Source organism: Paenibacillus silvae (genome assembly GCF_014639235.1).
In the GTDB taxonomy this organism is placed as follows: domain Bacteria; phylum Bacillota; class Bacilli; order Paenibacillales; family Paenibacillaceae; genus Paenibacillus; species Paenibacillus silvae.
This window is the reverse complement of record NZ_BMFU01000018.1, coordinates 1-57671: the sequence shown is the minus strand read 5'-3', so window position 1 is coordinate 57671 and position 57671 is coordinate 1. Positions and strand designations below refer to the sequence as shown.

Annotated in this window: 45 protein-coding genes and 1 riboswitch (1 of these 46 running past the window's edge); of the genes, 34 read left to right on the top strand and 11 right to left on the bottom strand. The window is 49.0% G+C overall.

The annotated features are described in order from the left end of the window. From IEW26_RS27965 to IEW26_RS27955, 3 genes are all read left to right on the top strand, one after another. Positions 1-631, top strand: the 3' portion of a protein-coding gene (locus IEW26_RS27965; RefSeq protein WP_188594783.1) for a sugar phosphate isomerase/epimerase family protein. It extends 242 nt beyond the left edge of the window; the window shows 631 of its 873 coding nt (coding positions 243-873); its start codon lies off the left edge, out of view; the stop codon is at positions 629-631. Positions 632-846: 215 nt separating this feature from the next. Beyond that, positions 847-1071 carry a DNA-binding protein gene (locus IEW26_RS27960; RefSeq protein WP_184187048.1) on the top strand — a complete coding sequence of 75 codons (225 nt, stop codon included), beginning with the start codon at positions 847-849 and terminating at the stop codon, positions 1069-1071. A 289-nt stretch (positions 1072-1360) separates the two neighbouring features. Continuing rightward, entirely contained in the window at positions 1361-1789 is a 429-nt protein-coding gene (locus IEW26_RS27955; RefSeq protein WP_145405778.1) for a VOC family protein, read from the top strand. A gap of 170 nt (positions 1790-1959) precedes the next feature. On the opposite strand, the gene IEW26_RS27950 is transcribed toward IEW26_RS27955, so the two are convergent. Beyond that, positions 1960-2820: a hypothetical protein gene (locus IEW26_RS27950; protein ID WP_188594782.1), complete on the bottom strand. Its 861-nt coding sequence runs from the start codon at positions 2818-2820 to the stop codon at positions 1960-1962. Between the two features lie 236 nt (positions 2821-3056). Here IEW26_RS27950 and ytxJ point away from each other — a divergent pair, with 236 nt between their 5' ends. The 10 genes from ytxJ to IEW26_RS27900 all read left to right on the top strand — a co-directional run bounded on the left by ytxJ (position 3057) and on the right by IEW26_RS27900 (position 15614). Continuing rightward, complete coding sequence (ytxJ, locus tag IEW26_RS27945) at positions 3057-3596, top strand: bacillithiol system redox-active protein YtxJ (RefSeq protein WP_229730087.1); 540 nt, start codon at positions 3057-3059, stop codon at positions 3594-3596. An 87-nt stretch (positions 3597-3683) separates the two neighbouring features. Next, the gene (locus IEW26_RS27940) at positions 3684-4448 is read left to right on the top strand and encodes a spr1630 family ClpXP-sensitive toxin (protein ID WP_188594781.1); all 765 of its coding nucleotides are present in this window, start codon (positions 3684-3686) and stop codon (positions 4446-4448) included. 32 nt (positions 4449-4480) lie between these two features. Next, entirely contained in the window at positions 4481-5668 is a 1188-nt protein-coding gene (locus IEW26_RS27935; protein ID WP_188594780.1) for a spr1629 family repressor/antitoxin, read from the top strand. Between the two features lie 364 nt (positions 5669-6032). Next, positions 6033-6110, top strand: coding sequence for a potassium-transporting ATPase subunit F (locus IEW26_RS30840; RefSeq protein WP_111270414.1), 78 nt, complete (start codon positions 6033-6035; stop codon positions 6108-6110). 93 nt (positions 6111-6203) lie between these two features. Further along, positions 6204-7883 (top strand): potassium-transporting ATPase subunit KdpA, encoded by a 1680-nt coding sequence (kdpA, locus tag IEW26_RS27925; RefSeq protein WP_373288595.1) that lies wholly within the window; start codon positions 6204-6206, stop codon positions 7881-7883. A 117-nt stretch (positions 7884-8000) separates the two neighbouring features. Then, a complete protein-coding gene (kdpB, locus tag IEW26_RS27920) occupies positions 8001-10199 on the top strand; it encodes a potassium-transporting ATPase subunit KdpB (protein ID WP_188594779.1) in 2199 nt (732 codons plus the stop codon). Positions 10200-10268: 69 nt separating this feature from the next. Next, complete coding sequence (gene kdpC, locus IEW26_RS27915; RefSeq protein WP_188594778.1) at positions 10269-10832, top strand: potassium-transporting ATPase subunit KdpC; 564 nt, start codon at positions 10269-10271, stop codon at positions 10830-10832. A 63-nt stretch (positions 10833-10895) separates the two neighbouring features. After that, positions 10896-13187, top strand: coding sequence for a histidine kinase (locus tag IEW26_RS27910; protein WP_188594790.1), 2292 nt, complete (start codon positions 10896-10898; stop codon positions 13185-13187). A gap of 108 nt (positions 13188-13295) precedes the next feature. Beyond that, entirely contained in the window at positions 13296-14909 is a 1614-nt protein-coding gene (locus IEW26_RS27905; RefSeq protein WP_229730086.1) for an ATP-binding protein, read from the top strand. Continuing rightward, on the top strand, positions 14910-15614 hold the full coding sequence (locus IEW26_RS27900; protein WP_188594777.1) for a response regulator: 705 nt from the start codon (positions 14910-14912) through the stop codon (positions 15612-15614). Positions 15615-15703: 89 nt separating this feature from the next. Here IEW26_RS27900 and IEW26_RS27895 read toward each other — a convergent pair whose 3' ends face one another. Then, the gene (locus tag IEW26_RS27895; protein WP_188594776.1) at positions 15704-16960 is read right to left on the bottom strand and encodes a sensor histidine kinase; all 1257 of its coding nucleotides are present in this window, start codon (positions 16958-16960) and stop codon (positions 15704-15706) included. After that, positions 16953-17636 (bottom strand): response regulator transcription factor, encoded by a 684-nt coding sequence (locus tag IEW26_RS27890; RefSeq protein ID WP_188594775.1) that lies wholly within the window; start codon positions 17634-17636, stop codon positions 16953-16955. Before IEW26_RS27890 ends, IEW26_RS27895 begins: the two co-directional genes overlap by 8 nt. Positions 17637-17752: 116 nt before the next feature. On the opposite strand from IEW26_RS27890, the gene IEW26_RS27885 reads away from it, so the two are divergent. Genes IEW26_RS27885 through IEW26_RS27875 form a run of 3 tightly spaced genes read left to right on the top strand, consistent with a single transcriptional unit; the run spans position 17753 to position 19962 of the window. After that, positions 17753-18250, top strand: coding sequence for an FMN-binding protein (locus tag IEW26_RS27885; RefSeq protein ID WP_188594774.1), 498 nt, complete (start codon positions 17753-17755; stop codon positions 18248-18250). 23 nt (positions 18251-18273) lie between these two features. Then, entirely contained in the window at positions 18274-19179 is a 906-nt protein-coding gene (locus IEW26_RS27880) for an FAD:protein FMN transferase (RefSeq protein WP_229730085.1), read from the top strand. After that, on the top strand, positions 19180-19962 hold the full coding sequence (locus IEW26_RS27875; RefSeq protein WP_188594773.1) for an RnfABCDGE type electron transport complex subunit D: 783 nt from the start codon (positions 19180-19182) through the stop codon (positions 19960-19962). Positions 19963-20031: 69 nt separating this feature from the next. On the opposite strand, the gene IEW26_RS27870 is transcribed toward IEW26_RS27875, so the two are convergent. After that, complete coding sequence (locus IEW26_RS27870) at positions 20032-21333, bottom strand: alpha-glucosidase/alpha-galactosidase (protein ID WP_188594772.1); 1302 nt, start codon at positions 21331-21333, stop codon at positions 20032-20034. Positions 21334-21526: 193 nt separating this feature from the next. On the opposite strand from IEW26_RS27870, the gene IEW26_RS27865 reads away from it, so the two are divergent. The 6 genes from IEW26_RS27865 to IEW26_RS27840 all read left to right on the top strand — a co-directional run bounded on the left by IEW26_RS27865 (position 21527) and on the right by IEW26_RS27840 (position 27905). Then, the gene (locus IEW26_RS27865) at positions 21527-22360 is read left to right on the top strand and encodes an AraC family transcriptional regulator (protein ID WP_188594771.1); all 834 of its coding nucleotides are present in this window, start codon (positions 21527-21529) and stop codon (positions 22358-22360) included. Positions 22361-22487: 127 nt separating this feature from the next. Then, positions 22488-22683, top strand: a riboswitch (cobalamin riboswitch). Positions 22684-22848: 165 nt separating this feature from the next. Then, positions 22849-23787 carry a nickel ABC transporter permease gene (nikB, locus tag IEW26_RS27860; protein WP_188594770.1) on the top strand — a complete coding sequence of 313 codons (939 nt, stop codon included), beginning with the start codon at positions 22849-22851 and terminating at the stop codon, positions 23785-23787. Then, the gene (gene nikC, locus IEW26_RS27855; protein WP_188594769.1) at positions 23788-24621 is read left to right on the top strand and encodes a nickel transporter permease; all 834 of its coding nucleotides are present in this window, start codon (positions 23788-23790) and stop codon (positions 24619-24621) included. Between the two features lie 17 nt (positions 24622-24638). After that, positions 24639-26252 (top strand): ABC transporter substrate-binding protein, encoded by a 1614-nt coding sequence (locus IEW26_RS27850; protein ID WP_188594768.1) that lies wholly within the window; start codon positions 24639-24641, stop codon positions 26250-26252. A gap of 2 nt (positions 26253-26254) precedes the next feature. Continuing rightward, complete coding sequence (locus IEW26_RS27845; protein ID WP_188594767.1) at positions 26255-27076, top strand: ABC transporter ATP-binding protein; 822 nt, start codon at positions 26255-26257, stop codon at positions 27074-27076. After that, positions 27066-27905 carry an ABC transporter ATP-binding protein gene (locus IEW26_RS27840; protein WP_188594766.1) on the top strand — a complete coding sequence of 280 codons (840 nt, stop codon included), beginning with the start codon at positions 27066-27068 and terminating at the stop codon, positions 27903-27905. The genes IEW26_RS27845 and IEW26_RS27840 overlap by 11 nt, the downstream gene beginning before the upstream one ends. A 186-nt stretch (positions 27906-28091) precedes the next feature. On the opposite strand, the gene IEW26_RS27835 is transcribed toward IEW26_RS27840, so the two are convergent. The 4 genes from IEW26_RS27835 to udk all read right to left on the bottom strand — a co-directional run bounded on the left by IEW26_RS27835 (position 28092) and on the right by udk (position 34213). Continuing rightward, positions 28092-30935, bottom strand: coding sequence for a DUF5704 domain-containing protein (locus tag IEW26_RS27835; RefSeq protein ID WP_188594765.1), 2844 nt, complete (start codon positions 30933-30935; stop codon positions 28092-28094). Positions 30936-31473: 538 nt separating this feature from the next. After that, positions 31474-32769, bottom strand: a complete 1296-nt coding sequence (locus tag IEW26_RS27830; protein ID WP_188594764.1) for an S-layer homology domain-containing protein — start codon at positions 32767-32769, stop codon at positions 31474-31476. Positions 32770-33100: 331 nt separating this feature from the next. Further along, positions 33101-33430: a chaperone CsaA gene (gene csaA, locus IEW26_RS27825; protein WP_111270396.1), complete on the bottom strand. Its 330-nt coding sequence runs from the start codon at positions 33428-33430 to the stop codon at positions 33101-33103. Positions 33431-33580: 150 nt separating this feature from the next. Beyond that, a complete protein-coding gene (gene udk, locus IEW26_RS27820; RefSeq protein WP_184187096.1) occupies positions 33581-34213 on the bottom strand; it encodes a uridine kinase in 633 nt (210 codons plus the stop codon). A 427-nt stretch (positions 34214-34640) separates the two neighbouring features. Between udk and IEW26_RS27815 the strand changes: the two genes are divergently transcribed. The 4 genes from IEW26_RS27815 to IEW26_RS27800 all read left to right on the top strand — a co-directional run bounded on the left by IEW26_RS27815 (position 34641) and on the right by IEW26_RS27800 (position 39717). Continuing rightward, on the top strand, positions 34641-35477 hold the full coding sequence (locus IEW26_RS27815) for a PRD domain-containing protein (RefSeq protein WP_145405759.1): 837 nt from the start codon (positions 34641-34643) through the stop codon (positions 35475-35477). Positions 35478-35689: 212 nt separating this feature from the next. After that, positions 35690-37624, top strand: coding sequence for a beta-glucoside-specific PTS transporter subunit IIABC (locus IEW26_RS27810; RefSeq protein ID WP_188594763.1), 1935 nt, complete (start codon positions 35690-35692; stop codon positions 37622-37624). A 24-nt stretch (positions 37625-37648) separates the two neighbouring features. After that, a complete protein-coding gene (locus IEW26_RS27805; protein ID WP_188594762.1) occupies positions 37649-39115 on the top strand; it encodes a glycoside hydrolase family 1 protein in 1467 nt (488 codons plus the stop codon). 134 nt (positions 39116-39249) lie between these two features. Then, entirely contained in the window at positions 39250-39717 is a 468-nt protein-coding gene (locus IEW26_RS27800; RefSeq protein WP_145405757.1) for a hypothetical protein, read from the top strand. Positions 39718-39845: 128 nt separating this feature from the next. On the opposite strand, the gene IEW26_RS27795 is transcribed toward IEW26_RS27800, so the two are convergent. Next, positions 39846-42878: a DEAD/DEAH box helicase gene (locus tag IEW26_RS27795; RefSeq protein ID WP_188594761.1), complete on the bottom strand. Its 3033-nt coding sequence runs from the start codon at positions 42876-42878 to the stop codon at positions 39846-39848. After that, positions 42875-44719, bottom strand: coding sequence for an SWIM zinc finger family protein (locus IEW26_RS27790; protein ID WP_229730084.1), 1845 nt, complete (start codon positions 44717-44719; stop codon positions 42875-42877). The genes IEW26_RS27795 and IEW26_RS27790 overlap by 4 nt, the downstream gene beginning before the upstream one ends. Before the next feature lie 224 nt (positions 44720-44943). On the opposite strand from IEW26_RS27790, the gene IEW26_RS27785 reads away from it, so the two are divergent. Continuing rightward, complete coding sequence (locus IEW26_RS27785; RefSeq protein ID WP_188594759.1) at positions 44944-45762, top strand: endonuclease/exonuclease/phosphatase family protein; 819 nt, start codon at positions 44944-44946, stop codon at positions 45760-45762. Positions 45763-45949: 187 nt separating this feature from the next. Here the strand turns inward: IEW26_RS27785 and IEW26_RS27780 are convergent, their stop codons facing one another. Then, positions 45950-46777, bottom strand: coding sequence for a methyl-accepting chemotaxis protein (locus IEW26_RS27780; RefSeq protein WP_188594758.1), 828 nt, complete (start codon positions 46775-46777; stop codon positions 45950-45952). Positions 46778-47148: 371 nt separating this feature from the next. On the opposite strand from IEW26_RS27780, the gene IEW26_RS27775 reads away from it, so the two are divergent. The 7 genes from IEW26_RS27775 (at position 47149) to IEW26_RS27745 (ending at position 57160) form a co-directional block, all read left to right on the top strand. Beyond that, complete coding sequence (locus IEW26_RS27775; RefSeq protein WP_188594757.1) at positions 47149-49425, top strand: glycoside hydrolase family 88/105 protein; 2277 nt, start codon at positions 47149-47151, stop codon at positions 49423-49425. 219 nt (positions 49426-49644) lie between these two features. Then, on the top strand, positions 49645-50976 hold the full coding sequence (locus IEW26_RS27770) for an ABC transporter substrate-binding protein (protein WP_111270407.1): 1332 nt from the start codon (positions 49645-49647) through the stop codon (positions 50974-50976). Between the two features lie 104 nt (positions 50977-51080). Continuing rightward, positions 51081-52031 (top strand): carbohydrate ABC transporter permease, encoded by a 951-nt coding sequence (locus IEW26_RS27765; RefSeq protein ID WP_229730083.1) that lies wholly within the window; start codon positions 51081-51083, stop codon positions 52029-52031. Further along, positions 52028-52876 (top strand): carbohydrate ABC transporter permease, encoded by an 849-nt coding sequence (locus IEW26_RS27760; RefSeq protein WP_188594756.1) that lies wholly within the window; start codon positions 52028-52030, stop codon positions 52874-52876. The genes IEW26_RS27765 and IEW26_RS27760 overlap by 4 nt, the downstream gene beginning before the upstream one ends. A 27-nt stretch (positions 52877-52903) precedes the next feature. Beyond that, entirely contained in the window at positions 52904-54742 is a 1839-nt protein-coding gene (locus tag IEW26_RS27755) for a sensor histidine kinase (protein ID WP_188594755.1), read from the top strand. After that, a complete protein-coding gene (locus IEW26_RS27750; RefSeq protein ID WP_188594754.1) occupies positions 54739-56343 on the top strand; it encodes a response regulator in 1605 nt (534 codons plus the stop codon). Before IEW26_RS27755 ends, IEW26_RS27750 begins: the two co-directional genes overlap by 4 nt. A gap of 262 nt (positions 56344-56605) precedes the next feature. Beyond that, a complete protein-coding gene (locus tag IEW26_RS27745) occupies positions 56606-57160 on the top strand; it encodes a GNAT family N-acetyltransferase (protein ID WP_188594753.1) in 555 nt (184 codons plus the stop codon). Positions 57161-57671: the final 511 nt, after the last annotated feature.

Genomic DNA, 57671 nt, shown 5'->3' with positions numbered 1-57671 from the left:
GGCTTTTGAAGAAGAGGTGGCCCGGGTCAAGAGACATGTGGATGTGGCACACCTTATGGGTGTTCGGCATCTGCGCCATGACGTTACTGCCTTCAGGCTGCCGAAGGAGAGTACAACGATTGCCTGGTTCGAGCAGCATCTGCCGCTGATGGTCAGAGGAAGCCAGATCATTGCGGATTACGCAGCTCAGTATGGAATGACTACTACGATTGAGAATCACGGCTTCAGCGTACAGGCCAGTGATCGGGTACAGCGGGTGCTGCATGCTGTCGATCGACCAAACTTCAAAACGACGCTGGATATCGGCAATTTTATGTGTGTGGATGAGAACCCGATCATCGGAGTGATGAACAATCTGCCGTATGCTTCGCTTATCCATTTCAAAGACTTCTACTTCCGTCCATATGACGAGCATCCAGGGGAAGGGGAGTGGTTCACGACAACCTATGGCAACTTCCTGCGTGGTGCAATTGTAGGTCAAGGGGATATTCCTATTCGCAAAATCGTCAAGCTGATCAAAGACTCCGGCTATGATGGCAATATCACGGTGGAGTTCGAAGGCATGGAGGAATGCAAAGCCGCTTCCAAAATCGCCATGGACAATCTGCGCCGCTTCTGGGACGAAGCCTAAAATGGGTTGCCAGAGTATGCTGTGCAAATATCAAATGACATGTTATCCCTTCCGGGCCGCGAGATCGCGGCTCTTTTTGACATGTGGAGCAAAGCCTTTTCCAATAAACACCTGAGAGTCACGGGTGAGGCATAAGTTCCAATGATCACAAGTATGGTATACTGAGTGTATTCAGCCTGAACATAACTGGCTATGGATAGGAGAGGTACAGATCTATGCAGGTATTTGAGGACTGGAACCAGAAGGTAAAGAAGACCTTTAACGCAACGAATCCCGAAGTGGTGCTGACAGTGACTGAAGCGGGCAACCTGCTGGGGCTGAGTAAAGACCAGATGAAGCTGTATGTTGATAAAAATAAACTCACCAAGGTACCTATTATGAGAAGTGTGCATCGATACCTTTTGTTAAAAAGTGAGATCGATCGTATTGTGAAGGCCTGATCAATCATAGAATACAAGGCGGTGCCTCCCTGTTCAGCAGGGTACTAACAGAATAAAACATTTACAGCCACTTGACCGATAATGCTCGGAAGAGTGGCTTTTTTTTGAATAGAGAAGATATGGTGAGAGCAGGGAATATCTTTAGCATATTTGGAGAAATATAGCTCTGTCAAGGCGTGCGAATATAGTGGGAAATTTGTGCTTGTCAGCGGACGATGCATTCCTATATACTCTTGTCGCAACGAGCCTGTACCATATGATTAAATGAATTCAAGGAGATGAACAATCCATGGCAATTAGCTTGAATGTGTACCTTGTAACCAACGGGAATGGGCGTGAAGCTGTCGAGTTCTATAAAGAGGCATTTGGTGCGGAAGTGCTTGCAATGCAGACTTTCGGAGAAGGTCCATCCAGTCCGGATCATCCGATTCCGCCGGAAGCCAAAGACTGGATTATGCATGCTTCTTTGCAAATTGGAAGCTCGGTGCTGATGTTGTCGGACACACTGCCCGGTATGCCGCACACCGTTGGAGATAATATCACGATTACAGTCAATACGGACACGGCTGAGGAAGCGAAGAACATTTTCCGTAAACTTGAAGTGGGCGGTAAAGTGAATATGCCGATTCAGGAGACGTTCTGGAGCCCGGCTTACGGTAATGTAACCGACAAGTTTGGCGTGCTGTTCCAAATCAGTGCAGCAGCAGAACAAGCCTGAGTATCTCGTTAAACGGGGATTGTATCATTTCTGGTATGGGAAAACGGATCGGCATGTTGCTGAATAAAGGCTGGGGAATACAGCCAATTCATAAGTAATTGCTAAAAAAACCTCCATCAGCTACAAGTAGCATGGAGGTTTTTCGGGTTAATTTTTCATAAAAATAGAAACTATTCTTCCTTCTGAATCTTGGACGGGTTGTTGATTTTATAAGGCACCGGGTTGCGGGTCAGCTTTTTCTTGATGATTTTCGCTTCAAACGTGAGCACGTCACCGACCTCCAGCTCCTGCTTCTTCATCGTTGCACTATGGCTGGACCACGCGTCACCGACCTCGATCACTTCCGGCTCCGTAATAGTGACGGATTCGTAAATGATGACCTCATCGTCATTATCCGAGAAATGATTCGGTACCGTCGTAAATTCTTTGACCACTGCGCTCATCTTCACTTTGCCATCGGGCAGATCAATTTTGACGGCTTTGGCCTTCGGTGCCGCTTTGGTTTTAGGTTTGGCTTCTGCATCTGTACCTGTACCGCTCTGAGGACCGATGTATTCCTCCACCAGGCCATCAGGGTCACCCTTGAGTCTGGAGGATGATTCCTCGCTATCTTCATCTTCTTCCATATCATAAGAACGGGCCGGTGCGTCAGCTTGATCAGAGGTATCGGCAGGCTCAGCGGTTTGTTCAATAGCTTCAGCACTTTGGCCTGATGCATCCTGTTCGGTTCCTGGCTCTGTCCCCGCTCCGCTTAGTCCTCGTGTGCTGTAGCCGGAGGCCTGCATTTCTTTCAGATACGAAGGGTGAATACAATGCTTTTGTCCGTTATCCAGCTCGATGACTGCCGTCATGTGATCTACAAAGCCGAGAATGGTGCAGGGCAGATTCTGTCCGTTTCCTTTATAATAGAACGTTTTGAGTTTGGTGGCTTTGGCCGAGATCAGGCCCCACTCCTGACATTTGGCTATTAACTCTTGCTCGTTATCCAGTGCGTAATAATCCGGTGGTTCAATGGTAAAAGCGTATGTCATATCGAATTTCCGCCTTTCAGCTGCTCTTATGTTCATCGTTTCCAAATTAACACCAGTGTATCACAATTAGAACCCCGAAAGATGCAGATTCTGAAAGCTCGGGTGCAGAGGGCTGTGCTATAATTTGATCAAAATGTGGGTTGGAGTCTCTGTCAGATGCATGTCCGTGAAGGCCATCGTTAATTAAATCTACACAACTGAAATGCTTGATACATACTTGAGGAAGGGTGGTTTTGGTGGAGAAAAAGGTAAATCATCAAGCCCTGTGGCTGGCGGTCGGCTTGGCAATCGGGGTCAGTATCGGTACAGCCACCGGGCAGATCGGGCTGGGTATCGCATTTGGCGCTGCGCTGGGGGTGGTCATCGGTTCAGTGGTTAGCAAGCGAACAGGCGCTGATTCGCATGACATGTTAAGCGAGCATGTGTTGGAACTGCACAAAACGCAGGATTGGGAAGAGGTGCTTCTCGATTCCCGGGAGCATCCGGTGCTTCTGTTGAAACACAGCACTACCTGCCCTGTCAGCGCGCGTGGGTACCGGGAATTTATGGCTTTTGTCGGCGCCAATGCTTCTGACCCGAAACAAAACATGCAGTATCGCATCGTCAAAGTCATTGAGAACCGTCCGCTGTCACGCCGTATTGCTGAAGAGACCGAGATTCGCCATGAATCCCCGCAGGTGCTGCTGCTGGATCAGGGGCAGGTTGTAGAGCATACGTCACATGGAAAGATCACCAAAAAGCGACTGATGCAATGGGCACAGAGTCATTCACTTTAAAAATATAAGAAAAAAATCATATCTTCTACGCTGTATATCATTTAAAATAAAAGGAGCCTTTATACCTTCTGAATCGGAGTGATATAGATGGAACAATATAAATTCAAGCCTAAGCATAGCGAGATTATTGTTAAAGCTATTATCGAAGGGTACCGAGAATATATTGAGCACCGTATAGATCGACGAGAGCGGATGGAGATTAGTTCAGCCTTTGCCTGGACAAAGGGGAATTTTATTGAGAGTAAAATCGCAGAATATTTTAAGGAATATGATGGACAGGCATTCACGCATAAAAAGTCCAAAGCAGGTCTAACCTGGGATTACCTTCAATTTACACATAAGGACTCCAAAGTTCTGTTTTTGATTAAAAATGCAGCCTACTTTAATGAAAAATGCTTTTCCCGGGCCAAATTACCTGCAGGCATGGATCGTAAAGATGCACTGCGTACGTATTTACATGACCTGTCGAAAATTAATGCAGATCTGAAATTTCCGACGGACTCTTCATATCATGAATTGCATCAGTCCGAAGAGGTGGTGCAGCTTTCCTTGCCTATTCCATTAAATCAGGTGACTCGTGTAAAAGAAGAGATCAAACAACTATCATCTATGTATAATGAGTTTCATATTCTCACTTATGCTATGGATGATGCATATCAAATCTCCAAGGTAAAGCATTATTTGCCCAATCCGCATGATAATATAGCCTATTTGATAGAGGATATGTCTGATCTTATCTCGGGTGCCGAGCTTGATGATCGTGAACGCGAGGTCCTCGCGCCTGATTCGGATGGCATGCTTGATCCGGCAGCTTATGATATTGAAATATTGGAAGAAGAACGGCAGGGGTAACCCACCCCGTAGTCTAGTAAGGAGGGAACCGTGTGTTCATGGGTGAAAATCTGACCAATCTGCGCATCATGCATGGGTATTCGAGGAAAGAGCTTTCCGAGAAGCTTGGTGTGACTGAGCAGGCGGTCTGGCAGTATGAAAATGCGTACACTTCCCCCAAAGTGCCGATTGTGAATGAATTGATACGAATTTTCAGCGTCAAAAGCAAATATTTTTACGAGAAGGATATGCTCGCCAGGCAAAATAATGCGACCAACATCAATGTGATGAACATCGCGTATCGGTCCAAGGTAATGAATGTGATCTCCAAGACACAAACGGAGGCCAAACATGTAGAGTATCTGGATACGTTTGTTAACTATATTACCTCTCAGATCAGTCTTCCCACCTTGAAGATCATTGAGCTCAGGGAAGAAGCGATCCAATATATGAATCATTCACACGAGGATCGCCCTACCCAAATTCAATATGTGGCAAAGCTCGCGCGGCAGCGATTAAATCTGGAGCCAGCGACCAACGAGAATCTGATGTTCTGGATTGAAAAGAGCGGAGTCTACGTCTTCGAGAAGGCGATTGGTGAAGGGATTGATGCATACAGTCTGTGGACGAGAAAGGATCGCCCGTTCATTATATTGGGTAACATCAAACGATCGGCAGTACGCCGAAATTTTGATATCGCTCATGAGCTTGGTCATCTGTTGCTTCACTATCGTCAGGAGTTTGTGAGTCTGGATCGGAAAGAGCACAAAGAGATTGAAAATGAAGCCAATCTGTTTGCCGGTGCATTTTTGTTGCCAGAAGAAGAGTTTGCACAGGATATAAAGGCTATCCCCCAATTAACCAATCCTGATCATTATCTTGAATTAAAAAATAAGTGGAAAACATCGTTGCAAGTGTTAGGTTATCGTGCCGCCAACCTGGGACTGATGGATGCCAAATCGCATCGTAATTTTTATGCCGCGATGCACCGAAGAGGGTATTTGGAGAGAGAGCCGTTTGACCAGACGATTCCCTTGCAGACACCGATGCGGATTCGGACGATCATTGATCTTCTTGCCAAGAAAGGGCTTGTCGATATTCGACATATGATCGAGCAGGACTGGAAGGTGGAGACGTCCTTCTTTCATCATCTGACCGGGATCAAAACAGAGTTTTTTAACAGCTACATGACGAATCGTTCAACAGCTACCATTCGGGATATGAAGAATATACCGACCTAGAATAGTATCACCTGAAGTTCTACAAATGAAGGAAGCGCCAATCTGGCTCAGATTTCTCCATATTTACGAGAGACCCGTTTTTTTCAGCTTGCCGCTGAGAAGAACGGGTCTTTTTTACGCTTTTTTTACAGCAGTGGCGGCATATCTTTACCCCCTTTTTACAGCGTTTCGTAATACGATTTTGACTGTAGCAAGGCAGACTCAGGCTTGAATTTATATTGTCCATCTGAACGGTAGAGAGGATGAAGGGCGCATGGTCAATGATGCAACGATGGTTGGACTGATTCTCCTGTTATTTGTAGTGTTCTGGGGATTTGTGAAATTTTGCGAGAAGGCCTGAGGGCAGGGAGGGTGAGCTCGAATCATGATTTTTATCGGCATGCTTGTGCTTGGATTGATCATCTATCTCGGGTATGTGCTGGTGAAGCCTGAGAAATTTTGAGGCAGCTGTTCGGACAATGCACCGAAAAACGAGCGGAGATAGGGATATAAAGGTCAGGGCAATGTTGAGGTTGATTAGGGAGGATATACAGATATGGGTATCGGTGTAGTGCAAGTTGTAGTAACGTTGCTGATCATTTTGCTGCTGGTAAAGCCGGCAGGCAGTTATCTGGTGAAGGTGTTTGACAGGCAGCGAACAGGACTTGATCGTGTGTTTGGCGGGCCGGAGCGATTGTTATATCGGCTGATGGGTGTGCGGGAAGAAGAATCCATGGGGTGGAAACAATACGCAGCCGCTGTGCTCACCTCCAATGCGGTCATGCTAATCCTGATGTTTCTTGTGCTGAGACTGCAAAGGTTTTTGCCGCTCAATCCGGACGGAATCGAGAATATGCCTGCGGCGCAGGCGTTTAATACAGCGGTATCGTTTATGACCAATACGAACTGGCAGTCGTATACGGGCGAGAATGCCCTTTCGTATCTATCGCAGCTGCTGGCCGTGACGTTTCCAATGTTCACATCGGCGGCTACGGGCTTCGCCGTAGCGATTGCCTTTATTCGCGGGCTGGTGGGATGCAGGGATGATCTAGGCAACTTTTATGTCGACCTGGTTCGGTCGATTACCCGTATTTTTTTACCGCTGAGCTTCGTTGTGGCCTTGTTTCTTGTGTTCCAGGGAGTGCCGCAGACGCTGGCAGGTGCGGTGAATGCAACGACGTTGGAGGGTGCACAGCAGACGATTACCCGCGGTCTGGTTGCTTCGCTGGAGTCGATCAAACATATCGGAACCAATGGTGGCGGCTGGTTCGGCACGAACGCAGCGCATCCATTCGAGAATCCGACGGCCCTGAGCAATCTGGTGCATATCGTTTGTATGATGCTGCTTCCCACAGCACTCGTCTATGCATTTGGCTTGATGGTGAACAACCGGAAGCAGGGATGGGCCATTTTCGGGGCGATGGGTTTCCTGTTCCTCGTCATGCTTACAACCGTGTTTGTGTCGGAGTATCGAGGTGTGCCAGCGCTGGATGCTGCGGGACTGCAGGGCAATATGGAGGGCAAAGAGGTCCGGTTTGGCATTCCCGAGTCGGCTTTGTTTACGGCGGTGACCACGGCGGCAACGACAGGTTCGGTCAACAATATGCATGAGTCGCTTACTCCGCTTGGCGGTCTGGTTCCGCTTGCCCAGATGATGCTGAACAACGTATTTGGCGGGAAGGGGGTCGGTCTGTTAAACGGCCTGCTCTATGTGATCATTGCGGTATTTATCTGCGGGCTGATGGTGGGGCGGACACCGGAGTTTCTGGGCAAAAAAATCGAAGGCAAAGAGATCAAGCTGGCCTGTATCGCCTTGCTGATCCATCCGTTAATTATTCTCGCACCATCTGCGCTCGCCTTGATGCGGCCTGAGGCCGTGGCTTCCATCTCCAACGGTGGAACACATGGGCTGGCCGAGGTGCTGTACGCATTTGCCTCCGGGGCTGCCAATAACGGATCGGCATTTGCCGGATTAAATGCCAATACGGATTTTTACAATATCGCGATCGGTATCGTCATGCTGCTGGGCAGATATGTCTCGATGATCGCCATGCTAGCGATTGCAGGCTCACTTGCCGTAAAACGGATTGTGCCTGTTACTACAGGTACACTAAGGACGCATACCCCGCTCTTTGCCGGCATTCTGGTCATGATGATTGTTGTGGTGGGCGCATTGACGTTTTTTCCTGCACTTGCTCTCGGTCCGATTGCCGAGCATCTGGCGATGGTTCACTGAATTTACGTTAAAAAGATGCCTTAAAAAGATGCAGTGAGAAGATGCATTTGGAAGATACAGTAAGAGATACATTGGGAAGATTCAGTAAGAAGGTACAGTATGGAGGTGGCATTCACGATGAATGCAATGGAGTGTAAGAAGGAGCAAAACATACAGCGAACGGTTAATGCCGAAGAGAATATAACGCATAATGGCACATGGAATGCGGACACTGAGTTGCCTAAGGTCAAAACAAATATTGAGCCGCAGCATCAACCCCAAAATAATCTACAACGTGATCCTGGATCGAAGAGGTCTTTGTCTTTGGACAAACAGATGCTGCTCCAGGCGATCCGAGATGCATTCAAAAAGCTCAATCCGATGGTTATGATCAAAAATCCGGTAATGTTCATTGTGGAGGTCGGCACGTTCATCACGCTGCTGTTATGTATTGATCCCAATCTATTCACCGCGTCTGAGGCAGGACGGGGATACAACGTAGCCGTATTTTTCATTTTGCTCTTCACGCTGCTATTTGCAAACTTTGCCGAGGCACTGGCAGAAGGGCGAGGTAAAGCCCAGGCGGATACACTGCGCAAGACCAAATCGGAGACGTTAGCCTATCTGGTGCAGAAGGACGGAACTTTGAAACAAGTGGCTTCGACCCAGTTGAAAAAAGGGGATTTCGTCCGCGTGGAAGCAGGTCAGCTCATTCCAACGGACGGGGAGATTGTTGAAGGCCTGGCCTCTATCGACGAATCGGCCATTACAGGTGAATCTGCACCGGTTATCAAGGAAGCGGGCGGTGATTTCTCTTCCGTGACCGGGGGTACACGGGTCACTTCGGACTACATTATTATGCGAGTGCAGACAGATCCGGGTGAATCGTTTCTGGATCGCATGATCTCCCTCGTTGAAGGGGCACAGCGTCAGAAAACACCGAACGAGATTGCGCTGACAACCCTGCTCGCTGTGCTGACGCTTATCTTCCTGATTGTCATTGTGACGATGGTTCCTATGGCCGATTATCTTGGCATTCATCTGGATCTGGCAACCCTGATTGCCCTGCTCGTTTGCCTGATTCCGACGACGATCGGCGGCTTGCTGTCGGCCATCGGTATTGCAGGCATGGATCGGGTGACACAGTTTAACGTACTCGCCATGTCAGGCAAAGCGGTGGAAGCCGCTGGTGACATTGACACGTTGATTCTGGACAAAACAGGCACGATTACGTACGGCAATCGTATGGCTTTCGAATTTACCCCGGTGCAAGGTGTGACGACAGCCGAACTGGCTCAGGCGGCGCTTCAAGCTTCTGTTAGAGACGAGACTCCCGAAGGCCGTTCCGTTGTAGAGCTGGCAGGCAAGCAGGGGCACAGCTGGGCGGAGAGTCATTACGCGGGAGCGGAGAGTGTGGAGTTTACCGCCGAGACACGGATGTCTGGTCTGAATTTGACTGATGGAACGAGGATTCGCAAGGGCGCAGTGGATGCAATCAAACGGTATGTAGTCTCTGAAGGTGGCCGTGTACCGGGTGATCTGGAGGAGATGGCAGCACGAATAGCCAAAGCCGGGGGTACACCGCTGGCTGTAGCGATCAATAATCGTATCTTTGGTGTGATTTATTTGAAGGACACGGTGAAGCCGGGACTCAAGGAGAAATTTGCAGAGATGCGTGCAATGGGCATCAAAACCATAATGTGTACAGGAGATAACCCGCTTACGGCAGCGACGATTGCACTTGAAGCGGGCGTGGATGATTTTATCGCGGAGGCGAAGCCCGAGGACAAGATTGCAGCGATCAAAAAAGAGCAGCAGGAGGGCAAGCTCGTCGCCATGACGGGTGATGGCACCAATGATGCTCCTGCTCTGGCGCAGGCCGATGTTGGCCTGGCGATGAACTCGGGAACCATGGCGGCCAAGGAAGCGGCCAATATGATTGATCTGGACTCTGACCCGACCAAGCTGCTATCGGTCGTCTCCATAGGCAAGCAGCTGCTCATTACTCGCGGGGCGCTGACGACCTTTTCCATATCCAATGATATTGCCAAATATTTTGCCATCATTCCGGCCATGTTCATTCTCGCCATGCCACAGCTTCAGGCGCTGAACATTATGAGACTGGCATCCCCGCAGACTGCAATCCTGTCCGCCTTGATTTTCAACGCCATTATTATTCCGTTGTTGATCCCGATTGCCATGAAGGGCGTGAAATATCGGGCAATGTCTGCCGAACGGCTGCTAGGGCGTAACGTGTTCATTTACGGTTTAGGTGGGGTGATCGTACCTTTTGTGGGTATCAAGCTGATTGATCTGGTGCTGTCGGGTTTGATGTGATTCAGGGTGAAAGTTGCCGGACTGCTTGATTGGAATTGATCCATTAAATCTATTCAGGACGTGATATGTATGAAAATGTTTATACCCGCTTTGCGGTTGTCCGTAGTGCTGATGTTACTCTGTGGTCTTGCCTACCCTCTCCTGACGACGGGAGTTGCGCAGTGGCTGTTTCCAGCTCAGGCGAATGGTAGTCTGATCACACAGGATGGAAAAATTATCGGTTCTTCTCTGCTCGCGCAGGAGGTGAAATCGCCGGGGCTGTTCCAGCCCCGGGCATCAAGCGCCAATTATGATGCAACCGCATCGGCAGGGTCTAATCGCGCTGTTGCATCCCCGGAATATATTGCCGAGATGAAGGAAAAGCTGGCTGCTCTCCGCAAGCAGAACCCTGCATCCACGCAGCATATTCCGGCTGATCTGGTGACGGGTTCTGGATCGGGACTTGACCCCGACTTGTCACCTGAGGCTGCTAAAGTGCAGATTCCACGGATTAGCCAAGCGACAGGTTTGAGCGAGCAGCAACTTGCCGAGCTTGTGAAGCGACATACGCAGGGCCGCCAGCTAGGCATATTCGGTGAACCACGCGTGAACGTTAACGAACTGAATCTGGCTTTGATAAATGCAGAAAAGTAAGGTGGCTTCGGGAAGGAGGATACAGGTGTGAAGGACAGCTTCAAACGCAAATCTCCTGAGGAGATGCTTCGTATGATCTCGAAGCTGCACGAGGGTACACTTAAAATTTACATCGGGCCAATCAGTGGTTCGGGCAAAACCTATCACATGCTTCGGGACGGCAACCATCTGCGTGAGCAGGGCGTAGATGTCGTAATTTGCGCTGTGTCCACGATGAGAAGACCGGAAACGGTAGAACAGCTCGGCGAGCTTGAACGTGTACCCAGCATTCACTGGATCAGACGCAGTGATGGAGCAGAGATGAAGGATCTGAATCTGGATGCTTTGCTGGTGCGCAATCCCGAGGTTGTACTGGTTGACGGGCTTGCCCATCGGAACCGGGTGGGGGCAGCACACGCGACCCGGCTGGAGGATATCCGCTTTTTGCTGCGACATAACATCAGTGTCATGACGACAGTGAATGTATATGAGCTGGAGGGTTACACGGAGCTGGCGAGACAGCTGACGGGGGTAAGAGCTATGCACACGGTGCCTGCAGATACGCTGGAGCTCGCGGATGAAGTAAAGCTGATTGATGTTACGCCAGAGGCCTTACTCATTCGCCTGGCCGAAGGACATCTGCAAGATCATGATCATAAGGAATTATTCCGCCAAGGTAACGTAGGGATTTTGCGTGAGCTCGCGTTGAAGCTGGTAGCGGAAGGTGTTAATGAGTCTTTGCGTGAGCATCGGGAGGAGCTGGGCCTCCCTGTCACGACAGGCATTATGGAGCGTATTCTTGTCTCTGCGCAGTATCAATGGAGCGGTTCGATCTACATCCAGCGTGGGCACCAGATTGCTCGCAGATTAAACGGGAGTCTGCATGCTGTTGTGTTCCGTCAGATGAAACAGCCGCTAAGCAAGGAGGCGGCTGTTTTTCGCCGCAGCATGATAAAGCTGGTGGAGAAAATCGGAGGACAGATGCAGGAGCTGCCAATTCTGCATCGCCGCTACATTCCCGCTGCATTGGCGAATTATGCAATAGAACAGCAGATTACCCGAATCGTGATGGGGCATTCCCGGCGTACACGCTGGCAAGAGATATGGCAAGGCTCCATTATTAACTCTCTGCTTCGCCAATTACAGGGGGTGGACCTGCTGCTGGTGGCAGATCGGATAGCATGTGAAGGTGAACGAGTGCTTCCGGCCAAAGTCAGCGATGCAGAACCGCGGACTTACCGCCGACTTAGCGAGCAGGAGATGAAGGAAAAGATTGGATTGATTCGCCGAGGTACGTTCAAAATCTATATCGGAGCTGCTCCGGGCGTGGGCAAAACCTACATGATGCTGCGGGAGGGCAACGATCTGCTGCGGAAAGGCATCGACGTACAGACCGGAATGCTTGAAACGCATGGCAGGGCAGACACCGTGAAGCAGATTGGCTCACTTCCCATCGTTCCGCGGGTGAAGCGCTTGTATCAAGGAACGCAGCTGGAGGAGATGGATACGGAGGCCATATTGCAAAGCCATCCTGAAGTGGTCCTGGTGGATGAACTGGCACATACGAACGTGCCTGGTGGTGCCTGGCACAAGCGTTATGAGGATGTGCTGCAATTGCTGGATGCGGGCATATCTGTTATTACAACCGTGAATGTACAGCATCTTGAAAGTTTGAATGATGCAGTGGAGCATATTACAGGTGTCCGGGTGCGTGAGACTGTTCCTGACCGGATTATTCAATTGGCGGACGAGGTGCAGCTGATTGATGTGGCCCCCGAGGCCTTGCGGCAGCGCATGCGAGAGGGTAAAATCTATGCAGCTGACAAGGTTCCGCAGGCGCTTGCGAATTTCTTCAGAACGGGCAATCTGATTGCGCTGCGAGAACTTGCCCTGCGAGAGCTTGCAGATGTCGTGGATGAACGGCTCGAAGCCCAGCAATCCCCACGAACACTGAGGGGTCCATGGCGTCAGGAGGAGGTCGTGTTTGTCTGTGTCAGCAATGACCGTCACGCCGAGCGCTTGATTCGCAGAGGTTTTCGCATGGCTTATCGTTTGAAGGCGGCCTGGTATGTCCATCATGTGCACATTGGTACAGCGATAAGCTGCGAGCTGCAGGAGCATCTATCCAGCTTGGAGCAGCTTACGGTTCGGCTTGGAGGTTATTTTCACATCCACTACAGCTCCAGGTTGAGGGAAGTTCCGGATATTCTTGCTGCCAAGGCTGCGGAATTGAAGGCAACCCAGCTTGTGGTAGGGCAGGCGAAGCGAGTCTGGTGGCTGAATGGTCATCGGGGCTCCGGCTCCGTTGTCAATCGGCTTGTGCGTCTGTCGAGACATCGGGATGTATTGATTGTGGCAGATGATGACTATAAATAATGAAGATAATGAAGAGCAGTGGAAGACGAATTGTCTATGAATTAAAGATGGATTATCTATGAAAGCAGATGGAATCGAAATTGTCTGATGAAACGGGTGGGAATGAATTTGTCTGAGCACACAGAAAAGGACGGAGATTCGAGCCGTATGCGGTTTTATTTTCGCTGGAAAAGGGTACCTGCCTATCTATCGGTTACGTTTGGCATCATTCTGTTAACTGTGCTGCTTCATATCATAGGCATGAGTGATGATCTGGTAAATGTTGCTCTGGTACACCTGTTCCCCGTACTGGTGAGTGCCGTATTTTGGGGAATGGGACCAGCTGTCTATGCCGCTACCTTGAGTGTTATTATGTTTGATTTCTTTTTTGTCCCGCCATATTTAAGTTTTACGGTAGAGGATTTGCGGTATCTGATTTCGTTTGTCGTATACCTGGCTGTTGCCATCATGACGGCGAGCCTTGCAGGCCGATTGCGGCAGCAGCTGGATCGGGTTAAATCACGTGAAGCAACGACAAATGCGTTGTACGATCTGAGCCGTCAGATTACAGCGATTAGCGATCTGGATGCCTTACTGGATAACATGACAAGCCATATATCACGGATGCTGGGCAGCACGGCGGTCATGTATCTGCCTGATTCGCAAGGGGAATTGAAGCTGTGGGTGAGCAGTGGGTCTGAAGCAGATGATTCGGAAAAGCATATCTGGGGAAGCCAGTCCGCGGAACTGGCGATCGCGGGTTGGGTGTACAAAAGCGGGCAAATCGCAGGCCAAGGTTCGCCTATGCTGGGGAAGTCCTCCGGGCTGTATATTCCGCTGCGGACGGAGGATCACATCCATGGCGTGCTGGCGGTAGATATGACCGCAAGCGAGATGGAGAAGCAGCGGGAGCATCGCCAGCTGCTGGAAGCCTGCGGCAGTCTTGCGGCTGGAGCTATCGCGCGGGTGAAGCTGGCGGAGGAGGCTCGCCTGGCTCAGGTGACTGCTGAATCGGAACGGATACGAACCGCACTGCTGGATTCCGTGTCCCATGAACTGCGCACACCGCTGACCGCGATTATCGGCTCGGCCACGGGGCTGATCGAGAATGATCATCTTTTTACAGCTGAGGATCGAAAAGAATTGACGAGCAACATTCGCGATGGAGCTTTGCGTATGAATCGTCTGGTGACCAATCTGCTCGGGATGGTGCGTCTGGAGGGCGGTATGCTGCAATTGAACCGTAAGTGGTGCGATGCAGGTGATATGATCAGCATTGTGCTCGCGAAGATCAGGGAATTCAGTCCTCAGCGAGAAGTTACGGTGCAGCTGCCAGAGGAGCCGGTCTTTTTTTACGGAGATGAAGTGCTGCTGGAGCAGGTGCTGGTGAATGTCGTTAGCAATGCGATCAAGTATTCGCCTGAGGGAAGCAAGGTGACCATACAGGTGAGTGATGATATGAACAAGGGTTCGATAGTCTTCATCGTGGATGATCAGGGGATTGGAATTATGGAAGCGGAGCGGCATAAAATTTTTGATAAGTTTTATCGCTCTCCATCTACGCAGCATATTACGGGAACAGGGCTCGGCCTTGCCATCTGCAAAGGTATTGTAGAAGTTCATGGAGGCAGGATCCAGGCGGGGACTAACCCGGACGGAGGAACAAGAATACGTATAGATTTGCCTGCAGGAGCGGAGGAGTATCCTTTGACCTGTTCAGTGCAAGGAGAGGCTGGAGAATAGATGAACAATGCATCAGGAGCCCGCATTCTGGTGATTGATGATGAGCCGCAGATTCGCAAACTGCTAAAAGTGACCCTTCAGGCTCACCAATATGAGCATTATGAATGTGTGGATGGAGAAGAGGGCATCGTGCAGGCAAGCATCGTTCATCCCGATCTGATTATTCTCGATCTGGGCTTGCCCGGCATATCGGGCATGGACGTGCTTCGCCGGATACGAGAGTGGTCACAGGTGCCGATTATTGTACTTACAGCCAAGGATCAGGAGGCGGACAAAATTGCAGCACTGGATGGAGGGGCAGATGATTATGTAACCAAGCCGTTTGGCATGGGTGAACTGGTTGCCCGGATTCGGGTAGCACTGCGCCATGTCGCCAAAACAACAGATGAACCCGTACTGCGCTTCGGATCACTGGTTATGGATCTGGCCCTTAGGCAAGTTGAGCTGGATGGGGAACAGATCAAATTAACGCCGACAGAGTATGAAATGCTCAAGGTGCTGGCCTCCAATGCAGGCAAAATTATTACGCAGCGTCAGCTTTTGCAGCAAGTGTGGGGTGCGCATCATCATGAGTCAGACAGCCACTATCTGCGGGTTTATGTAGGCCATTTGCGCAAAAAGTTAAAGGAAGACCCCACCCGCCCTACATTTATCCAGACGGAGCCCGGGATAGGGTACCGTTTTTTATTACAGGATGAAATCTAACCGCTCTATACGTCTATGCAAGTAAAAAAAAGCCGAACTCACCCCTGCGGGCAAACGTTCGGCTGTATTCATTTCTTTCATGTTCTCCTTCACTTATGAATGGGAAAACGAATCTGAACTTCTGTACCCTGGCCAAGCTCGGACTTTATACGGATGCTGCCGCCGTGAGCGTCCACAATCCAGCGAGAAATGGATAACCCGAGTCCGGTACCTCCTTCCAGACGTGACCTTGCCTTATCTCCGCGATAAAATCGTTCAAATATAAGCGGCAAGTCTGCCTTAGCAATGCCTGCCCCCGTATCGGATATGCGGATATCAACCTGGCCGGATAGTACTTGTCCCGATATACGGATATGTCCACCTTCAGGCGTATACTTGAGTGCATTGTCCAGAATGATGATGAACAACTGGCGTATACGGGCATGATCTCCCCACAGACGCAGCGGCTCTACCGGCTCAAGTGTGATTTGAATATCCCGAGTTGCAGCAAGTAGTTGGAATTGTTCAGCCAGCTCCACCAGAATGATATCGGCTTCGACCTGAGCTTGTTCAATCTGCAGCTGATTGGAATCTGTGCGTGCGAGGGTTAACAGATCGTCCAGCAGTTTGCTCATGCGCATGCTTTCCTGGAGAATGGCAGCGATGTGAGGACTCTGATCTTCAATGGATGAATCCGGGTGTTGAAGCAACAGTTCCGTTTCTGCACGAATGATGGCGGTGGGTGTGCGCAGTTCATGGGAGGCATCTGCTACAAAACGCTGCTGTCTATCCCAAGAGCTGCGAATTGGAACAAGGGCACGACCTGCCAAAAATAACCCTGCCAGCAGGGAAATCAGAACTCCTGCGACAATGCCCATGATCAGGTCACGAAGCAGCGAGTTGAGCGTATGATTCACATCCCCTAAGCTTCTCACAATGGTCATAGTTACCTCCCCGCCAGCTACAGGGTTTGCAGCGAGAGGAAGCTTTGCCTGAAGCACCCGGTAACGGTGACCCTCAAAACTCAGGGTCTGTGGTGTTTTGGAATCTGCCCCATTTTGAAAATAACGGATAGCACCGGGTGTGAAGGATTGTGGTGGTGATTGGCCCAGCAGCTGCCGATTCGGGCTCCAGATCAGGTAGGTTGTCTGCTCGTCCTGTTCGGGGTCGCCCGGAGAAGGCTGGAGCAGCGCTTCTACACTGTACATGGATTGAATCCGTTTTTGAGCCTGTTGCAGAATCTCATCTACTTCATGAAACAATCGAAAGCGCATATGCACATAAAGCAGTGAGCTCAGGACCGAGAGCACAATCAGAAATACAACGATATTCAGCATTACAAGCCTGCGACGGGTCTGATTAAACATAAGGCTCACCCTTGAATAAATAACCAATGCCACGAACCGTGCGAAGTGCCTGATCGGCCCCGGTGCCTGTCAGCTTTTTGCGTAAATGATGGATATAGACGTCTACTGCGCTGGTAGCTGAGCCGGAATCAAATCCCCATACACGGTCGAAAATCTGCTCACGCGTCAAAATTTGATCTTTATTACATATGAAGAATTCCAACAACTTATATTCCGTTGCTGTAAGCTGCAGCATGCGTTCTCGGTGACTGGCATCCCTGACTGCTGGCATCAGGCGGATCGAATTCCAGACCAGCGCCCCTTCCTGATCAATTGTACCGTGTCTTCGAAGCACCGCCCTCGTTCGCGCTAGTAATTCGGATACAGCAAAAGGCTTGGCGACATAATCATCGGCCCCTGCATCCAGTCCGGCAACCCGATCCTCTACAGCATCCCGGGCCGTCACCAGAATGATCGGCACACGATTCGACTGTGAGCGTAATTTACGTACAATATCGACACCGTCAATCCCCGGCAGCATAACATCCAGAATCATCAGGTCATATATGGCCTGTTCAGCCATGTAATATCCCTCATCTCCTGTCTCTGCTCTATCGACAAGGAAGGATTCCTGTTCGAAAATATCGCATATCACTTTCAGCAGCGATGGGTCATCCTCTACGACTAGAACTCTCATCTCACTTCCACCTTTCAGCTCGCCTGACCGCATTTTAAGAAAATTTAAATAATAAGCTCCTATACTCAGATTATCGACAATGCCTTACAGGATTCATTCGTATTGGAGGAATATAGATGGCGAAGATGGACAAGAAATGGATTGCGTTATGTTCAGCTGCTGTAGCGGCTGTATATACAGCCGGTTACTCTATCACAGAAACGTCGGCGATCGCTCAATCGCCAGCACAGCACACTCAAATTAACACTCTGGTAAATCCGGTGTCAACGGGTACTAATGAGAATAATGGCAATACACCAGCTTCACAAGCTAAGGTCAAGCAAAGGAAGCAGGCTCAGTATACGAGTATGTATCGTGATGGCAGCTATGAAGGAGCAGGCAGCAATCGAAGAGGCTCCATTCAAGTCGTGGTTACGATTCAGAAGGATAAAATTACAGATGTAGAGATCAGCCGGTTTGCTATGCACTATTCCGAACAGGATGTGGTTGACATGCCGGACGAGGTGATCCGTAAGCAAAGCGCACAAGTGAATAACGTATCTGGAGCTACTTATAGCACCGAAGCATTCTCATCGGCTGTACAGGATGCACTGGATCAGGCTCGAAACTCATGATGATTCGGAGACGGAAGCTGTTTATGGATACAATTGTTGATATTCAGGTAGTAACAGGATTAGGTACAGTAGCAGAGAATACGGATGAAAAAGGAAATCGACTTGCATCTGAACAGGACATGCAGAACCAGATAAACTGCGCTTTTCATGCCTTCCGGCAAGTTGAGCAGGCTTGCAGTCGATTTAGCCTGGATAGTGAACTGATGAGAGCAACCAGACAGATTGGGGAACCCGTGCAGGTCAGTTCATCTTTGTTTGAGCCTTTGAAGCTGGCACTGCACATGGCTGAGCTTACATCGGGTATCTTTGACCCGACCGTGGGGAAAAGGCTGGAGCAGCACGGATTCAATCAACACTATCTAACTCACCAGTATATAAATAGTCCTGCTGTGGAATCTGCAACCTATCGAGACATTGTGTTGGATGAAGTTCATCAGACGATAACATTGCTTAAACCCTTGGTGATTGACCTGGGCGCAGTGGCAAAGGGATTTGCGATTGACCTTGCTGCGCATGAATTACAGTCGTTCGCAGGCTTTATGGTAAATGCGGGGGGAGATCTATATGCCGGAGGCAGGGATGAACAAGACAAGCCATGGGAGATCGGTATACAGCATCCCACACATGCAGATGAGGTTATATGTACGCTGGAGCTATCTGATGCAGCGATCTGCACCTCGGGTGGTTATGAGCGGAAGAGCATAGTAGCAGCGGATATCCATCATCTGCTCCATCCAGTAACAGGACAGTCTCCCAAGGAGTGGGTCAGTTCGAGCATCATTGCCCCCTATGCGATGATGGCGGATATCTTTTCAACTGCTGTTATGCTGCTGGGCAAGGAAGAAGGGAAGAAATTAATGGAACAGGCGAATGTGCAGGGCATTCTGATCACACCTGATCTACAGCTTGTTCGGGAAGGAGTGTACTAAATGACGATAAAGCAATGGATCAAATCACCGAAAGGATATGTAAGTATATCCATTTCCGTTTGTCTTGTCATAGCTTCTCTGGCGGCACTGGATATGAAAGGCATCGTCCATGGGCTGGTTGCTGCAGGTACTGCTATCATTGTAGATATGATGTTTGGTCTGGTGAACCGGAAGAAGAGATTGATGCCTGATGGAGCATTGATTACAGGTCTAATTGTAGCTCTGATTCTCAGCACCTCCACCTCATGGAAGGTTGTCGCGGCTACTGTAATACTGGCAATTGTGTCCAAATACGTGCTTGTATCTCGCAAGAAGCCTATATTTAACCCGGCAGCACTCGGTCTGCTGCTTCCGGTTCTGATCTTTGGGACAGGGGAAAGCTGGTGGGGAGCCTTTGGCGATCTGCCGGTATGGATGATTGGGCTTCTCTTGGCAGGCGGTTATATGGTTACGGGGCGTGTAAACAAGTTTCCTCAGGTTTTTGCTTTTCTGGGAACCTATTTTACCCTGCTGCTGATGATGGGGCTGCTACACACCGGAGATGCAGGAGATGCGCTTCGTACCCCATTTATCAATGCACTGCTTTTCTGTGGCTTCTTTATGGTTACCGATTTACCAACCTCTCCAGCTAAATATAAGGATCAGTTGGTGTTTGGAATTGTTGCTGCCTTAGTAGGTGCGTTGATCTATAGCCTGTTTGGCGGATTAATGTATTTGTTCATTGGATTGTTATGTGCCAACTTATATCATTTTCTGCGTGCGCGCTTTGCCATATTTGCATAGGTGTAGGATTATGGAAGCAAAAGCGCCGTTTCCGGGTAGTCCAGAAACGGCGCTCATTGACGTCTGATTTTATGAAGTGAATTTGGGCAGCCAGTCACCGTGTGCTTCAATCAAATCGTCGCACATGGCTACGATGTCATCCATGGAGAGCTCGGCAGCTGTATGCGGGTCAAGCATGGCGGCATGGTAGATATGTTCTTTTTTACCCGTCATCGCGGCTTCGATTGTAAGCAGTTGTGTGTTAATGTTGGTGCGGTTCAGCGCTGCCAGCTGAGGCGGCAAATCTCCGATGTACGTTGGGCTGATACCGGAACCATCGACCAGACAAGGCACCTCGACACATGCTTCACGCGGCAGATTGGTGATGAGTCCATTGTTCATGACGTTGCCGCCGATTTTGTACGGACGATCCGTCTCCATTGCTTCCATAATATGCGAGGCATATTCACGGCTGCGCGTATGCTGAATATTTTCACTCGCAAACAGCTTCTCCCGCATTTCCTTCCATTCTGCAATCTGGTTTACACAGCGGCGTGGATATTCATCCAGCGGAATGTTGAAACGTTCGATCAGCTCCGGGTAGTTGCGTTTGATAAAATACGGATGATACTCCGCGTTATGCTCGGAGGATTCTGTGACATAGTAACCAAAGCGATGCATCAGCTCATACCGCACCATGTCGTCATGGGTTTCCTGCTGCTTCTGTCTCGCAAGGCGTTTGATTTCAGGATACAGATCGACGCCATCCCGTGTCACCTCCAGCAGCCATGCCATGTGGTTAATGCCCGCAATTTTAGCAACGACACCTGTCTGGTCCATTCCGAGAGCATCGAACAAGTGGGGTACGCAGACCTGTACGCTATGACACAACCCTACCGTTTTGATGCCCCCATGTACATTCATGACGTTGGTGAGTACAGCCATCGGGTTGGTATAATTCAGGAACCAGGCATCCGGGCATACCTCCTGCATATCGCGCGCAAAGTCGAGCATTACCGGGATGGTACGCAGGTTGCGGAAAATGCCTCCAATGCCGAGGGTATCGGCAATTGTCTGACGCAGGCCGTACTTCTTCGGTATTTCAAAATCCGTGATGGTGCACGGATCATATCCGCCGACCTGAATGGCATTGATTACATATTTGGCTCCGCGCAGTGCTTCCTTGCGATCATGATATGTTTTGACGGAACAGCGACTGCCCAGGGATTGAGCCAGGCTTTCTAACAAGCGCTCCGAGTCACCCAGACGCTCGGCATCAATATCAAACAGGGCGAGTTCAAAATCCTGCAGAGCCTCCGTCATCATGACATCACCCAATACATTTTTTACAAAAACGGTGCTGCCCGCACCTAGAAACGTAATTTTGTTCATCTCAAGCTCATCCTCCCTGAAAAAATGTTGTACCCCAACTATAGGCCGAACAGGCCCGTATCACTATGGCTCAAGCCCTCTCAAACATGGCATAATCCCATTTGTGTTTCCGTTTTCACTCCATATTTGCGTTATACAGCTGTTATAATTTAAGGTGAAGTAAGCGAGGGGAAGCATCGAGAGGAGGAGAAGCATGAGCCGGAAAATAGAGATGAACGTGGTTTCTGCGGGCTGGACGCAGATGGAGCTGGTTTTGTTATTTTACGGATGGGAAGCGTGTGATCCTGCTCATTACTGGGGCCCGGGTGTTCGGGATTCCTATATCGTGCACTACATTCATGAAGGCTTCGGCACAGTGTATATGGGGGATCGGGAATATCGTCTGACTAAGGGGGACGGATTTATCATATTGCCTGAAACGGTCATCCATTATGAGGCTGATGCGCACGAGCCCTGGACTTATTCATGGTTTGGCTTCAAAGGAGTGCAGGCCAAGGCGTTTATGCAGCGTGCGCAGCTAAGCGCAGAGCATCCGATATTCAAGGCACGTGATCCTGAAACGATGGCGCATTTATACGACGAGATGGTTCAGGCTGGAGCGAGCCCCCTTCCGGGAGGGGATGTGCTTCATCAGAGCTTGTTATATCGACTGATCGCGACTTTGATATCTTCCGCTCCTGCCAGTGCTGAGGATCGCCGGCTACTTTCGACCAAAGAAACTTATATCCGTCAGGCTGTGCAGTTCATGGAGAACCGCTACAGCCAGCGCACCTCTATTCTGGATATTGCTCAGGCTGTCGGACTGGACCGAACATATTTATCAGGTCTCTTCAAAGAACGATACGGCAAATCACTTCAGGCCTTTTTCCTGGAATATCGTATGAACCGTGCGGCGGAGCTGCTTCGCAACCCTGCTCTTTCTGTCAGTGAAGTAGCACATTCTGTTGGTTACACGGATCCGCTTTTATTTTCCAAAATGTTCAAGCGTGTGACAGGTGTATCCCCAAAGGGCTCACGGGGGTCGTGAATTCGTAATTAGCGGTATCCAGGATTTTAATTTTGAAATAAAAGTTTTGAACATTAATCGGCATGCCGCTATACTGATACAGAAGTGCAATCCTTTTTGTATAATTTTGAATTGATACTACGACTTAATTGAATATGTGGAGCTTGGTGCTCTGCCCCGCCGGGGCAGAAGCTTAAAAGGGAAGTCCGGTGTGATGCCGGCGCGGTCCCGCCACTGTAACAGAGGAGTCTAGCAGCATATCCACTGGTCTGGAACAGACCGGGAAGGAGCTGTTATGGCAATGACGCTGAAGCCAGGAGACCTGCCAGGTTTGACAAACACAGCAGTACCCTACGGGAGATAGGAAGGTGTTTAAAGAGCATGATTTTTTCTGAAAATCTGTTTATTTAAGGCGTCCTTATCCAGTACAACGGAGAGGGACGCCTTTTTGGAATGTGCAGAAAATGGCGTTATATGTATGCATTACATCGGGAAGGGCGTTTTGTTCATTGGGCAGGTACATCATTAAACGATTATTACAGCTGGTCGCCGTTCTGTTTGGCATTACATTTCTGACGTTCCTGTTAACTTATCTGTCTCCGGGAGACCCTGCAAGGTTAATGCTGATGTCCACAGGAGTTACGCCTTCGGATGAGCTCGTCAGACAGGTGAGATCTGAACTGGGACTGGATCAGCCATTTCTGGTGAGATACGGAACGTGGCTTGCACAGGTGGTTACCGGAGACTTTGGTACCTCATATAAATACGGACGCCCGGTTCTGGACGTTTTGATGGCAAGACTGCCTGCTACGCTGTGGTTAACAGGAGGTGCGATGCTGCTCGTTATTCTGATCTCTTTTCCGTTAGGGATACTTGCGGCTGTGCATCGGAACCGGCTGCTGGATGCTTTGATTCGGCTGTTTTCGTTTGCCGGTCTGTCGATGCCCGGCTTCTGGCTGGGCATGCTGCTGATGCTGGTGTTTGGTGTGCAGCTGAAGCTGCTGCCCGTCATGGGCAGCTCGGGCTGGACAAGCCTTATTCTGCCTGCAGTCACACTGGCTATTCCGTTGATTGCCCAGTACAGCAGGCAGATTCGCGTAGTTCTGCTGGAGGAGACCAGCCAGAATTATGTGGTAGGAGCAAGAGCGAGAGGGGTAAAGGAGTCGATCATTATGTGGCGACATATACTGCCCAATGCGATGCTGCCGATTGTAACCCTTCTGGGCATGACAACCGGAGCATTGCTTGGCGGGGCAGTGATTGTGGAGAGCTTGTTCGTATGGCCGGGTGTAGGCCAGATGGCGGTGGATGCGATTTTTACACGGGATTATCCGTTGATACAGGGGTATGTCATGTGGATGGCGATCATCTATGTCACATTGAATCTGCTTGTTGATCTGTGGACACATCTGCGTGATCCACGCATTCAACTGGATGTGGATGTCTAGATGCGCAGCATTCGATGGATGCTGACGGAGCGTCGCACATTTATGTTTCTGCTGTCTCTGACCGCAGGCTGGATCATTCTGGCTATCGTGGGTCCGCTATTCGCGCCGCATGATCCACTCGCTGCGAATTTCACCCAGGTGCTGCAGCCGTCCAGCCTGGAATATCCGCTTGGTACAGACCAGCTCGGGCGCTGTGTTCTGTCCCGCCTGCTGTATGGAGCAAGGACGTCGCTGCTGCTTACGTTCATGATGATTGGTATTGTGTTCACTCTCGGTGTTGTGATCGGTGCAATTGCCGGTTTTGCAAGAGGGGTGACGGATACAATCATGATGCGGCTGTGTGATACGCTGATGGCGTTTCCGGGTTTGATTTTTGCCATTGCTGTGGTCGGGATGTTGGGTCCGGGTCTGTTTAACACGGTCGTGGCGCTTTCCGTTGTCTGGTGGGCAAAGTATGCGCGGATGGCCCGAAGTCTGGTTATTGCTCTTCAGCAAAAAGAATTCGTCACCACCGCAGCCTTCAGCGGTGCACGCAAAATTCAGATCATCGGCAGCACGATTCTGCCAAATATGCTGTCGCCCTTAATCGTAATGGCCATGATGGATGTGGGGGGCATGATGCTCTCGATCTCGGGCTTGTCCTTTCTTGGACTTGGGGCTCAGCCTCCAGACCCCGAGTGGGGAGCAATGTTGAATGAAGGCAGACGATATTTGCAGACAGCACCGTGGCTGTTAATTTATCCGGGGCTGGCGATATTCAGTACCGTGATCATTTTTAATTTGCTGGGAGACAGTTTGCGAGATGTGCTTGATCCCAAGAAAAATACAGCGTAACAGGGGGAAGTAAAGGCATGAGCAAGGTTCAAAGAATAGGGTTGTTTGCTCTCATATCCATGCTGGTTGTTCTGGTGCTGGCTGCTTGCGGTACCAATCCAAATTCATCGGCTTCATCATCATCGAATGCAGCAGAGAATGCGGGAAAATCATCAGGTGCAGATGCGGGCGGCACAGGTACTGCAGGCAAGAAATCACATCTGAATGTGGCATTGTTCTGGCTGGGCAGCAGCCTTGATCCTGCCGAGGAGTGGAACGGGTGGACGCTGGCACGGGCTGCGATCGGGGAGACGCTGATCCAGTTCGATGAACATATGAAGATGGTTCCCAAGCTGGCGGACAAGTGGGAGCGAGTCGACGACACAACGTGGCATTTCCACATTCGTGACGGGGTTACATTCCATAATGGCAATCCGGTAACGGCTGACGCGGTCAAAAAATCGATTGAACGTTCCATCTCGCTGAATGAGCGGGGTCAATCTACACTGCCGATTGCTTCCATGACGGCTAACGGGCAGGACCTTACGATTAAAACCACAGAGCCGGATGCCTCTCTTCTGGGCAACATTGCCGAGCCGCTGTTCATTATTGTAGATACCAGCGCAGATACGTCGAAGTTCAAGAGTGAGCCGATTGCTACCGGGCCGTTCATGGTTACCGGATACATACCGGATCAGGAGATCAAGGTCAAAAAATATGAAGGATACTGGGGTGGCGCGGCAGACCTGGACACGATGACCTTGAAGTATATCAAGGATGACAGCACACGTGCGCTCGCGTTGCAATCAGGGGAGATTGATGTCGCAAGTAATATAGGCCGCAGCAGCTTGTCTCTTTTTCAGGACAAAACTCAATATACGATTGATGAAATTCCTAGCTTGCGTACACAGTTCGTATGGTTTAATACGACTCATCCGTTGCTGAGTGATGTGAAGGTACGCCGTGCCATCTCTTACGGGATTGATCGGGAGATGTATGCAAGTACGCTGGTTGGCGGACAGGCAGCCAAAGGGCCATTTACATCTGCCTTGCCTTTCGGGTACGACAAGCTGAGCGGATATAATTACGAGCCTGCAAAAGCAAAACAGCTGCTGGATGAGGCAGGTTACAAGGATACAGACGGGGACGGTATTCGGGAGAAGGATGGGAAAAAGCTGTCTCTACAGCTCATTCTTAACTCGGCGTATGAGTCGGATTCCATTGTGGCAACGGCAATGCAGTCTCAGCTTAAAGAGATTGGCGTCGGACTGGAGCTGACTTCATATGAAGATCTTACAGATCATCAGAAGAGTGGAAATTATGATCTCGCCCTGACGAGCATTAATACCGGGATTACGGGTGACCCGCAGTATATTCTTGACTTTTATTTCAAGACCGGGGCAGAGTGGAATGTTGGCGGGTACAGCAATCCGAAGTTGGATGATATCATCCAGCGTCTTCATTCGGAGTTTGATGTAGAGAAACGGTACGCCCTTGCCGCAGAAGCACAGCAGATTATTCTGGACGATGCCGCATATATGTTTGTGACCTATACACCGATTAATATTGTCAGCAAAAGTAATGTGAAGGGTGCAACGATGTACCCGATTGACTTCTATCTGCTGGATCGCAATATCAAGGTTGAGCAGTGAGCATGTCGGGACGAGTGGCAGGGACACCGTTGCTTGAGGTAACGAATCTGTCTGTCAGCTATAAGGAGGGCACTGCTTCCTTGCACAATGTGTCTTTTTCCATGAACCCGGGGGAGATCATTGGCATCGTAGGTGAGAGTGGCAGCGGGAAGTCCACCTTGCTTAGGGCAGTGCTGGGACTGCTGCCAGCAGGCGGGAGATATACGAGCGGAGAGATTGTTTTTCGGGAGCAGATGCTGTTCAGTAACAATACTCGGAAGATGGATTGGCAGAGGGTGCGCGGTAAACGAATAGCGATGGTGTTCCAGGACAGCGGGGCATACCTTAATCCGATTCGCCGTATCGGGAGCCAGTATGTGGAAGCGATTCGTGCTCATCTTCCGATATCCCGCAAAGATGCTCAGGAGCTGGCTGTTCGGACATTGGCGAGTATGGGGCTGAATGATCCCGAACGGGTGATGCGTTCCTATGCTTCCCAGCTTAGTGGCGGGATGAAGCAGCGTACTGCAATCGCAATGGCGGCTTCGCTGGAGCCTGAGCTGTTACTGGCAGATGAGCCCACCAGCGCACTGGACGTTACGACCCAGAACGAAGTGCTGAGCGAATTGAGCAGGCTCTGTGCTGAACAGGGAACAGGCCTGATCATGGTGACACACAATATGGCTGTTGCGGCTCATATGGCTGACCGCATCGCTGTGATGCTGGATGGCAGACTGGTGGAGCTAGGGGATACGATGGACGTCATATCTTCTCCCTCGCATGAATACACGCGTAGGCTGCTGGATGCTGTACCTGAGTTGGAGGAGGATATGCATGACAGATAACCGATGGCCTATTTTGAAGTTAAATCAGGTATGCAAAACCTATGATTTGAAAGGGCAGCAGTCTGTTCAGGCGCTGCAAAACATAAATCTGGAATTATATCCGGGGGAATGTCTGGGGATTGTCGGACAGAGCGGAAGCGGCAAAAGCTCTCTCGCGAAATGTGTAACTCAACTGGAACAGGTGACTTCAGGGGAGATCTGGTATCGTCAGCAAGAGATCACTCGTCTGAAGGGTGAGAAGCTGCGACAGATGCGCAAACAGATTCAGATGGTGTTTCAGGAGCCTGCGGCAATATTTAACCCACGTATGAAGGTAGGCAGGTTTATCTGCGAACCGCTGTTGAATTATAAAATGATGAAGCGGGAGCAGGCCGTTCAGGAGATGCGGGTTCTGCTTGAGCGGGTCGGTTTGTCTGCTGCGGATGCGGATAAATATCCGCATGAGCTAAGCGGTGGGCAGCAGCAGCGAGCGGTCATTGCTCGTGCGATCGGTTTGCGTCCGGATGTCATTCTGTATGATGAGGCTACCTCGGCACTTGACGTTTCCATTCAGCAGCAGATTCTCGATTTGTTGATTGAGCTGCGAAGGGAGACAGGAGGTTCCTCCATTTTCATCTCACATGATCTTGCGGTGGTGCAGCAGGTAAGCGATCGCATTGCTGTAATGCATGAAGGGAAAGTGGTGGAGATTGTAGACAGCTCTAAGTTGACCAGTTCAGCAAACCATGGATATACCCGAGGACTGATGTCCTCCGCATTGTCCCTGCGAGCATTGAGAGACCGGGTGCAGATGCGTGAGCGTATAGAGGTTCTGGCAGGCAGTCGATAAGCCGATGATTTAAAAGGTACAAGAGAACAGGGTTATCTGAAGTGAGTTCATGAATTGCATGAACTTGTTCTGGATAACCCTGTTGATGTTTAAGACGTATATATTCCGATCTAAACCTGAATGGTCCATCTTATATTTATACATGGCTATATCCCGTCTAAAGTGATCCTGTAGTACGATGCCTGCTTAATGTGGCACCTGAGACTGGAAGTCGCTGCGGCTGGACTGACTTGCATCATAGAAGAGGATATCCCCATCACTGAGCGGCCACCTGCCGCTGTTGTTGTTGGCAGGTGAACGATCAAAGCCTTCTAATTGCCACTGGTTCATGAGTGGGGCATGGATATACTGTAAATGCGGTGCCGCTGTATTACCGTTGCGTAGACTTTCGATATTAAAATTAACGATGATGTACCCGTTTTTCAAAAATAGTTTCGACTTTTCATCTAACGTATTCTCTCTGGCCAGAGTTTCCAGATTAGTACCCTTGGGCACAGCGTACACATCAGCTGGCAGACTGTACTCTCCATACCACCGCTGAATCGCGGCGTTGGCCCGATCTGCATTGACACTTGCGGGCAGGTTCGTCTTGGGGCCAATGAGAGTACGAATTGGAGCCGTCAGAATCATCCAGTCGTAACGTCCTGCCCATGTTTTCTGACGCGAAGTCTGGGTGACCACCTGTATCATATGCTCCGCTAACGATTTCCGGCTTCTTTCCTCTGCGGAGAGTTCATAAGTATATTCGTAACGTGCTGCATCACTTAACTCTGTGCCGGGCACATTACGAAGCCGTGAATTCAAAACGACAAAACGTTTCTCCATATCCAGCGCAGAACCAATCCGGATCAAACGCTCCTGTCCCCGATGATAATAGAGATCCACGTCCTGACGGGAAGCCCCGTCCTTGCTTATAAAGGAAAACGTAGGTGTGATTCTAATGCCGTCCTGTTTGCCAAACATATTGCCTTTTGTTTTGAGGTCAAACTTGAAGTGATAGCCTGTTTTCACAGATACATTCGCAAAACCCTGCACCGGATGGCTTCCGGGGCGGATGGGCAGCACAAAGGGTGCAAAATTGCTTCTGGGGTCACCATCAATGTTGCGAAATCCTGTCCAATAGCTGTTGCCCGTATGCTCAGGGCTGCCAGGGGCTTGGCGAAATACATTCTCCCAGCTGTAGTCCGAGATGTCGGTGACATGAAAATCATACAATCTTCCAATCACATCTACAGGTATTCTGTCACTTGCTGTATGGTGTGCCAGATTGGTGTTGGCGTCCGGCTGCTCTGTAAAGTCGACTGGTGCATTCTCCGCTATATTGCGAAGCTCAATCGTATAGTTCCCTTCATCCACCCATACTGGAAGATAAAAACGGGTGTCCAACTGCTGTACGGGGATGTCTATCCATGTATGAGATGGGATGAAGCGTGCTCGATCGGCAGTGTATACATCAAACGGGAAGCGGACCTGCTTTATTCTGAAATATTTGGCATAGTCTTTGTTTCCGTAGCCAGGATAACCGGAGGCATCCAGATGCTGACCCGATGTAGGGGTGCGTACAATAAACTCACGCTCCAGAATAAGTGCAGCCCGGGTAGGGTCATGTACCGTTCTCTGATTATGCGGTTGATCGTCTGACACCCAAGCGTAGTTGACGACAGGAGTGTGAACAGTAACCGTGTTGATGCCGTTGATCGGCAGCGCTTTGTCGGCTCCGCCGTTCACATTGCCAGGCAGCAGTTCATAGTAGATCTGGCCCGAGCTTTCCGTGTTCGCCTTGTTAGGCAGGGAACTGCTAATTCGAAGATTCGGTGTGTACAAGACGTCCCGCCCAATCGTTGCAGGTGGCGGGATATGAGATGGTGTCGGGCCGTCTTTGGTTGTTTCCGCATCATTCATAATGGTTGCATGGTTAAACTTTACCAAGTCATTTTTCACAGTACTCTGCGGTGTGTTGGCTTCAGCCATTCCCTTCAATACGTCTGTATGGTCCGGTACATCCGGGGGTGAATTCAGGCTGCCTGTTAGCTTGGTAGGCGTGTATGATATGGTGGTGGTTTGTCCTGGCTTTACATGGCTTGCAACGGAGGAATCGTTTCTGGATTCCAGCGCAGGTGCAGTATAACCGGATGGATTCATCGTAATCGTTTCACCCGGCAAAGCATAGTTCTTCATCGTAGTTTTGGCGATTTTGTACACTTCAAGATTGCTGATGCTCCAGTAGGAGTAGTCTCTTGTTATCTGGAAGCTGTATGGCTTCGTCACCGTATCGTTTCTGGGCTCAGGGGTGCCATCCGTGCAGCCTTGGTCATCGCATATCTCTGGTCCAGGCACAGTCCATTCTCTAGCATATGAGATTGTAACGCTGCAGTCATAGGTAACTTTGCCGCTCATTTTCGTCCAAGCTTGTTTGAAAAGATACTGATCGGCGAAGGCATTGGTGTAGAGAGACTCGGACGTTGGAATGCCTTTTAATACATTGAATATTTCATTGTCTCTGTTATCTGACTTAATTACACCTGAAGCGTTAGGTTCGAGGTCACTCATGTTCATCGTTGTACCTGGAGTTGGTGCTCCAATACGCGGGGTGCAGCTTCCACTTCCACCGCCACCGGTTTCCGTTTCCTGTTCAACACCAACGGCTGTTCTGGTCGTTAATTCGAATCCATCCTTCTTCCACAAAACCGTAATAAATGTCGTTCCTTTGCTAACTGCCTGCACCAGTCCCGAGCTGCTCACGGTTGCTACTGCGGGATTGGAGGACTCCCATGTGGTCGTTCCTCCACTGCCAGTGTTCACATTGGTTTCGGCACCAAAGCTGCCATCCCCGGTCTTGGTTTTGACGGTAGCCTGCAGCTGTTTTGTCTGGTTTAAGCTGATTTGTCCCCCGGGAGTGAGGTTGATTTCTTTGGTTATTTCGGCTTGGCCTTTCCAGTATAGGTCTGTATTAAAAATATAGTCAGCTGACCATTTAGGTGGATTATATTCGCGTGATTCTATTGGATGTATAACACCACCAATTTTCATGGTGAAGATAGCATTATTCCCATTAAAAGAGTCTACTGAAACAAGTTTGGGTATATTTCTGTCAGGATCATAGTATTGAGTATCATCCATGTAATGTGGTTTTATTGATGTTTCAACTAATTCTGCTTTCGAGTGTGGTTCGTTATCCTTATCCATGTAAGAAGTAGGCTTATACACCTCTTTATCAAGATCCAGATTTATACATACCGTTGACGATACAGGCAGATTTTTTGAGGAATCATTGTTTAATAAAATATCATTACATTCTCCATCAACTCTCCATTTCAGGTTATCAGTTTGGTAAATATAGATACCAATATTAGTTTTTGCTACACCTTCCACGGGTACTATTTTCTTTTGTTGTTTTGATGCAGTAGCTGGTACCATATATTTAGAGAGTAACTCTGGCTTTGAAGGCCCGGGTCCGCCAACAGCTTGAACATATGAATATGGTGAAAAAGCAGTACTAATTGCAAGTATAGGTAAAAAAACTCTGATTATTAAAGCTCTAAATCTTGCCAAGTATTATGCCTCCTAATTAATCTGTATAATTAATACTAAATACTGTACCTCCTTTTGTTTCAAGAGTTAGAGTTCTAGCAGTTGTTGAGTTGGCATGTAATAGACCTTCTGACCAATAAACAGGATTTTTCACTATGAAGATAGCTTTAGTTTTTGCGAAATAATCGCTTATCTTTGGACCGCCATAGGATAAGAACACTTTGGATCTCGGCGAAAATAACGGGTTAAAAGTAGCTGAGCCAAGCAAGCTTCCAGCCTGGAGCTGGCTCATGGATTCAGATTTGATGTTTAGTTTAAATTCTACAAAGGAAAAATGTCTTCCACTTTGAAGTTTGGCACCCTCATCTACAAACACAGGATAATAAATACTGCGTTTGTCGTTAGAAACATGAGTGTCTACAATAATCCAATTCAAAATTTTTAGATCAGCGTAATTTGTAAGAGTGACAATATCTTTATTCCTTACGAATGAGAAATCATCTGTTAATACATCCTCGTACTTTTGATTGGATGACAAGAGTGTTTTTTTCTCAGGTGTCTTGTGAAATGATTTAGTTATTACACTCAGATTAGTGCCCGTCAAACCTACCTGCCGCAGTTCATTCAAACCTTGAATATCTGATGGCTTCGTTTGGGAAGTGGAGGCGTACCGGGCGATCAATACAGCAACCTCGGCACGGGTTGTGGTTCGGTCCACACCAAAGGTTTTATCATTAGCAACGCTCATGAGTCCTGTTCCGAGAGCGACAGCAACTGCATTTTTGTGTGAGTCTGCCAGCTTGCCTGTAAAATATTCCTTCGCAGGAATTACCGTATTGGTGACATCGGAGAGAGCCTGTCCGTAGTCTGAATTCACCGCACTCAATCCTTGTGTCAGCCAGTCAGCCATTTCACCTCGACTCAATGGAGCCTTGGCATCCAGTTTACCCTTGTAGCTGGAAGGATGAATAAAACCTTTTGCTATAGCCGTAGAAACGCTACTCTTGGCCCACTCGGGCACATCCGTGAAATTATTCGGTTCAGGCGTCGGCAGCTCCGGCTGATCAGTCAAACGTGCTAAAATACTGGCCATCTCCGCTTTGGTCACTGGAGCTCCTGGTTTGAACGTGCCGTCTGTATATCCCTTGAAATAACCCTGCTCTACTGCTGAATAAATCGCTGTCGATGCCCAGTGGGAGGCGGGAACATCCTTGAAGGTGCTTGCATCTTGTGCGGCTTTTGCAGAACTGTTGCCCATTGTGCCTGCAATTGCGGCCACGCCTCCTGTCAATAGTGCAAATGCGGTTAAACTGGAAATGATCCTTCTTCTCATGAATTTTACCCCTCTCGATAAAAGATGCTGACGCTGTTATGTACCGTTTAGGCTCATACATACTAAATTTGTAATAATAATTAATATTCTACCATGTTTTTCTAATCTGTTGGCACGAATTATCACCGAAACACTCCCTTGCCAGTTAAATAGATAAATGTGGAGGACCTGAATCTCTTCAAAAACAACAAAAAAGGCCATGAATCCGCAGATTCACAGCCTTATGCTTTAAGGTCCAAAACAAAACTTATGTAGTTGTTACATGCATACATAAATCATACTCCATTTCCAAACATTTGAAAACACTTTTTGCGCTAATTTAAAAATATAGTCAGGCAATCGGTGTTCCATTGGGCAATGGATGATCCGGGGAAAGCAGGACTACATCTCCTTCGCCAGGCACACCGCCCAGTACAAGTACCTCAGAGACAAAGCCCGCAATCCGTCGCGGCGGAAAATTAACGACAGCAACGACCTGCTTGCCAATCATCATGTCCGGCGAGTAGCGGTTGGTAATTTGAGCACTGGAATTTTTAAGACCAAGCGGTCCAAAATCAATTTTCATTTTAATTGCAGGAACACGCGCCTTCGAGAAGGCTTCGGCCTCCACCACAGTGCCTACTCGAATGTCATGCTGCATAAACTCTTCAAAAGTAGCCATAAGGTAAAACTCCTTTCAACCAACGATGCTATATAGTATAAATGAAGAATCGTTCTGAAAAAAACAAAAATCCAGATTACGCTGTATCGTAATCTGGATTTCCCTTGAATCGCAGTGATAAGATGCTCCCACGAAAGACAATGCTTCCGATTAGGATCTGTTCCAGTTCTCTCCCGTGAGATACTTCTCGGTAAGAATAGACAGCATCTGAATGCCCACTTCGTTATGCCCGCCTTCGGGGATAATGATATCGGCATATTTTTTGGACGGCTCAATAAACGCATCATGCATCGGTTTGACCGTTTCAAGATACTGCTTGTATACGGACTGGATTGTACGCCCACGCTCTTCCATGTCCCGCAGCACTCTGCGAAGAATCCGTACATCGGAGTCGGTATCCACAAAAACCTTGATATCAAGTAGTGTGCGGAGATGTTCATCAATAAGCACATGTAAACCTTCTACAATGACAATGTGGTTGGGCGCAAGTTCGATTGTTTCCCCTGCCGCACGGTTATCTATGGTGAAGTCATATACAGGAGCATAAGCGGCTTGCCCTTTTTTTAAAAGAGTAAGATGCTCAATCAGCAGGTCATTATCAAAGGCAAACGGGTGATCATAGTTCGTAAGCCGACGCTGCTCGGGTGTAAGGTCTGACTGGTCCTTGTAATAATTGTCCTGGGATATAAAGGTCACTTTGCCTGATCCCAAACGTTCAATAACGGAGCGGGCTACCGTTGTTTTGCCGGAGCCAGTTCCTCCGGCGATACCAATAATGAGCATGGTTGTTCCATAAACCTCCCTAAAGTGGCAGTATGATCAATAGATGAAGAGTACTCAAAATGTTTGCGTTTTGAGCTCAATCTGCATGTCTGTCTGCGAATACACAATTCCTTCATTGTATCACAGCTCGCAGACTTTTTCATCTAAAGCAGCAGACCATGTTTTGCCTTTCGGGACCAAGCAAACATATACACATGCACATGCAGCCCTTGGTCGGTTTTACATAGATTAGACTGCCGGGTAAGGCATGGAGAAAGACTGCATCCTTTTTCCTGATATTAACGGATTGACTTTTCGAAGGATGTGCCTATAATAAAGGTATATTGCTAACACGGACTGTTACTGGGGAAACCAGGCATGACCGAATTCGATTGCTTTAGTGTAATCGCTTTCGGTCTTTTTTTATTTCTAGCGGGGGGTGAGAACATTGAAGGTTATCAAGAAAGTGAACAATAACGTGGCGATTGCCATTAATGAACATAACGAAGAGGTTTTTGTCGTAGGCAAAGGTGTGGGATTCCTCAAAACGCCATATGAGCTGACGGAGACGGACCTGGTGGAGAAAATTTTCGTAGCCCCAAAGAACATCCGAATGTATGATCTGCTCAACAGTATTCCGATTGAGGATATATATCTGGCAGAGGAAGTCATGAAGCTGGGCAGTGAAATTTTGAACAAAACCTTCAACCCTAACCTGCTTCTCACCCTGTCCGACCATATCAGCTTCGCCCTTTCTCGAACCAGAGAGGGGATCAGCATCAAAAATCCGCTGGAGTGGGAAGTGAGAACGCTTTATCCGAACGAAACCCGGGTGGGTGAAGCTGCACTGAAGCTTATTCAGGAGAAAACGAATTTGGCTCTGCCGTCAGCCGAGATCACCCTGCTTGCCTTGCATTTTGTCAATGCACAGGTAGGCTCCGGCGAGATGAGTGATACAACAAAGGTAACTACTGTGACGGGAGAGATCCTTTCTGTAATCAAATACGCACTCAAGATTGATTTTCAAGAGGACTCCATTCATTTCATGCGATTTGCAACTCATATAAGGTACTTCATCATGCGACAGATGAGCGGCAAATCGTTGAAAGATGAGAATGAGTCACTGTACATGATGGTAAAAGAAAAATTTCCGAAGGAACTCGCTTGTGTGGAGAAGATCGCCGATTTCCTGAAAACAAACTATGGCTGGACATGTTCCGATGATGAAAAGTTATATCTGATTTTGCATATCCAGCGATTAACCTCCAACGAACCAGCGGAATGATTCCTTTAATACTATATAGGCTAAACTCCTTGATTTACACAAAAACGAAGAGGACAGATAAGACCTGGAAAAGCGAAGGCAACTGAATACTCATTAATGGACTGTTACTGATTCGATCAGGCATGACCAAGCGTAGGGAATGACGATTCCCCGGCTTGGTCATTTTTCATATATATCTAATTATCCATCATGAAGCAGAGGAGAATAGGGTTATGAATAACAAAGACTTGGCTAAAAACGTGCTTGAACTCGTTGGCGGCGAGCAAAATATATCTGGACTTACACACTGTGCTACCCGTTTACGTTTTGTATTGAAGGACGACAGTAAGGCCGATCTGAAGACACTGAATCAGTTGGAGGGTGTGCTTAAAGCGCAGAACTCCGGGGGACAGGTTCAAGTCATCATTGGAGCGAAAGTAGATGCCGTTTACAATGAAGTCAAAAACTTAACATCAGATCGACTGGAAAATTCCGAAGAATCCGCGGCAAGCAGTGGATCGAAGAAAAAGCGCAATCCGTTCAATGCGGTACTTGAAACGATTGCCGGTATCTTTACCCCGATCCTCCCGGCACTGGTGGGCTGCGGCATGATCAAATGCCTGGCAACGGTAATGGCAGCACTCGGATGGCTGGAAGGGTCTGGATTCATGGTCGTCATCAATATGATCGGTGATCTGATCTTTTATTTCCTGCCGTTCTTCCTGGCAGTCAGTGCAGCACATAAGTTCAAAACGAATCCCTATCTTGCGGTAGCTCTTGCCGCTGGGCTGATGCACCCGACGATTCTGAATGCGGCTGCTAAAATTGCTGAGACAGGTGTAAGCACGATAGACTTTCTAGGAATGCCGATTTTGTTAATGAAATACTCGTCTTCCGTCATTCCAATCATCCTGGCGGTCTGGATTATGAGTTACTTATATCCGCTCGTCAATCGAGTAGTCCCTAAGTTTTTGCAAGTGTTGCTTACGCCAATGATCGTGCTGTTTATTATGGTTCCGCTTGAACTCATCGTATTTGGTCCTGTGGGCTCACATATTGGTGACTGGCTGACAAATGGTATTAACTCGCTCTTCTCCACCGCTGGTATTTTGGCAGGTGCAATTCTCGGTTTCTTTAAACCGATTATGGTTATGTTCGGTATGCACTATGCCATCATGCCGATTCAGATTCAACAAGTGGCTACACTGGGTGCGACTGTTCTGCTGCCTACGGCACTTGCCGCAAATCTGGCCCAAGCTGGCGCGGCCTTTGGTGTATTTGTCCTGACGAAGAACAAAACGATGAAATCTGCTGCAGGATCAAGTGGATTAACAGCGCTATTCGGCATTACCGAACCTGCGATCTATGGCGTAACATTGAAGTACAAACGTCCTTTCTTTGCAGCTTGTCTTGCAGGCGGTATCGTTGGCGGATTCTATAGTTTGGTCCATACGACTGCTAATGCGATCGCCCTTCCAGGTGTATTGGCATTAGGCACGTACACAGCGGATCGTTATATCTATGTCATCCTCGGATGTATTGCTTCAGTGGTATTAGCCTTTGTATTCACGCTGATTGCAGGCATTAAGGAAGATACAGATGGAACAAGTCTGGCAAAGCAAAAAAATGCTGGCTCAGCAGATAACAGTCCAACGATGGCTGCGGGAAGCACAGTACCATCAGAAGCATCCCTTTTAACAGCTTCCTCCACAGATATGCTCATCGTAAGTCCAATGACAGGGGAGATTAAACCGATCTCCGAAGTAGAGGATCAAGCCTTTGCACAGGAACTGATGGGAAAAGGCATTGCGATTGTGCCGACGGAAGGCAAGGTGTATGCCCCGTTTGACGGTGTTGTTGAAGCTCTTTACCGCACGAAACATGCTATTGGCCTGAAGGCAAATAACGGCGTAGAAATTCTGATTCATATCGGGGTAGACACCGTCAGCCTGAAAGGCAAATATTTTAACGCACACATCAAGCAGGGACAAACCATCCAAGCAGGAGAATTGCTGGTGGAGTTCGATCCAGACGGCATTACTTCCGCAGGTTATAACACGATCACATCAATTGTTGTTACCAATATGCAGCAGTATGGAGATGTGCTGACCACAGCGAGCAGTGGCCCGATTCGGGAGAGTGAAGCACTGATCAAGCTCATTCCGTAAATAAAATAACAGGAGGAAACTAGAATGACCAATATAACCAATTCCAATTTTCCAAAAGATTTTCTATGGGGCGGTGCACTATCTGCTTGCCAGGCCGAGGGTGCGTACGATGTGGATGGCAAAACGCTGACCATTCCCGAGGTGATGAAGTTTAACGAGAAAAACGACCGTAAGGTGACCAAGCAGATTCGTGTAAATTGGGACATGATTGAGGAGGCTCGAAAAGACCCGAATGCGGGGAACTATCCTAAGCGGCGGGGGATTGATTTTTACCATCGTTTCCGTGAGGATATTGCCTTGTTTGCCGAGATGGGCTTCAAAGTGTTCCGTTATTCCATCGCTTGGGCCAGAGTATTTCCGGGTGGGGATGATGCCGCTCCAAACGAAAAAGCACTGCAATTCTATGATCAGGTTATTGATGAGTGTTTGAAGCACGGCATGGAGCCGCTGATTACGATCAGTCATTTTGATACCCCGATTGTGCTGATGGACAAGTTCGGCGGCTGGTACAACCGCAAGCTCGTTGATCTGTATGTGAAGTATTGCGAAGTTCTTTTTAATCGCTACAAAGGCAAAGTGAAATACTGGGTTACGTTCAACGAGATCAATATGAGTGTAAAAGCATCGGCAAAAACGTTAGGCATCATTGATTATGACGCGCCTAATTATGAGGAAATGCTCTTCCAGGGGCTGCATCACCAGTTTGTGGCTGCGTCCAGAGCAACCAGGCTGGCACATGAGATCGATCCGAATAATCAGATTGGCAGTATGGTGGCCTATTTCACAACGTATCCATATACGTGCAAGCCTGAGGATGCGCTTCAGATGCAGCAGGATGATCAGATGAAAAATCAGTTTTATCTGGATGTGCTCAACAAGGGGGAGTACCCATACTACAGCAAGACGTATTTTAAAAATAAAGGCATTCAGCTCCGTATCGAGGAGGGCGATCTGGAAGGGATTCGGGCACATACGGCTGACTTTGTAGGCATGTCGTATTACAATTCCATGATCTCCAGCAGTGATACCGAGCAGCTTGAACTGACAGCAGGCAACGTGCACAGCGTTTATAAAAACCCGCATCTGCCTGCAAACGAGTGGGGATGGCAGATCGACCCGATCGGCCTTCGTTATACGCTGAATCTGGTCTATGACCGGTATCAGAAGCCCGTATTTATTCTGGAGAACAGCTCGGGATTCTACGACACACTGAATGAGGATGGCACAGTGAATGATCCGTATCGCATTGATTTCCTAAGCAAGCATATTGAACAGATGGGACTTGCCATTGCAGATGGCGTAGAGGTGCTTGGTTATACGATGTGGGGGCCGATTGATATGATCAGCTCAGGCACGTCCGAGATGAGCAAACGCTACGGATTTATCTACGTGGATCAGGACGACTACGGCAAGGGTACGCTGAGAAGGTACCGCAAGGACTCTTTCTATTGGTATCAGAACGTGATCCGCACCAATGGGGCAGAGTTATAGCTGATCCCGAACTGAAGGAGTTTATCTGAAATTTAAAATAAATAGATTTAAAGTCCTGGGCCTTCTGGTATAATCATGTCGAAAGATGTCAATCTTCACCAGATGTCTTCTACATATGTCGGGAGGTCTATTCCATGAAAAAGTCAATCAAGCTTCTCTCTTCAACAGCTGTTGCCGCAATTGCAGCTGTATCGGTTGTTACTTCTGCTTCGGCAGCAAGCAGTTATGCGATTCAACCGATATCTTCGTTATCCAGCGTGGACATCTCTTCCATGGATATTGAAACGGCGATGATGATGGTTCAGCAGGAGCGCAGCAAATTGCTGGAATCCCAGCTGCAATCACAGATTCAAGTAGTTCAGCAGCGCAATCAGCAAATTGCAGAGCTGAATGCACAATTGCAAGCGGCGCAGCAAAGAGGGGATCAAGCAGCGGTGCAGTCACTGAAAGGGCAGATTGATGCCCTCAGCAATTCGCAACAAATGGATATGCTTCGTCTGCAGTCTCTGACCAACAAACGGAATGAAGCTTTTGATCTCATGACAAATTTCATTAAAAAAATGCAAGACTCCAGATCCTCCATCATTGGCAACATGCGTTAAGCGATTGCTGCGCTGCCTTTCGAGGTTGCCTGATCGTTTACAGATTCATAACATAACGGCATGAAATGAGAAGAGCGAAGCCGGGACTAACCTTCCCAAGCTTCGCTCTTTTTTTTAAAGAATAAAATTTAACCAGACCAGTCTCTGCGCCGGGTGAACAGATCCTTCAGCTCATCCGTAGACAGCTCTGTAATCCAGTTCTCGGAACTGGTAATGATGTTATCGCTTAGCTGCTGCTTGCTCTCCAGCATCTCGTCGATTCGTTCTTCCAGTGTACCGAGAGAGATGAACTTGTGCACCTGCACATCCTTGGTCTGGCCCATCCGATAAGCCCGGTCTGTCGCCTGATTCTCTACCGCAGGATTCCACCAGCGGTCGAAGTGGAAGACGTGATTGGCCGCCGTCAGATTCAGCCCCACACCGCCAGCTTTAATCGACAGAATGAAGACCGAGGGCTGTTTGTCCGCAGGCAGACTGCGAGACTGGAATTCCTCAATCATACGGTCCCGTGCGGTCTTCGATGTGCCTCCATGCAGATACAATACAGGCTCCTGCAGTTCCTGCCGCAGCACTTGCTGAAGCATCTGCCCCATACCGATGTACTGGGTGAAAATAAGGCAGCGCTCGCCCTCATCACGCAGCTCGCGGACAAGCTCCATCAAGCGCTCCAGCTTGGCAGAACGGCTGATCAGCATCGCCATATCCTGCGGGCTGTATACGTCATAAGCCGAGCCAGCCGAGCCCTCATCTGCAAGTTCCTCCGGCAGCGTCTCCTTGGTCAGCAGCAGCGGATGGTCACACAGCTGCTTCAACTGGGTTAAGGCGGATAGAATCGCGCCTTTCCGCTTGATACCTTCAAGTTCCTTCATTTTATCCATCAGTGCCTGAACGGTTTGATCATATAATGCGCTTTGTTCACCTGTGAGGTGAATATAGGTTTTCATTTCATTTTTATCCGGCAGATCAAGCTGGATATTCGGGTCCTTTTTCTTTCGGCGAAGCATGAAGGGTTTCACGAGCTGCTGCAGATCCTGCATGCGCTGCTCATCCTTATCCTTCTCAATGGCACTGATGAAGCGAGTCTGGAACGCGCGAGCGCTGCCGAGATACCCTGGATTGATGAAGTCATAGATGGACCACAGCTCGGCTAACCGGTTCTCAATCGGCGTACCCGTGAGCGCGATGCGGTGTTTCGCCGGGAAGCTGCGCACGGCCATGGATTGTTTGGTCTGCGCGTTTTTGATATTCTGCGCTTCATCCAGACAGATCGCAGACCAGGTGTAGCTTTCGAGCAGCTCCTGATCCAGTGTGGCTGTGGCATATGAGGTGATTATAATATCCGACTGCTCAGTCTGCTCCTGAAATTCCTCCCCGCTTAACCGCCGCGCGCCATAATGCAGGCTCACCCGAATGGATGGAGCGAAGCGGCTGATCTCCTTCTGCCAGTTACCCAGCACAGAGGTGGGGCAGATGAGAAGTGCCGGGGCTTGTCCAGGCAAACGTGGCTCATGCTCTTTGATGTGCAGTAAATACGTAATAAACTGAATGGTTTTACCAAGTCCCATATCGTCAGCAAGACAAGCACCCAGACCAAATCTGCGCAGAAAGCCAAGCCAGGCAAAGCCCTCCTTCTGATAGGAACGCAGCTCTGCATGAAGTCCTCCCGGAACAGGAAGAGAGGGAGCGCCACCTTGGCCGCCTCCGAGCTGGGCAATGACCCGATTCAGATGCTCGTTTAACTCCACTTCAAGCCGGATACTCTCGCTGGCCTGAGCTTGCGGCTGCTCTTCTTCGGTCTGCTGACCTTCTCTCCACTTCTGCTTGGCATATTCCCGCTGCTCATTGTGAAGCAGGTGCAGGTGCAGAATATCTTGAAACGAGAGCCCCTGCTCCCGATCCACACCGCCCATTGCTCGTTTGATCTGTTCCAGCAGATCGGGATCGAGCGGTATCCATTCGCCGCGAAAGCGAACCAGTCGCTCGTTACGGGCCACCAGGTCCGCAAATTCCTCTTCACTAAGATCGGTATCTCCAATTGCGATGCGCCAGTCAAAATGAATAATAGAGTCCAGTCCGAAGAAGGACTGTCCACGCTCGCTGCCTTCTTCCGGTTTCACCTTGGCACGCAGCTTAGGTTTTTTCTTGCGGGCTGCTTCCCACCAGCCTGGCAGAAGCACTTGCCAGCCTGCTGCCAGCAAGCGGCCGCTCTCCTGAGTCAGGAACTGCCAGGCCTGCATGTCATCCAGCGGATCACCCAGCACATCACGTCTGCCGCTGATGGAGCTTCCAAGACGCGGCAGCTGAGCGCGCAATTGCTCCAGCCAGCCCGCTGCACGATCCAGAATGAATGGCGTCCACGCTTCAGGCCACTCGCCCTCCAGTCGTCCGTGTGAATCAAGCATAACAGGCACGAGAACAGCAGCGTCCAGCTTGTTCTGCAATACCAGCCGAAGTCGCCATGAAAAGTCGTCCTCATCTGGCTCCTGCAGCTGCAGCATCGGCCGGAATGGTGCGGCATCGGCCTTCCAGCCGATGGACACCAGCCATGACCGGGCATCAAGACCAGCCGTGCGCGGAATCATCCCGCGCTCGGGAAAGAGCTGCGGGAACTCGCGCCGCAGATCGGCGGCTGCTTCTTCGGTGCTGTACCATTGCTGGAATACAGCGGCAGAGTAGGCAGCGCCGAGCCCTTCGGCATAGCTCTCGTCCGTATGCCGGAACGCTTCATGCAGTGCGGCGAGGTCCTGTTTTTTCAGACTGTCAGAGTCCCAGCTCCATTGCAGCTGACCAGCGCGGTAGGCCTCGAAGCTGGGAACATATTTGCGGTTCTCGATAGAGGAAGCAAGCATGGGTGACAGCTGAATGAGATACGCTGCCTGCTCGTCCCATTTCCACTCGATATGAGTCAGGGTGTTCATTGAAGCGAAGAACGGAAGGACTTCTTCGGCGGGCAGTACGACCAGCTCCACTTCTTCAACCTGGCGAATTTCCAGCTCCGTACCGTAGAAGGACGGAACATGCCAGGCGAAGAGACGCTGCTTCAGCGACTGACCAGAGACAAAGTGATGTGTATTCAGGGCACCATAGAACAAGGCGTCGCCATATCCGGTCAACGCAACATGTACCTCGATTGTTTCTGTATAAGGATGTAATAGACTCATGGAATCAGCTTACCTTTCCGAAGCTCCTCCTGCAGGGCGCGTAACCGGCTGTTGCGGACAGCGAGGGTAGTGATGAAGTGCTCCCACTGCTCATCATGCTTCAATTTTTTATAGATCTTGGACAGTCGTTTCAGCAGCTTGACTGCGGCTTTGTAACCATCCCTGTTTTTATGTCCAACATATCGCTCCACCGCCTGATGATAGAACGGAAGCAGCAATTCAGGTGCTTCCTTCTCGATCGGCTGCAGTACAGCAACGCGGAATTCAAGCGGCTCCGTACCTGTACTCAGCTGAAAATCAATCCACCTGCGCCACTGTCCGCGCGAATGCATCGCCTCTTCGTAGGCAGGTCGAGAGTGAGGGAGCATGCTGACAAGCGTGTCCCACATGCGATGCTCTGCTTCCGGCACATGCTGGATGGTTAAATCCCACAGCTGCATGTAGTCCTGTAACGGCGTGTTGCGCCGATTGGTCAGCATAGGGCCTAGCTGCACCAGCCATTCGGCTAGACGTGTCCATTCAGCTGCATCGACCAGTGTATGCAGGAAATATAGCAGCTGCTCAGGAGGAATACCGTACGCAGTGCTGCCATGGACAAGCTTTTGCCATGCAGCTGTATCCTGCTTCAGGTGGTAGTGCATCCAGCCTTGAGCCAGAACAAGCGGCAGTGGAAGAATAACTTTTTTGACTTGTCTCTGCCCGTTAAGCTCCTGCTCCTTTGCTTGCTGTACAGCATCCTGCTCAATGCTGTCCAGGGTAGCCAGTTCTGTCTCCAGCAGATCTGAATTTCCCTGAGGTTGTGTTACAATCCAGTTCAGCCATAGCTTGGTGTATACTGGCGTAAAAAACATCATGTTTGCCGTCTCGGTTAACATTTCTGTGCGTAAATAACCTGCGGTCTCGACCAGCCTTGCCCAGAACTGCTCAAGTGTCACACCCTGAAGACCAGAACAGTCAAGCGGCTGGAGCAGCAGGGCTTCAAGTCTCTTCTGGAGTGCATCCACGGCCAGCTGGGCCGGGTAACTTAAATACACAGGTGTATTTGTGATGGAATTACGTGCAGGCGGGATGCAGTACCGCATAAGGTAGAGCAGCACATGCAGCTCAAACAGCTGCTCCATGGCGGCGGGTAGCTTGGGCTTGATGGCATACAGCTCATCGGAAGCCTCCTGAATGTAAGCTGTAGTTGCTGTACCTGTTCCCAGCCGCCGGAGGCTGTCACGAAACAGCTCATGCCATTCCGGTATGCTCATGCCGGCCAGTGCTGCTGCTTGCTCCCTGATCTCGCTGTACTGGCGTCCGTCCACAGCGTTCTTGTCTTCGAAGGACTGCCCGTGATCCGAGGTACTGTCAAAGCTGTATGCTCTCCCGGAGGACGCAGTGACCACGGATTTGGCAGCTTGCTTCAAGGAGGTAGTTGCATGTGCATTCACAAGTGCAGGGACAGGGCGCCCCTGCTGCTCGGCATAACTCATCAATACGGCAGCCATATGTTTGCATGGCGTGTTAACAGGACAGGTGCAGCGGCTGGTCGACAAGGCTTCTATGTACAGCACAACCGTATAAGCTTCCGTTCCCTGTACCTCGGCTGTAATCGTCCCGGATTCGTTAGATTCTGCCTGAGTAAGATCCCGAGTGAAATTCTGAGTATGATCGTAGATTGCCGCATTATTATGATGCCTTGTCTGGCGGTGACTGAAGAGTAATGGTCCAACACGTTTCTGTTTATAATATTGGAATCCGCGCATGATCGTCAGGTTGTTATAAAGCTCCGCCACCTTAAAAATCAATGCCTGCCACTGCGCATCATCCATTTTCCATTCGTCAGGTATATTCATCATTCCATCTCCTGGGGTAAACATGGGTTAACTAAAGGTGACGTGTGCCACGTCCATACCTAGAGTATCAATGATTCTATCATATCAGTTCCAGAGCTGTTCGTGCAGATATGCAGGAATAGTTCATATTGTGTATGCTTATCATATGTATTCCTTTTAAGAGCAATGCAGAGAGCAAGGCGGCCAGAAGTTGTGGTCAGATTATTTTAGAGCAGGAGAGAGACATCGTGAAGATTCTTACATTAAATGTCCATGCCTGGGCAGAAGAAGAGCAACGGAACAAAATCAGCCAGTTGGCTGACTTTATCAATAAGCATCAGTTCGACGTTATTTCCATGCAGGAGGTTAACCAGCCCCTTGAGGAGAGTGCGTTGCCTGAAGAAGCGTTAAAGACGTATGTACCCACTGATGCGCACGCTGTGATTAAAAAAGATAACTATGCCCATGTCCTGCTGCAGCAGTTGACAGAGACGTATTATTGGACCTGGGTTCCAACCCACATCGGGTTTCGAACTTATGATGAAGGACTGGCGATTCTAAGCCGGACGCCAATTACACATTCGTTTGGGGAGTATGTATCCCACATTCGGGACTACAACAATTACCGCACACGCAAAATCGTAGGCATAGAGACGAATGTACACGGAGAAGCGGCATGGTTTGTTAATGGACATTTCAATTGGTGGGACGATGCGCAGGAACCTTTTAAGGGCCAGTGGGATTTGACGGAGAGCAAGCTTGCACCTTACATGCATCAGCCCCTATATCTGATGGGCGATTTTAACAACGTGGCGGAGATTCGCGGAGAGGGATATGACTACATGATGCAGCATGGGTGGAATGATCTGTATACGACAGCGAAGCAAAAGGATGATGGAGCCACCGTTGTCAAAGCGATTGCCGGATGGGCCAACAATGAGCGTCCGCTGCGGATTGATTATATTTTTTCGAATCGTCCGATACAGGCTCAATCCTCCACAGTGGTGCTTGATGGCAAGAACGGCCCTGTCGTGTCGGATCACTTTGGGGTTGCAGTTGAAATCTGATGTTCCTACCTGGACAAAGTTCTCATTCTGACATGCTGACTTGAGAGCTGCTAATTTTGCTTCAACATAAGAAACCTCTGTTCATTTTCTTGCCAGAGAAAACGAACAGAGGTTTTTTCATTTTGTATTGAATTCATATGTTATGTATATCGTGATGGCTAGTATGAAAGTTCTGAATTAAACAGGATTACTCGAGTGCCAGCATTTGCTGCACAAAGGTTTTCAGGCTGGCACTGGTCTCGCCCAATTGTTCTATACTCTGCATGAATTCGGTTACAAGCTTGGCCTGATCCACCGTGGCTGTTGATATTTGTGCAATCTCCTGCTCCATATGTTTCATGGAATCCTGCACGCTTCCCAGCGAGGTTTCGATATCTGACGCAGCTTGCTTCGTATGGTCCGAGAGCTTGCGAACTTCACTGGCAACTATGCCGAATCCGGCTCCCTGCTCCCCGACACGAGCGGCCTCGATCATGGCATTCAAGCCAAGCAGATTGGTCTGCTCGGATACCTCACGAATGACATTGGTTACTTTGGTGACGTTCACGGAGTTCTCGGAAGCCTTCTTCGAATTTCGCAAAATTTCCTCCGAGGTTGCCGACAGCTGCTCTGAATGAGCTGCGATTTGTTGAATGCCGCCAACGAGAGCATTGATGGTTGTTTCATTTTCGCTAATCAAATTTTCCAGCTTCAGGTGGTTATCAAGAGCGTAGTTAACCCCGAGAATACCGACAACTTGCCCGTTCTGCTTCACAGGAATAAGGATCGAATCAAAGGGTCTGCCCTGGAGGTCACCCGGCATGCGCACGATGGTACGCGAGTCCTTGTTCGTCAGCATCTTGAAATCCTTATAGTCATCATGCAGCTCGTCTCCGGCTTTTACACCGATATCCAGACTTTGGGCTTCGGAGAAATATAATACCTTTTCATGATCATTAATAGAGATGGAGATATCATCACGGAACATTTGACTGACAAACGGCATTGCGTGGACCAGAGCTTCAAGTGTATTCAATATCAATCTGTCCTTCCAAAATGAGATGGGATAATCTGGTGTTATATGATATATTTATCGGTCATGTTTCCAGAAATGATTAAACAAATATTGTAAGGTTATGACTATAATCTTGTAACGGTTAGGTAAATGACAGATTGCAGTGTAAGCGCAAACAAAAATCTGTAGCCACCATGAGCCATGTCAGTTATACTAAGGATATTCATTCAGAGGTGTTCATTAAAAGTAAAGCGACTGCCTTCCCGTCCAAGGGAAAGTTCTACGGAGGTTAAGCGCTATATCTACTTATTGAGAAAATAGATTGTCGTCCTGCATACAGGCGTGATTTGAAAATCAAAATTGTATTCCAACATGAGAGGGATGTGGCATTCATGACAACATATTTCAGTGAACCGCAGAGCATGTATTATCGATTCGGAGAAGAACAGGACCAGGTTTTGAAGGTGCTTGCAGAGAGATATATCGGTGCAAACGCACAGGCTGATTTTGTATACCGCGTGTTTCAGCAGTCGGGCATTTTGCAAAATGACAAAGGGCTTTATGATCTGAACATGAGTAAACGCTTTCCTGATGCGCCCAAGGATCACATCTCCTACGCCGCTGCACTGGTCTGGGGGGATGAGAACCGTAATCTGGATGTGCTGGTACGTTGCTATGGGCCGGTACGCTTCCATTTCAACAATGAGTTAATCTACCGTTCTACGGTTATCGATGAGATTACACCAGATGCAACGGTGAAGTTGGGAATCGACATTCAGCCTGGCTGGAATACGGTATGGCTGGAGATGAAAAATACACCTGCAGGTTTTGGCTGCCAGTTCGGCTCTGATGAAGGCAAAGTGCGGATTTTGAATGTGCTGGCGCCTTTTCAGGAGCGTTCAGGGCATGCGGGCTGGGTGATCTCCGAGCCTGTGTCATCCGCATGTACGCAGCCGAACCTGCTCGCAGGCCAGGAAGAGAATGATTTGAAATGGCTGCCAGAGGTTCAGTGGTCTGCTTCCGAGCAGAATAAACCTGCTCTGGAACGAATCTATGGGCTGCTCCCTGGAAGACATGCTTATGCATGGACACATCTGGACAATCGCGATGCAACTGGACGTCCGGTTCGGTTAACCGGACAATCTCAAGGTTCTATGCGCATATGGCTTGATGGTCAATCCGTTGCAGAAATCAACGAAGCGGGACCATTTGAAGTGGAAGTAATAGCCCCATTTGGCCAGAGTGATCTTCTTATTCGCAGTGAATGCCAAACAGGCTCTGACTCATGGGGATTTAAACTGGAGGCATTCGCCGGGACAGAATTGCTTCAGCTCAAGCTTCCGCACCGAGTGCAGGGAACGTCGGGCGATAGCTGGCTCTATGCTGGCCCATTTGAGGCTGGTGCGGAACCCGAGCTTGCGGATTTAATGCGCATGGATCGTGTGTACCAGACAAGTGCAGCGAAGCAAGGAGCAGAACGGACATACTGGCGGCTGGATCGGCCAGATGCCTTCATTCGACCTTACTATGAGAATGCGATGCTGAGCAACAAATGGACAGTGGGCAGTGTGACCAACTATGGTCGCTGGGATTATCCGCTGGGTGTTACCGTTTACGGATTGCTGCAAGCTGGACGTTACCTGCAAAGACCGGATATTACACGTTATGCAGCTGAGCATGTGCAGGCTTGCACGCAGATGTATGAATATTCGCTGTGGGATCGTGAGCAATACGGATTCCCGGCAATCAATCAGCAGCTGATTATGCTGAAGATGCTGGACAACTGCGGTTCCTTTGGCTCGGCGATGCTGGAGTCATATACCGAATGCAAGGAACCAACCTTCCTGCCGATTGCTGATCGCATCGCAGATTTCATGCTTTCCCGCCTGGAGCGCAGACCAGATGGGGCATTCTATCGTATATGTGCCGGAGAATATGCGGAGAACACCATGTGGGCAGATGATCTATATATGAGTACCCCGTTCCTCGTGCGGTATGCCCGTGTGACAGGGAAGTCCGAAGCGCTCGATGAAGCAGCGAAACAGTTTACACTGTACCGCAAATATCTGTTCATGCCAGAATACAAGATTATGTCTCATGTGTATGATTTCAAATATGAACAGGCAACACAGATTCCTTGGGGCCGCGGCAACGGATGGACGCTGTTCTCCTTGACAGAAGTGTTGGAGGCTCTGCCGGAAGAACATCCGGAGCGTCCCGCGCTTATTGCCTTTTTCAATGAGCTATGTGAAGGTTATGCAGCCCTGCAGAGCGAGAGTGGACTCTGGCATCAGGTGCTGAACAATCCACAGACATATCTGGAAGCTTCCTGCACAGCCATGTTTGCTTATGGTTTTGCGCGTGGAGTGCGTTTCGGCTGGTTCAAGGACCCGGCAGCCTATGTCGCGGCCGCTCAGCGGGCCTGGAAGGGACTCGTTTGCAGCGCTATTGACCGTCAAGGCAATGTTCACGGTGTATGCAGCGGATCAAGATATGCATTTACAGCCGAGTATTACGATCAGGACTTGCGTACAGTGACCAATGATAACCACGGCATTGGGATCATGATGCTGGCCGGGACAGAGGTAGCCAAAATGGAGAAGCACCTGTCGGAACGTATCAGTAACTCGCCCGTTGCTTCTGTTTCAACGACTTCAGCAGCACATTAAACATGAAATATTTGAAAAGCTTATAGTGAATGAAGGATGTCCATCATGTTTGAGGAATGGAGCGCCACCGGGGATAATTTCCGGTGGTTTTTCTTCCCCGGGAAACCCTTACTTTTTTGACAAGATAGCTTACTTTTGTTTATGTCATGTGTAGTGACAGGCGTTTACAATGTATTTGTAAGCGATTTCATATAAGCAAAAAGGGGAGGAAATTCATTCATGATCAGCACAAAAAAGTGGGTAACCCTGTTCTGCCTGTCCCTGTTATTATTTGCTACAGCCTGTTCCAATGGAGCCTCAAATGAGTCTGCATCTTCGGGGGAGACAAGCCAAGGCGATGCAGCTGACAAAATTGAACTGCGCATGACCTGGTGGGGATCACAGACCAGACATGATCTGACCACCAAAGTGATCAAATTATTTGAAGAGAAGCATCCAAACATTACGATTAAACCTGAATATTCGGGATGGGATGGATATTTTGACAAGCTGACAACTCAGGTTGCCGGCTCCAATGCCCCGGATATTATCCAGATGGACTATGCCTTCCTGACAGACTTTGCACGGCGCGGAGCCCTGCTCGATCTGACTCCGTATGCTGATAAAGAGCTGCGGATCGCAGATCATGACAAAAGCATGATCAAAGCTGGCTCGATCGACGATAAATTATATGCGATTACCCTTGGAGTGAACGCACCGGGTGTCATCTATGATGCAACTTTATTCCAGCAGCTGGGCATTGAAGAGCCAAAAGAAAGCTGGACTTGGGATGATTTCTCCGCGATTGCATCCAAAATCGCTGCGGACAAGGGAGATGGCTTCTACGGCTCGGCTGACATTTCCGGTGCTACGAATATGTTTGAGGTATTTGTGCGTCAGTCAGGCAAAGGTTTGTTCGAAGACGGTACGATCACAGCGACCAATGATCAATTGAAGCAGTGGTTCGAGATGTGGGCTAAGCTGCGTGAGAACAGAGGGGCTACCTCTGCCGAAGTTACAGCTTCTACAACAAATGCCCTGGAGACAAGACCGATCTCCTTAGGTACAGCCGCAATGGATTTTGCCTGGTCGAATCAGTTGCTGACATTCCAGCAGGTGAACAAAAACCAGGATCATAAGCTTGGCATTCAAGTGCTGCCTCACGGCGTGAATGAACAGCGAATTGGTGAGTACCTGAAGCCAGGTCAGTTCATGTCGGGTTATGCCAAGTCCAAGCATCCTAAAGAAGTTGCCATGTTCATTGACTTTATGGTGAATGACCCGGAAGCAACGGCGATTCTTGGCTCGGAGCGCGGTGTGCCTGTTAATGCAAGCATTCGTGAGCAGATGCAGCCGAAGCTGTCAGAGTCCGAGCAGGTTATCTTCCAATTCATTGATACGGTATCCAAACATTCCAGTGAGATTAGCCCGCCATACCCGCAAGGATTCGCTGAAGTGGACACGAGTTTCAAAAGTGCAAGCGAACAGATCGCTTTTGGCCAAGGCAGCATGACAGACATTATCACTCAGTTTATTGAAGGTGCCAAAGCAACGCTTGCATCCAGCCAGTAACGAGTTGAAGCCGCCATAACGGTAAACAAGCTCAACTTGTGCCTTACATGTAACTGGTCGATAACCGTTCCGAATACTTCAAATACTGCGGGGAGGTTGCGAAAATGACGACATCACAGGTCAGTCAAGCCAGAATCGAGAAAGTAGCCGCCCGGCGTGTGAAACGTCGCTACGCCCATAATGGAGCCGCCTTATTATTTCTCGCGCCCTGGCTTGTCGGATTATTGTTCCTGACCCTGGGTCCCATGCTTGCATCGTTATATATTTCCTTTACCGATTACAGTATCCTGGCCGCCCCGAACTGGGTCGGTCTGGATAACTACACTACCATGTTTACGTCTGACAAATTGTTTGCCAAGTCACTTCAGGTGACGTTCACCTATGTTGCTGTATCCGTGCCGCTTAAATTGATCTTTGCCCTGTTTGTTGCCATGCTGCTCAATAAAGGCATCCGCGGCCTGGGGATTTACCGCACGGTGTATTATATCCCGACACTGCTCGGGGGCAGTGTAGCTATTGCGATGTTGTGGCGTAAAATGCTGGGCGGTGACGGACTGCTCAACAGTGTGCTGGCGATGATCGGGATCAAGGCACCAGATTGGGTAGCAAATCCGAAATATGCACTGTACTCCATTGTACTGTTGTCCGTATGGCAGTTCGGTTCGTCGATGATCATTTTTCTGGCAGGACTCAAGCAGATTCCTCCGGAGTACGATGAAGCTTCGGCAGTGGATGGAGCAGGTCCGATGCGCAGATTTTTCTATATCACATTGCCGATTCTGTCTCCGGTCATTTTCTTTAACCTGGTTATGCAGCTGATCACATCCTTTCAATCGTTCACACAGGCCTTCATCATCAGCAACGGTAGTGGTGGACCAGTGAATTCAACACTGATGTACTCGCTATATCTGTACAAAAAAGGATTTTCCTTCTTCCAGATGGGCTATGCTTCCGCGATGGCGTGGGTGCTGGTAATTCTGATCGGCGTATTTACATTGCTCGTATTCCGCAGCAGCAAGTTGTGGGTACACTATGAGGATGGTGGAAAATCATGATTGGACAACGGAATTCTGCAGCATGGATTGTGACAAAGCACGTACTGATCTCGGGCATTGCTTTTGTCATGCTTTATCCTGTCTTATGGATGCTGGGCAGCTCGTTCAAGCCAGGACACATGATTTTTACGGAGACCTGGTTCTGGCCGAAGGAGTGGAATTGGCAAAATTATATGACAGGCTGGTCGGGAATTCAGGGGAATGCCTTTTCCAAATTTCTGACGAACTCCATCGTTCTATCGCTGGGAGCCGTGCTGGGCAACGTGATCTCCTGCTCTATGGCGGCATATGCCTTCGCCCGGCTGAATTTTCGCTTCAAGGCTGTCTGCTTCGGATTGATGCTGATGACGATTATGCTGCCTCATCATGTTACGCTGATTCCGCAGTATATCCTTTTTAATCATCTGGAGTGGGTGAATACGTACTTGCCGCTAGTCATCCCGAAATGGCTGGCAACGGATGCATTTTTCATATTCCTGATGGTACAGTTTTTCCGGGGGCTGCCTCAAGAGCTCGATGAAGCGGCGACAATTGATGGATGTGGTCCAGTGAGAATCTATACCAAAATCATTATCCCGCTCGCTTTTCCGGCACTCGTCACCACGATGATCTTCACATTCCTGTGGACATGGGATGATTTCTTCAGTCAGCTGATCTACTTGAGCGATGTGAGCAAGTACACCGTTCCGCTGGGACTGCGGTTGTTCCTCGATTCCAGCTCACAATCCGATTGGGGTCCAATGTTCGCAATGTCTGTTTTATCCCTTGTGCCATGTTTCATCGTATTTATCATGTGTCAAAAGTACTTCGTGGAAGGAATCGCGACCTCCGGGCTCAAAGGGTAATTCCAAGACGAAACGAGTTGATTCCTTATGCGAAAAGCAAGATGGTCTTCCTATATTCTTCAAAAGCTGCAACAAAGCAAGCTCTCCACGTTGATGGTGACTTGCTTTATTGCGTTTAATCTGTTGCTTGTTTCTATTGTCGTCTGGTTGTCCTATCAGTCCTTCTCTGCCGTTACCTTTACTGAAATCAGTAAAGCGCGACTCGCGCTTCTGAATGAGAGCACAAGACGGGGCTTTGATTTTATCACAGGAGTGACAGGTACAGCCTATAGCCTGGCGAGCAACAGAGAGTTGTCTAGTTTGCTGGAGACGACCAATACAGGAAGGCTCGCACAGATCCACCAGCGGCGAGAGGTTTCGCGAATTCTCGATCATACCATCGTGGTAAGTGAAGGCATCACCTCAGTTGAGCTGTATACGGATGCATTTAATGAAGTGACTGTTACGATGGCTGACCATATTTATACGTTAGACACCCTTGCGAATGATTCATGGTTTTCTGCACTGGAAAAGGCAGATGCCTCCTGGGTCCCACTTCGTGAGAATGAATCAGGGCAATCCTTGGTTGGATATGCACAGCGGATCTATGACAGTCGAGGCGGGACGGTCGCTTATGTGCTCATTCGTCTAAGCAGAGCGGATATCGTACGCAGGTTCGCTGATGTACCGATGGTGCTGGACGGCAATGTGCTGCTGGTAGATACCGCTGGCAATGTCGTGATGCAGATGGGGAAAGCTGCTGCGGTAGAGGGGGATGCCTGGTCTGATCAGACTTATACAGATTCGTCTTCTTCTATTATAGATAGTGACTGGATTCTGGAGCATGTCCATCCTGGTGAAGATGGGTTTGAAGTGGTGTCGGGTCAACCTGGAGGTGCTCAACTGGTGCTCTACTCCAAACCAGCGATGCTCCAATGGCGGCTTGTGCAGACGATTCCCGTGTATACGCTGTTGTCTCCAGTTCGGCAAGCGGGCTGGCAGATCCTTGGTATCGCAGTGCTCGGACTGCTTTGCTCCGCTGTGCTTGCTTACTTGTTTGTAAGGCAGATTATCCGTCCGTTGCGGCAATTGATTAAACGTATGAGACAGCTTGAAAAAGGAGACTTCAACACCCGTGTACAACTGTCGTTTACGGAGGAATATGCCCACTTGGCATACGGGTTCAACCATATGGCTTCACAGCTGACGGGGCTTATGGAGCAGGTCAAGGATGAGAGTCGTGCCAAACGCGAAGCCCAGACCAGCCTGCTTGAAGCGCAGATCAAACCCCATTTTCTGTACAATACGCTGGATATGATTCACTGGCGTGCTCTCGATTATGAAGCCAAGGACATCAGTCGTATGATCGTACAGCTGAGCAAGCTGCTGCGGATCGGGCTGAGCGGGGGCAAACTGTTTATTCGTGTGCGTGATGAGCTGGAGCATGCCCGGTGTTACGTCAGCATTCAATCCGAACGCTTGCCGTTTGCTATTCATTATCAGGAAAGGATTGATCCGCGCATTCGGGGTTGTTATATTCCGAAAATCATTTTGCAGCCTTTTATTGAAAATGCCGTTATGCACGGACATTCAAATGAAGAAGCACTCCGTATTCAGGTGCATATTGACCAGATCGATGAGCCTGTGCCTGATATCAGGATACGGATTACGGATAATGGACAAGGTTTGCCGAATGAATGGAGCATAGAAGATTCGAAAGGGATTGGAGTACGCAACGTGCATGAGCGCATACAGCTGTATTGCGGGCAAAGGTACGGCGTGCAGCTGAGTAATAGAGGTTCAGGTGGTGTGGAGGTGCAAATCACGCTGCCGCGAATTGAGACCGAAGAGCAATTAAATCTGTGGCTGGACGGTGAAAAAGGATGAAGACCATTATGCTTGTGGATGATGATCCGCATATTGTCAAAGCGCTGACCGAGCATATCGACTGGTCCTCATTGGGCCTGAGCATTGCAGGTACAGCTGCAAGCGGTGAGGAGGCGTTGGAGCTTTTCGAACGTATGCACCCTGATCTCGTGATGACCGATGTGTATTTGCCGGGCATGACTGGACTTGAGGTTACGCAGGCGCTGCGGCGTGACTATCCTCATCTGCCGATTATCATCCTTAGTGGATATGACGAGTTCGAGAACGCCAGAGCAGCTATGCGCTGGGGCGTGAATCACTTTTTGCTGAAGCCGGCGGAGGTGGAGGAGATTGAGTCTGTGCTGCGGGAGGTACTGCTGGAACAGGATGTGCGAGAGCGGCATGAGCGACTGGAGCGGACGTACAAACAAGAAGCAGGGCGGGTGCTTCCTTATCTGCGCAAGCAGTTTCTGCATGAACTACTTACCACCCGCTATCGGGCCGATGAATTGCCTGAAGCGAGAATGGAATATATCGGATTTCGGATATACGCTCAGGTTCGAGCCGTTAGTCTGCATCTGAATCGTCCTGGTTTTATGACACGTATGAAGGAGCGGGACTGGCAGCTGCTGCGCTATGGGGCGGCAGATATTATTCAGGAGACGGTGAAGGAACATGGCTCCCGTATGGCAGATTGTCAGCTGGAGATTGTAGACTATTCGGATCAGGTATTTGTGCTGCTGATGCTGGGGGATCAGGATTATTTTGAAGAATTGCAGGTGCTTGTAGGCCGAATGATGGATCAGATCTTTACGTATCTGAAAATTGAGGTCAGTGCGGGTATTGGCCGGGTAAAGCACCATCCTTGTGAGGTCATTGACTCATATCTGGAGAGCCGGGAAGCGGTAGAACGAGCGGAGTTTCAAGGTGGAAGCCGTATATATCACTATGAGGCATCCGAGGGAGCGGAGCGTAGTGTAACGGATTATTCCTTGTTGCTTCACCAGTGGGATGAGGCTTGGGCTGATATGCGAATAAGTCAGGCAGAGGAAATATGGCTTCACCTGTTCCGTTCTCTGCAGGAAGGAAATTGTGCGGGCATTCAGGATGCCCAGGTCATAGCAGTCAGTTTGTTTGATACGATGATGCACAGCTGGAAAAAGCAGCAGCCGATGTTGACCCCTCCGCTCACGATGAGTGATTTCTTGCGCGAGATCCAATCGAAGTATGCCCTGCATGATCTGATTGGCTGGATGAATGGTGTGATCCGGGACTGGCTGGAGCAGCTTCGCAAAGAGATGGGCGAAAAGAAAAGCAACAAGCTCATTGCACAAGTGAAACAGTATGTGGAGGAGCATTACGCAGAGGAGATCAGTTTCGAGGCGATTGCCAAAAATCTTTTTGTGCACCCCAAATATTTGAGTCAGTTATTCAAAAGGGTGACGGGAGAGAATTTTGTCAGCTATCTGAATGGATATCGTATCCAGCGAGCGATGGAGCTGCTGCAATCAGGACATTATATGGTCTATGAAGTGAGCGAGATGACGGGATTCCGCAACGCGACGTATTTTAGCCAGGTGTTTAAGATGCTGACGGGAAAAAGCCCGTCCGAGATTGGTTAGTGTGGGTGATCTGACAGATCGGTGATGGCTTGTAACGTAAGATAAGCATGGGTCAGATAATAAGGTTCAGATATGTATGAATGAGATGAGGAAGGGAAGGTTAAGGGAATTTCGGTGCAGTGTAGTAAGAAATGGATTCGGAATAGTAGATTTTGTATAGAAGAAACAGATTTAAAGACGGCTGAAAACGAGCTGGATATGTGAATTGAGCGAGGATTTAAGTGGTTTTATTTTATAATGGGAAGGAGGAGAGTGGATCAAGGTGATTATTAAGCAGCAGGAGTATGAAGTTAAAGGCATGAGATACATGATTCGTTCAGCCGAGGTAAGTGATGCTGGCGTCTTAAGCGCACTTCGTGTGCAGTTGGACGGGGAAACGGAAAATATGGATCGTGAAGCAGGGGAAGCTTTCATCGATGAGGCGGGTTTTGAAGAAATCATTCGTATGGATGCTGAAAGGAGTACGAATCTTTTTCTGGTAGCCGAGGTATCAGGTCAGATTGCTGCATACTGCCGATGTGCGGGGACAGAGTTGAAGCGTTTCAAGCATCAGGTAGAGTTTGGAGTGTGTGTCGCCCGTTCATTCTGGGGGTACGGCATTGGCAAAGAGTTATTGAAGTTGTGTCTGGAATGGGCGGACAAGAATGCTGTGGAGAAGGTAACATTAAAGGTGCTTGCAACGAACGAGAAGGCCATACGCCTGTATGAGATGCACGGGTTTGAGGTTGAAGGTGTTCTCAAGCGGGACCGACGACATGCTGATGGACAATATTACGATACCCTTATCATGGGGAGATTCGCTAAGGTGTTACCATGAGGAGTAATCAACAAGAATAATATTGGAATTGATGAGTTGAGGGCTTCTATACTAGGAGTCTTCATATGAAGGGACTTTTGCACGGCCAGATGTTGTAAGCATAAATTCAGAGAAAAAAACTAAATGTACGATGTGGATTGATATGTGTATTGCGACTATACAGTCAAAGGTTTTGTATGGAGACAAGTATTTGTGAGGGGATTTGAGAGGAGTTGTTGTGGGATATTTTACAAGTTGTCAACTGTTTCGTTATATGGTATATTCTAATTCCGGCCAAGAAAACACGGTTTACACGGTGCGGCAAGTAGCTTACAAAAGAGCTTCCAAAGAAGCTTGAAAAAAAGAGCTTGCAAAGTTGGTTCGGACATGATAAGATATAAGAGTTGCTGAAGCGAACGAGCGACGGCGGCGAAAAGAAGTTTGATCTTTGAAAACTGAACAACGAGTGAGTACTGATCTTGCTTGCAAGATCAACAATGAGATTTATAATCTCGTCAGATTCAAAATGAGC

Coding starts and splice junctions, on each gene's coding strand:
- IEW26_RS27885 (WP_188594774.1), top strand. CDS start 17,753: ATGGCGAAGATGGACAAGAAATGGATTGCGTTATGTTCAGCTGCTGTA.
- IEW26_RS27865 (WP_188594771.1), top strand. CDS start 21,527: ATGAGCCGGAAAATAGAGATGAACGTGGTTTCTGCGGGCTGGACGCAG.
- IEW26_RS27850 (WP_188594768.1), top strand. CDS start 24,639: ATGAGCAAGGTTCAAAGAATAGGGTTGTTTGCTCTCATATCCATGCTG.
- IEW26_RS27845 (WP_188594767.1), top strand. CDS start 26,255: ATGTCGGGACGAGTGGCAGGGACACCGTTGCTTGAGGTAACGAATCTG.
- IEW26_RS27880 (WP_229730085.1), top strand. CDS start 18,274: ATGGATACAATTGTTGATATTCAGGTAGTAACAGGATTAGGTACAGTA.
- nikC (WP_188594769.1), top strand. CDS start 23,788: ATGCGCAGCATTCGATGGATGCTGACGGAGCGTCGCACATTTATGTTT.
- IEW26_RS27750 (WP_188594754.1), top strand. CDS start 54,739: ATGAAGACCATTATGCTTGTGGATGATGATCCGCATATTGTCAAAGCG.
- IEW26_RS27770 (WP_111270407.1), top strand. CDS start 49,645: ATGATCAGCACAAAAAAGTGGGTAACCCTGTTCTGCCTGTCCCTGTTA.
- IEW26_RS27910 (WP_188594790.1), top strand. CDS start 10,896: ATGCTTCGTATGATCTCGAAGCTGCACGAGGGTACACTTAAAATTTAC.
- udk (WP_184187096.1), bottom strand. CDS start 34,213: ATGCTCATTATTGGTATCGCCGGAGGAACTGGCTCCGGCAAAACAACG.
- IEW26_RS27955 (WP_145405778.1), top strand. CDS start 1,361: ATGGCAATTAGCTTGAATGTGTACCTTGTAACCAACGGGAATGGGCGT.
- IEW26_RS27900 (WP_188594777.1), top strand. CDS start 14,910: ATGAACAATGCATCAGGAGCCCGCATTCTGGTGATTGATGATGAGCCG.
- IEW26_RS27790 (WP_229730084.1), bottom strand. CDS start 44,719: ATGATGAATATACCTGACGAATGGAAAATGGATGATGCGCAGTGGCAG.
- IEW26_RS27805 (WP_188594762.1), top strand. CDS start 37,649: ATGACCAATATAACCAATTCCAATTTTCCAAAAGATTTTCTATGGGGC.
- IEW26_RS27875 (WP_188594773.1), top strand. CDS start 19,180: ATGACGATAAAGCAATGGATCAAATCACCGAAAGGATATGTAAGTATA.
- csaA (WP_111270396.1), bottom strand. CDS start 33,430: ATGGCTACTTTTGAAGAGTTTATGCAGCATGACATTCGAGTAGGCACT.
- IEW26_RS27775 (WP_188594757.1), top strand. CDS start 47,149: ATGACAACATATTTCAGTGAACCGCAGAGCATGTATTATCGATTCGGA.
- IEW26_RS27940 (WP_188594781.1), top strand. CDS start 3,684: ATGGAACAATATAAATTCAAGCCTAAGCATAGCGAGATTATTGTTAAA.
- IEW26_RS27830 (WP_188594764.1), bottom strand. CDS start 32,769: ATGAGAAGAAGGATCATTTCCAGTTTAACCGCATTTGCACTATTGACA.
- IEW26_RS27810 (WP_188594763.1), top strand. CDS start 35,690: ATGAATAACAAAGACTTGGCTAAAAACGTGCTTGAACTCGTTGGCGGC.
- IEW26_RS27890 (WP_188594775.1), bottom strand. CDS start 17,636: ATGAGAGTTCTAGTCGTAGAGGATGACCCATCGCTGCTGAAAGTGATA.
- IEW26_RS27755 (WP_188594755.1), top strand. CDS start 52,904: ATGCGAAAAGCAAGATGGTCTTCCTATATTCTTCAAAAGCTGCAACAA.
- IEW26_RS27800 (WP_145405757.1), top strand. CDS start 39,250: ATGAAAAAGTCAATCAAGCTTCTCTCTTCAACAGCTGTTGCCGCAATT.
- IEW26_RS27840 (WP_188594766.1), top strand. CDS start 27,066: ATGACAGATAACCGATGGCCTATTTTGAAGTTAAATCAGGTATGCAAA.
- IEW26_RS27765 (WP_229730083.1), top strand. CDS start 51,081: ATGACGACATCACAGGTCAGTCAAGCCAGAATCGAGAAAGTAGCCGCC.
- IEW26_RS27895 (WP_188594776.1), bottom strand. CDS start 16,960: ATGTTTAATCAGACCCGTCGCAGGCTTGTAATGCTGAATATCGTTGTA.
- kdpB (WP_188594779.1), top strand. CDS start 8,001: ATGAATGCAATGGAGTGTAAGAAGGAGCAAAACATACAGCGAACGGTT.
- IEW26_RS27870 (WP_188594772.1), bottom strand. CDS start 21,333: ATGAACAAAATTACGTTTCTAGGTGCGGGCAGCACCGTTTTTGTAAAA.
- kdpC (WP_188594778.1), top strand. CDS start 10,269: ATGAAAATGTTTATACCCGCTTTGCGGTTGTCCGTAGTGCTGATGTTA.
- IEW26_RS27760 (WP_188594756.1), top strand. CDS start 52,028: ATGATTGGACAACGGAATTCTGCAGCATGGATTGTGACAAAGCACGTA.
- IEW26_RS30840 (WP_111270414.1), top strand. CDS start 6,033: ATGATTTTTATCGGCATGCTTGTGCTTGGATTGATCATCTATCTCGGG.
- IEW26_RS27950 (WP_188594782.1), bottom strand. CDS start 2,820: ATGACATACGCTTTTACCATTGAACCACCGGATTATTACGCACTGGAT.
- IEW26_RS27835 (WP_188594765.1), bottom strand. CDS start 30,935: ATGAAAATTGGTGGTGTTATACATCCAATAGAATCACGCGAATATAAT.
- IEW26_RS27795 (WP_188594761.1), bottom strand. CDS start 42,878: ATGAGTCTATTACATCCTTATACAGAAACAATCGAGGTACATGTTGCG.
- kdpA (WP_373288595.1), top strand. CDS start 6,204: ATGGGTATCGGTGTAGTGCAAGTTGTAGTAACGTTGCTGATCATTTTG.
- IEW26_RS27960 (WP_184187048.1), top strand. CDS start 847: ATGCAGGTATTTGAGGACTGGAACCAGAAGGTAAAGAAGACCTTTAAC.